General features: G+C 64.7%; 55 protein-coding genes, 2 tRNA genes and 1 pseudogene (2 of these 58 running past the window's edge). 30 read left to right on the top strand and 28 right to left on the bottom strand.

Going from position 1 to position 55,957, the window contains the following annotated elements:
* From C7T96_RS04185 to C7T96_RS04155, 7 genes are all read right to left on the bottom strand, one after another.
* Positions 1–988, bottom strand: partial view of a dipeptidase gene (locus C7T96_RS04185; protein ID WP_106569865.1) — the 5' portion only. It extends 425 nt beyond the left edge of the window; 988 of the gene's 1,413 nt are visible here — the first part of the coding sequence; it begins with the start codon at positions 986–988; its stop codon lies beyond the left edge, outside the window.
* A 106-nt stretch (positions 989–1,094) separates the two neighbouring features.
* Positions 1,095–2,417 carry an amidohydrolase gene (locus C7T96_RS04180; RefSeq protein WP_106569864.1) on the bottom strand — a complete coding sequence of 441 codons (1,323 nt, stop codon included), beginning with the start codon at positions 2,415–2,417 and terminating at the stop codon, positions 1,095–1,097.
* 61 nt (positions 2,418–2,478) lie between these two features.
* Entirely contained in the window at positions 2,479–3,540 is a 1,062-nt protein-coding gene (locus tag C7T96_RS04175) for an ABC transporter ATP-binding protein (protein WP_106569863.1), read from the bottom strand.
* Positions 3,541–3,545: 5 nt separating this feature from the next.
* The gene (locus C7T96_RS04170) at positions 3,546–4,322 is read right to left on the bottom strand and encodes an ABC transporter permease (protein ID WP_238719741.1); all 777 of its coding nucleotides are present in this window, start codon (positions 4,320–4,322) and stop codon (positions 3,546–3,548) included.
* A gap of 11 nt (positions 4,323–4,333) precedes the next feature.
* Positions 4,334–5,161 carry an ABC transporter permease gene (locus C7T96_RS04165; protein ID WP_106569861.1) on the bottom strand — a complete coding sequence of 276 codons (828 nt, stop codon included), beginning with the start codon at positions 5,159–5,161 and terminating at the stop codon, positions 4,334–4,336.
* Between the two features lie 163 nt (positions 5,162–5,324).
* Entirely contained in the window at positions 5,325–6,365 is a 1,041-nt protein-coding gene (locus tag C7T96_RS04160; RefSeq protein WP_106569860.1) for an ABC transporter substrate-binding protein, read from the bottom strand.
* A gap of 302 nt (positions 6,366–6,667) precedes the next feature.
* Positions 6,668–7,405: a maleate cis-trans isomerase gene (locus tag C7T96_RS04155; RefSeq protein ID WP_106569859.1), complete on the bottom strand. Its 738-nt coding sequence runs from the start codon at positions 7,403–7,405 to the stop codon at positions 6,668–6,670.
* A gap of 223 nt (positions 7,406–7,628) precedes the next feature.
* Between C7T96_RS04155 and C7T96_RS04150 the strand changes: the two genes are divergently transcribed.
* The 11 genes from C7T96_RS04150 to C7T96_RS04100 all read left to right on the top strand — a co-directional run bounded on the left by C7T96_RS04150 (position 7,629) and on the right by C7T96_RS04100 (position 16,483).
* On the top strand, positions 7,629–8,402 hold the full coding sequence (locus tag C7T96_RS04150) for an amino acid ABC transporter permease (protein ID WP_106569858.1): 774 nt from the start codon (positions 7,629–7,631) through the stop codon (positions 8,400–8,402).
* A gap of 12 nt (positions 8,403–8,414) precedes the next feature.
* Complete coding sequence (locus tag C7T96_RS04145; RefSeq protein WP_106569857.1) at positions 8,415–9,080, top strand: amino acid ABC transporter permease; 666 nt, start codon at positions 8,415–8,417, stop codon at positions 9,078–9,080.
* A gap of 2 nt (positions 9,081–9,082) precedes the next feature.
* Positions 9,083–9,856, top strand: a complete 774-nt coding sequence (locus tag C7T96_RS04140) for an amino acid ABC transporter ATP-binding protein (RefSeq protein ID WP_106569856.1) — start codon at positions 9,083–9,085, stop codon at positions 9,854–9,856.
* A 77-nt stretch (positions 9,857–9,933) separates the two neighbouring features.
* Positions 9,934–10,716, top strand: a complete 783-nt coding sequence (locus tag C7T96_RS04135) for a transporter substrate-binding domain-containing protein (RefSeq protein WP_106569855.1) — start codon at positions 9,934–9,936, stop codon at positions 10,714–10,716.
* 96 nt (positions 10,717–10,812) lie between these two features.
* Complete coding sequence (locus C7T96_RS04130; RefSeq protein ID WP_106569854.1) at positions 10,813–11,655, top strand: fumarylacetoacetate hydrolase family protein; 843 nt, start codon at positions 10,813–10,815, stop codon at positions 11,653–11,655.
* Between the two features lie 73 nt (positions 11,656–11,728).
* Positions 11,729–12,064 (top strand): RidA family protein, encoded by a 336-nt coding sequence (locus tag C7T96_RS04125; protein WP_106569853.1) that lies wholly within the window; start codon positions 11,729–11,731, stop codon positions 12,062–12,064.
* 224 nt (positions 12,065–12,288) lie between these two features.
* Complete coding sequence (locus C7T96_RS04120) at positions 12,289–12,795, top strand: DUF3830 family protein (RefSeq protein ID WP_106569852.1); 507 nt, start codon at positions 12,289–12,291, stop codon at positions 12,793–12,795.
* Between the two features lie 33 nt (positions 12,796–12,828).
* A complete protein-coding gene (locus C7T96_RS04115) occupies positions 12,829–13,851 on the top strand; it encodes a LacI family DNA-binding transcriptional regulator (RefSeq protein WP_106569851.1) in 1,023 nt (340 codons plus the stop codon).
* Between the two features lie 57 nt (positions 13,852–13,908).
* Positions 13,909–14,826, top strand: a complete 918-nt coding sequence (locus tag C7T96_RS04110; protein ID WP_146149137.1) for a dihydrodipicolinate synthase family protein — start codon at positions 13,909–13,911, stop codon at positions 14,824–14,826.
* Positions 14,823–15,686: an amidohydrolase family protein gene (locus C7T96_RS04105; protein WP_106569849.1), complete on the top strand. Its 864-nt coding sequence runs from the start codon at positions 14,823–14,825 to the stop codon at positions 15,684–15,686. Before C7T96_RS04110 ends, C7T96_RS04105 begins: the two co-directional genes overlap by 4 nt.
* Positions 15,687–15,733: 47 nt before the next feature.
* Positions 15,734–16,483, top strand: coding sequence for an SDR family NAD(P)-dependent oxidoreductase (locus C7T96_RS04100; RefSeq protein ID WP_106570002.1), 750 nt, complete (start codon positions 15,734–15,736; stop codon positions 16,481–16,483).
* A 30-nt stretch (positions 16,484–16,513) separates the two neighbouring features.
* On the opposite strand, the gene C7T96_RS04095 is transcribed toward C7T96_RS04100, so the two are convergent.
* Genes C7T96_RS04095 through C7T96_RS04080 form a run of 4 tightly spaced genes read right to left on the bottom strand, consistent with a single transcriptional unit; the run spans position 16,514 to position 20,727 of the window.
* Positions 16,514–17,269, bottom strand: a complete 756-nt coding sequence (locus tag C7T96_RS04095) for an aspartate/glutamate racemase family protein (RefSeq protein WP_106569848.1) — start codon at positions 17,267–17,269, stop codon at positions 16,514–16,516.
* Positions 17,270–17,273: 4 nt separating this feature from the next.
* Positions 17,274–18,434 carry a Xaa-Pro peptidase family protein gene (locus C7T96_RS04090; protein ID WP_106569847.1) on the bottom strand — a complete coding sequence of 387 codons (1,161 nt, stop codon included), beginning with the start codon at positions 18,432–18,434 and terminating at the stop codon, positions 17,274–17,276.
* Positions 18,431–19,903, bottom strand: a complete 1,473-nt coding sequence (locus C7T96_RS04085; protein WP_106569846.1) for a M81 family metallopeptidase — start codon at positions 19,901–19,903, stop codon at positions 18,431–18,433. The genes C7T96_RS04090 and C7T96_RS04085 overlap by 4 nt, the downstream gene beginning before the upstream one ends.
* 14 nt (positions 19,904–19,917) lie before the next feature.
* Positions 19,918–20,727 carry an IclR family transcriptional regulator gene (locus tag C7T96_RS04080; RefSeq protein WP_106569845.1) on the bottom strand — a complete coding sequence of 270 codons (810 nt, stop codon included), beginning with the start codon at positions 20,725–20,727 and terminating at the stop codon, positions 19,918–19,920.
* A 198-nt stretch (positions 20,728–20,925) separates the two neighbouring features.
* Here C7T96_RS04080 and C7T96_RS04075 point away from each other — a divergent pair, with 198 nt between their 5' ends.
* From C7T96_RS04075 to C7T96_RS04040, 8 genes are all read left to right on the top strand, one after another.
* A complete protein-coding gene (locus C7T96_RS04075) occupies positions 20,926–21,711 on the top strand; it encodes an amino acid ABC transporter permease (RefSeq protein ID WP_106569844.1) in 786 nt (261 codons plus the stop codon).
* A 2-nt stretch (positions 21,712–21,713) separates the two neighbouring features.
* The gene (locus tag C7T96_RS04070; protein ID WP_106569843.1) at positions 21,714–22,379 is read left to right on the top strand and encodes an amino acid ABC transporter permease; all 666 of its coding nucleotides are present in this window, start codon (positions 21,714–21,716) and stop codon (positions 22,377–22,379) included.
* A 25-nt stretch (positions 22,380–22,404) separates the two neighbouring features.
* Positions 22,405–23,151 carry an amino acid ABC transporter ATP-binding protein gene (locus C7T96_RS04065; RefSeq protein ID WP_106569842.1) on the top strand — a complete coding sequence of 249 codons (747 nt, stop codon included), beginning with the start codon at positions 22,405–22,407 and terminating at the stop codon, positions 23,149–23,151.
* 59 nt (positions 23,152–23,210) lie between these two features.
* The gene (locus C7T96_RS04060; RefSeq protein ID WP_106569841.1) at positions 23,211–23,993 is read left to right on the top strand and encodes an ABC transporter substrate-binding protein; all 783 of its coding nucleotides are present in this window, start codon (positions 23,211–23,213) and stop codon (positions 23,991–23,993) included.
* A 76-nt stretch (positions 23,994–24,069) separates the two neighbouring features.
* Positions 24,070–24,441: a RidA family protein gene (locus C7T96_RS04055; protein ID WP_106569840.1), complete on the top strand. Its 372-nt coding sequence runs from the start codon at positions 24,070–24,072 to the stop codon at positions 24,439–24,441.
* Positions 24,442–24,479: 38 nt separating this feature from the next.
* Complete coding sequence (locus C7T96_RS04050; RefSeq protein ID WP_199190404.1) at positions 24,480–25,157, top strand: RraA family protein; 678 nt, start codon at positions 24,480–24,482, stop codon at positions 25,155–25,157.
* A 3-nt stretch (positions 25,158–25,160) separates the two neighbouring features.
* Positions 25,161–25,898 (top strand): SDR family oxidoreductase, encoded by a 738-nt coding sequence (locus tag C7T96_RS04045; protein WP_106569839.1) that lies wholly within the window; start codon positions 25,161–25,163, stop codon positions 25,896–25,898.
* Between the two features lie 72 nt (positions 25,899–25,970).
* Entirely contained in the window at positions 25,971–26,816 is an 846-nt protein-coding gene (locus C7T96_RS04040; RefSeq protein WP_106569838.1) for a fumarylacetoacetate hydrolase family protein, read from the top strand.
* A 126-nt stretch (positions 26,817–26,942) separates the two neighbouring features.
* Here C7T96_RS04040 and C7T96_RS04035 read toward each other — a convergent pair.
* Positions 26,943–27,461: pseudogene (locus tag C7T96_RS04035) on the bottom strand (oligopeptide/dipeptide ABC transporter ATP-binding protein); the annotation flags it as partial.
* 42 nt (positions 27,462–27,503) lie between these two features.
* Between C7T96_RS04035 and C7T96_RS24310 the strand changes: the two are divergent.
* Positions 27,504–27,959 carry a peptidylprolyl isomerase gene (locus tag C7T96_RS24310; protein ID WP_245414061.1) on the top strand — a complete coding sequence of 152 codons (456 nt, stop codon included), beginning with the start codon at positions 27,504–27,506 and terminating at the stop codon, positions 27,957–27,959.
* A 227-nt stretch (positions 27,960–28,186) separates the two neighbouring features.
* On the opposite strand, the gene C7T96_RS04025 is transcribed toward C7T96_RS24310, so the two are convergent.
* A tRNA-Val gene (locus C7T96_RS04025) sits at positions 28,187–28,262 on the bottom strand.
* Between the two features lie 287 nt (positions 28,263–28,549).
* Here C7T96_RS04025 and C7T96_RS04020 point away from each other — a divergent pair.
* Positions 28,550–28,626 (top strand) — tRNA-Asp (locus C7T96_RS04020).
* A 6-nt stretch (positions 28,627–28,632) separates the two neighbouring features.
* Here C7T96_RS04020 and C7T96_RS04015 read toward each other — a convergent pair.
* The 6 genes from C7T96_RS04015 to C7T96_RS03990 form a co-directional block, all read right to left on the bottom strand.
* Positions 28,633–29,865 (bottom strand): hypothetical protein, encoded by a 1,233-nt coding sequence (locus C7T96_RS04015; protein ID WP_106569837.1) that lies wholly within the window; start codon positions 29,863–29,865, stop codon positions 28,633–28,635.
* Positions 29,858–30,151, bottom strand: a complete 294-nt coding sequence (locus tag C7T96_RS04010) for a hypothetical protein (RefSeq protein WP_106569836.1) — start codon at positions 30,149–30,151, stop codon at positions 29,858–29,860. The genes C7T96_RS04015 and C7T96_RS04010 overlap by 8 nt, the downstream gene beginning before the upstream one ends.
* A 163-nt stretch (positions 30,152–30,314) precedes the next feature.
* Positions 30,315–32,237, bottom strand: coding sequence for a prohead protease/major capsid protein fusion protein (locus C7T96_RS04005; RefSeq protein WP_146149136.1), 1,923 nt, complete (start codon positions 32,235–32,237; stop codon positions 30,315–30,317).
* Positions 32,234–32,503 (bottom strand): hypothetical protein, encoded by a 270-nt coding sequence (locus C7T96_RS04000; protein ID WP_106569834.1) that lies wholly within the window; start codon positions 32,501–32,503, stop codon positions 32,234–32,236. Before C7T96_RS04000 ends, C7T96_RS04005 begins: the two co-directional genes overlap by 4 nt.
* Complete coding sequence (locus C7T96_RS03995) at positions 32,500–33,045, bottom strand: MerR family transcriptional regulator (RefSeq protein ID WP_106569833.1); 546 nt, start codon at positions 33,043–33,045, stop codon at positions 32,500–32,502. Before C7T96_RS03995 ends, C7T96_RS04000 begins: the two co-directional genes overlap by 4 nt.
* Positions 33,046–33,095: 50 nt before the next feature.
* Entirely contained in the window at positions 33,096–33,605 is a 510-nt protein-coding gene (locus C7T96_RS03990) for a hypothetical protein (RefSeq protein ID WP_106569832.1), read from the bottom strand.
* Between the two features lie 69 nt (positions 33,606–33,674).
* Here C7T96_RS03990 and C7T96_RS03985 point away from each other — a divergent pair, with 69 nt between their 5' ends.
* From C7T96_RS03985 to C7T96_RS03970, 4 genes are all read left to right on the top strand, one after another.
* Positions 33,675–33,941: a helix-turn-helix transcriptional regulator gene (locus C7T96_RS03985; RefSeq protein WP_106569831.1), complete on the top strand. Its 267-nt coding sequence runs from the start codon at positions 33,675–33,677 to the stop codon at positions 33,939–33,941.
* Complete coding sequence (locus C7T96_RS03980) at positions 33,938–34,165, top strand: hypothetical protein (RefSeq protein WP_106569830.1); 228 nt, start codon at positions 33,938–33,940, stop codon at positions 34,163–34,165. The genes C7T96_RS03985 and C7T96_RS03980 overlap by 4 nt, the downstream gene beginning before the upstream one ends.
* 7 nt (positions 34,166–34,172) lie before the next feature.
* Complete coding sequence (locus tag C7T96_RS03975; protein ID WP_106569829.1) at positions 34,173–34,403, top strand: hypothetical protein; 231 nt, start codon at positions 34,173–34,175, stop codon at positions 34,401–34,403.
* A gap of 534 nt (positions 34,404–34,937) precedes the next feature.
* Complete coding sequence (locus C7T96_RS03970; RefSeq protein WP_106569828.1) at positions 34,938–35,147, top strand: hypothetical protein; 210 nt, start codon at positions 34,938–34,940, stop codon at positions 35,145–35,147.
* On the opposite strand, the gene C7T96_RS03965 is transcribed toward C7T96_RS03970, so the two are convergent.
* From C7T96_RS03965 to C7T96_RS03955, 3 genes are all read right to left on the bottom strand, one after another.
* Complete coding sequence (locus C7T96_RS03965) at positions 35,144–35,386, bottom strand: hypothetical protein (RefSeq protein ID WP_106569827.1); 243 nt, start codon at positions 35,384–35,386, stop codon at positions 35,144–35,146. The two genes, C7T96_RS03970 and C7T96_RS03965, sit on opposite strands and share 4 nt — an antisense overlap.
* A gap of 201 nt (positions 35,387–35,587) precedes the next feature.
* Positions 35,588–37,408, bottom strand: a complete 1,821-nt coding sequence (locus C7T96_RS03960) for a phage tail tape measure protein (protein ID WP_106569826.1) — start codon at positions 37,406–37,408, stop codon at positions 35,588–35,590.
* A 396-nt stretch (positions 37,409–37,804) separates the two neighbouring features.
* Entirely contained in the window at positions 37,805–39,325 is a 1,521-nt protein-coding gene (locus tag C7T96_RS03955) for a primase-helicase family protein (protein ID WP_106569825.1), read from the bottom strand.
* A 312-nt stretch (positions 39,326–39,637) separates the two neighbouring features.
* Here C7T96_RS03955 and C7T96_RS03945 point away from each other — a divergent pair, with 312 nt between their 5' ends.
* The 3 genes from C7T96_RS03945 to C7T96_RS03935 all read left to right on the top strand — a co-directional run bounded on the left by C7T96_RS03945 (position 39,638) and on the right by C7T96_RS03935 (position 45,323).
* Positions 39,638–41,233, top strand: coding sequence for a CYTH and CHAD domain-containing protein (locus C7T96_RS03945; RefSeq protein ID WP_158264303.1), 1,596 nt, complete (start codon positions 39,638–39,640; stop codon positions 41,231–41,233).
* Between the two features lie 476 nt (positions 41,234–41,709).
* Complete coding sequence (locus C7T96_RS03940; RefSeq protein WP_158264302.1) at positions 41,710–42,687, top strand: hypothetical protein; 978 nt, start codon at positions 41,710–41,712, stop codon at positions 42,685–42,687.
* Between the two features lie 218 nt (positions 42,688–42,905).
* Complete coding sequence (locus C7T96_RS03935) at positions 42,906–45,323, top strand: hypothetical protein (protein ID WP_106569822.1); 2,418 nt, start codon at positions 42,906–42,908, stop codon at positions 45,321–45,323.
* A gap of 71 nt (positions 45,324–45,394) precedes the next feature.
* On the opposite strand, the gene C7T96_RS03930 is transcribed toward C7T96_RS03935, so the two are convergent.
* Positions 45,395–48,820, bottom strand: a complete 3,426-nt coding sequence (locus tag C7T96_RS03930; RefSeq protein WP_106569821.1) for an indolepyruvate ferredoxin oxidoreductase family protein — start codon at positions 48,818–48,820, stop codon at positions 45,395–45,397.
* A gap of 134 nt (positions 48,821–48,954) precedes the next feature.
* Here C7T96_RS03930 and C7T96_RS03925 point away from each other — a divergent pair, with 134 nt between their 5' ends.
* The gene (locus C7T96_RS03925) at positions 48,955–49,428 is read left to right on the top strand and encodes an Lrp/AsnC family transcriptional regulator (protein ID WP_106569820.1); all 474 of its coding nucleotides are present in this window, start codon (positions 48,955–48,957) and stop codon (positions 49,426–49,428) included.
* Positions 49,429–49,446: 18 nt separating this feature from the next.
* Here the strand turns inward: C7T96_RS03925 and C7T96_RS03920 are convergent, their stop codons facing one another.
* The 3 genes from C7T96_RS03920 to aztC form a co-directional block, all read right to left on the bottom strand.
* Positions 49,447–50,655, bottom strand: coding sequence for a GTP-binding protein (locus C7T96_RS03920; protein WP_106569999.1), 1,209 nt, complete (start codon positions 50,653–50,655; stop codon positions 49,447–49,449).
* A gap of 11 nt (positions 50,656–50,666) precedes the next feature.
* Complete coding sequence (locus C7T96_RS03915; RefSeq protein WP_245414051.1) at positions 50,667–51,869, bottom strand: metallochaperone AztD; 1,203 nt, start codon at positions 51,867–51,869, stop codon at positions 50,667–50,669.
* A gap of 87 nt (positions 51,870–51,956) precedes the next feature.
* Positions 51,957–52,952 carry a zinc ABC transporter substrate-binding protein AztC gene (aztC, locus tag C7T96_RS03910; protein WP_106569998.1) on the bottom strand — a complete coding sequence of 332 codons (996 nt, stop codon included), beginning with the start codon at positions 52,950–52,952 and terminating at the stop codon, positions 51,957–51,959.
* Positions 52,953–53,245: 293 nt separating this feature from the next.
* On the opposite strand from aztC, the gene C7T96_RS03905 reads away from it, so the two are divergent.
* Positions 53,246–54,457 carry an ABC transporter substrate-binding protein gene (locus tag C7T96_RS03905; RefSeq protein ID WP_199190403.1) on the top strand — a complete coding sequence of 404 codons (1,212 nt, stop codon included), beginning with the start codon at positions 53,246–53,248 and terminating at the stop codon, positions 54,455–54,457.
* Between the two features lie 138 nt (positions 54,458–54,595).
* On the opposite strand, the gene C7T96_RS03900 is transcribed toward C7T96_RS03905, so the two are convergent.
* A complete protein-coding gene (locus C7T96_RS03900) occupies positions 54,596–55,864 on the bottom strand; it encodes a branched-chain amino acid ABC transporter permease (protein WP_106569818.1) in 1,269 nt (422 codons plus the stop codon).
* A protein-coding gene (locus C7T96_RS03895) for a branched-chain amino acid ABC transporter permease (RefSeq protein WP_199190402.1) crosses the window boundary here: on the bottom strand, positions 55,861–55,957 show its final stretch. It continues 929 nt past the right edge of the window; only the last 97 of its 1,026 coding nucleotides appear in the window; the start codon falls outside the window, past its right edge — the gene reads right to left on this strand; the stop codon is at positions 55,861–55,863. Before C7T96_RS03895 ends, C7T96_RS03900 begins: the two co-directional genes overlap by 4 nt.

Here is a 55,957-nt window from a genome sequence, read left to right as displayed (position 1 = left end):
CGGCCGGGATGACGGTCTTGAAGCCGTCGCCCGTATAGCCGCCCCACAGGCCGTTAATCTCGCAGGACGGTCGCGCCCAGACCTGTTCCAGCACCGAATAGCCGGTCTCGCCGGCCGGGATAGACAGGCCGATATCCTTCAAAAACCCCTCCTCGTCGAAGGGAAGCCGTTTCCAGCGCGCCGCCACGTCGGCCGGCAGCGGTTTGACGCCGTCATAAAACCCGTCCAGCGTGACGCTGCCGTCCGGCGCGCGAAGCGTGGCGATCGCCTCCGACAGGACCTGCAGCGGGTTGCGGGCGGCATTGCCGAACATGCCCGAATGCAGGTCGCGGCAGGCGCAGCGCACCGTCACTTCTTCCTGCACAATGCCGCGCAGCATGGTGGTGATCGCCGGGGTCTTGTCGTCCCACATGTCGGTGTCGCACACCAGCATGACATCGGCCTTCAACTCCGCGCCGGCCTCGTCGAGGAACGGCCCGAGACTGGCGCTGCCGGATTCCTCCTCGCCCTCGAACAGCATCGACACCTGGATCGGCAAGGCGCCTGCCACCGCCTGCCAGGCGCGGCAGGCTTCCACGAAGGTCAGCAACTGCCCCTTGTCGTCGGAGGCGCCGCGCGCCACGATATGGGTGTCGCCATTGTCCTGCGGCACCAGCGTCGGCTCGAACGGGTCCGAGTTCCAAAGCGGCAGCGGATCGACCGGCTGCACGTCGTAATGGCCGTAGAACAGCACGTGCGGCCCCGGCTTCGCCGACGCGTGGCCGACCACCATCGGATGTCCCCGGGTCGGCCGCGCCGACGCCTCAAAACCAATCTCGGCGAGCGCGCCCGCAAGCCAGTCGGCCGCACGCCGGCAGTCGTCGGCATAGGCCGGGTCGGTGGAAACCGAGGGGATGCGGATCAACTGGAAAAGCCGTTCCAGACTCTGGTCCAGATTGGCGTCGATATGCGCGAGAACGGCATCGAGTTGTTCGGTCGGGGCGGGCATTGTCGTCTCCTGTCGATTGCGGGTCGCGTCGGCGATCCATGCCGGACGGGCTGGCCAAGCGCAATGCCGGCGGCCGGCCAGCGGGCCGGCTTGTCGTGGTCCAGGTTCAGCCGCCGGCGTCGATCCGCGTCATCTCGGCCTTGAAGCGCGTGGCCACCTGCAGCGCGTCGCGCAAGACCTGCTTGCGTTCGAGCGTCAGCACGGTGCGGTCGCGCATCAGCCACGATCCGGCCACCATGACGTCGCGCACATCATCCGGCATGGCCGAAAATACCAGCGTTGCATAGGGATCGTAGACCGGCTGCAGGCGCGGGGCCGTCATGTCGATGCGGATCAGGTCCGCCTGCTTGCCAGGCTCCAGCGTGCCGATGTGTGCATCGAGGCCGAGCACGCGCGCGCCCTCGACCGTGGCCATGCGGATCACGTCCACACCGGGCATCGGCTTGCGGCTGTGGCCGAGAAGCTTCTGGAACATTGTGACCGGCGCGAACTGTGAGAACAGGTCGAGCGTGTTGCCGCTCATTGGCCCGTCGGTGGCGATCCCGACCGGCAGACCGGCCGCCCGCATCGCCTCCACCGGCGCGATGCCGCGGCCGGCCTTGGCGTTGGAGCGCGCATTGTGGGCAACGCAGACTTCGGCGCGCGCCATCTTCTCGATGTCGCTTTGCGACACGTGCAGACAATGGGCGCAGATCAACCCTTTGCGCAGCAACCCGGCTTTCTCGACCAATTCGACCGGACGAAGCCCGTGATTTCTGGCGCACCAGTCCATTTCCGAATCCATCTCGGCCAGATGGATCTGAACCGGCACGTCGGGGTGGGCGTCGGCCCAGCGCGCGACCCGGTTCATGACCACGATGTCGGTCGAATAGGGCGCGTGCGGCGCGATCGAGGCGATCACCCGCGGATGGCCGGCAAATTCGGCCACAAGGTCTTCGGTCAACGCGAAGCCGGCGTCGATGGTGGCGTGGTCGGGCGGGTCGAAATCGGCGATCGTCTGGCCGACGACGCCGCGCATACCGGCCTGGTCGATCACACGGCCGACCTCGGTTTCGAAATAGTACATGTCCGCCACCGTGGTGACGCCGCCGGCGATCAGCTCCAGCGCGGCGAGCCTTGTGCCGGCCCGCACCATCTCCGGTGTGACGAATTTGCGTTCCAGCGGCAGCACGTAACGATAGAGCCGGTCGTCGACATCTTCGCCGAGGCCGCGAAACAACGTCATCGCCATATGGCAATGGGGGTTGACCATGCCTGGCATGACGATGTCGCCATCGACGTCGAACGTTTCGGCGCCGTCGATGGCGGGCGCTGGGCCGGCGCCCGTCGCGGTGATCGTCTCGCCCTCGATCTGCACAAACCCGTTCTCGATCACCGGCATCTCCGGCGTGCATGGCAGCAGCGTGGCGTTGGTGATCAGCAGGGTCATGAGTGGTCCCGGTCGGGTTGGGGCATGTCAGGTGAAGGCATCAACGGGCTGTTCCCGGCCATCACTCCGCGTCGAGCACGCAGCACTGGTCGGGCACCGGCACCAGCCGCGCCGGATTGCCGGGTTCCAGCGGTGTCGACAGCGCCCCGTTGGCGATCAGACGCCCGGTTTCGGTCTCGCATTGATACTGGTAGGCGCGCCCGAGATAGGTGCGCAGCCCCAGCTTGGCGGGAATGCCCGGCGCGTTCGGGTCGGCGCTGACGGACAGCCCGTCTGGCCGCGTCGCCAGCACGAACCGGTCGGGGATGTCGCCGAACCGGGCCTGGCTGAGCTCGAGCCGGGTGCCGCCGGCCGCCTCGGCCGTCACCTGGTCGCCCTCGCGCGCCACGACGCGCATCGCGATCAGGTTTTCGAAGCCGACGAAACGCGCGACGAAGGCGTTGGCCGGCCGCTGATAGAGGTTTTCGGGCGTGTCGAACTGCATCAGGCGCCCCGCATTCATGATCGCCACCCGGTCGGAGATCGAGAACGCTTCCTCCTGGTCGTGGGTCACGTAAACCGATGTGGTGCCGTTGGCGCGCTGCAACTGGCGGATCTCCACCCGCATGTCGATCCTGAGCTTGGCATCGAGATTGGATAGCGGTTCGTCGAACATCAAAAGCGGCGGCTCGATGACGAGCGCGCGCGCCAGCGCCACACGTTGCTTCTGGCCGCCCGACAGCGCACCGGGCAGGCGGTCCGACAGCCCCGACAGGCCGACGCGTTCGAGCATGGCCTGTGCCTTGCCGTTACGTTCGCTCGAGCCGACGCCGCGCTGCTTGAGCCCGAAGGCGACATTGTCGAGCACGCTCAGATGCGGAAACAGGGCGTAGTTCTGGAACACCAGCCCGATGTCGCGCCGATAGGCCGGCAGCCGGGTCAGGTCGCGGCCGCCGAGCGTGATCCGGCCGGCCGTCGGCTCCAGGAAGCCGGCAATCAGGCGCAGCGTGGTCGTCTTGCCGCAACCCGACGCACCGAGCAGCGAAACCAGTTCGCCGGCTGCCACCGATAGCGACAGGTCCTCCAGCACCTTGGTGGTGCCATAATGGGCGGTGACGTTTTCGACGGAAAGCGGCTGGGTCATCGTGTCTACTTTGTCAGGAAGGTCAGGCCGAGCGTGCGTTCCACGATCGCCATCACGGCGACGGTCAGCACCATCAGCAAAACGGATACGGAAGCGATCGTGGGGTCGAAGAACTGCTCGACATGGGCGAGAATCTGAATCGGCAGCGTGGAGATGCCGGGGCCGGTCAGAAACAGCGAGGTCGACACATCGTTGATCGAGGTGATGAAGGCCAGGATGAAGGCGGCGATCACGCCCGAGCGCACATTCGGCAGCACGATGGTGAAAAAGGTCTTTGCCGGCCGGCTGCCAAGGCTGATCGCGGCCTCCTCGATCGAGAAGTCGAACGAGGACAGGCTGGCCGAGATCACCCGCACGCAATAGGGCAGCACGATCAGCGTATGGCCGATCAGAAGCGACAGGAAGATCGGCAGCGAAGCGCCGACGGCAACGGATTTCAGCAAGGAAAAACCAAGCACGATCTCCGGCACCAGGATTGGCAGCACGAACACCGTCGACAGCCAGGACGGCAGCTGGATGCGGTGGCGGTTGAGTGCGTAGGCGGCGGGTATCCCGACCAGTAGCGCCAGGCCTGTGGCCAAAAAGGCGAGCTGCATGCTGGTCACGATGGTACGGCGGAAGGCGCTGATCTCAAAAATATTCTCGAACCACCTGAAGGTCAGGCCCTGCGGCGGAAACGTCAGATAGGAGGTGTCGCTGAGGGCCGCGCCGATCACAATGATCAGCGGCCCGACCAGGAAGATATAGACCACCGCCGCGAAGGCGACGAGAGAGCGGGGCATGGATGTGTTCATCACGTCGTCATCGGGTTGAGGCGCTTGGCGATGCGGGTCATGGCCAGCACCACCGACACGGTGATGACGACCATGATCGTGGCGATGGTGGAGGCGCTGACCCAGTCGAAATTGACCATTGCGGCCTGGTACATCAGCGTGCCCATCATCATCTGACGCTCGCCGCCGAGGAGCTGGGGCGTGGCGTAAGAGGTGAAGGACCCGGTAAAGACAAGCACGGCGCCGACGATCAGGCCCGGCACGGCGAGCGGGAAGATGACCTGGCGGAAGGTTGCGACCGGAGTGGCGCCCAGCGAGGCGGAGGCCTGGATGACGTCGTCGGGGATGTTCTCGAGCACCCCGACCAGTGTCAGGATCATCAGCGGCGTGAACAGATAGACCATCGCCACGATGACCGACCCTTCCGTATAGAGCATCGACAGCGGTTCGCCGATGACGCCGATCCAGGTCAGGAAATTGTTCAAAATGCCGTTCTTGCCCAGAATGATCAGCCAGGCGAAGGAGCGCACGACCACGCCGGTCAGGAGCGGGAACACGGCGGCGATGATCAGGATGCTTTTCAGCCGGCCGGGCGCGCGCGAGACCACATAGGCGGTCAGGAAACCAAGCAAGAGCGAGATCGCCGTCGTTGCCAGCGAGACCTCGAGCGTGCGCCACAACACCGTGCGGCGGAAGCCGCTGTTGAAGAAATCGAGATAGGGCGCGATCGGCCCCGAGCCGTCGCCGAACGTGGTGGCGATCGTTAGGGTGACCGGCACGATGAGGAACAGCGCCACCAAGACGGTCGCGGGGAAGGCGAGTATCCAGCCGGCGAAACGTTTGGGCATGGTCGAAATTTCCGCGTTCTAGTAGAGCCGTCGCGGGCTGGGTGTGGACGCTGTCTGCCGTGGCACGCTGAGGGTTTGGAAAGGGAGGCGGTGCCGCCGCCGTCCCCATCCATGTCGCCGCATCCGCCGCGGGTTTTGACCCAAGGACGGGTGTGAGGCCGCCCTACATGCCGAAGATTTCGTTCCAGCGGTCGATCCAGCCCCTCTTGGCGGCGTTCATCTTGGCGTAGTCGACACGCTTCAGATTATCGATCATCTCCGCGCCATAGGTCCACTGCTTAGCCTGTTCCGGCGTCAGTTCGACCGATTTCACCACCGGTGCGTCGACGCCGTTGGCGGCAAGCGTTTTCTGCAATTCGGGGTCGAGGATGAAATTGATGAATTCGTGCGCGAGCTCGACGTTTGCGGCGCCCTTGGGAATGTTGACCGTGTTCAGCGTTGCCACTGCGCCGTCCTCCAGGTCGGCCCACACCACGGTCGGCACGGCCGCCTGCAACTGCGCCAACGCGAAGTCCTGGGCGAGCGACACCGTCACCTCGCCGGTCGAGAACAGATTGATCATCTCCGAGCCGGTCTTGTAGTTCTTGACCACGTTCGGCTTCAGCGCCTCGATCTCGGCGAAAGCCGGACCGTCGTCCTCGAAGGCGTCGGTGCCGGCCTTGTCGCCGGCCAGCATGACGACCATCGGGCCGGCCGTCGTGGTAATGCCGGGCAGCGAGATCTGACCCGTCAGGTCGTCGCGCCACAGATCGCTCCAGCGTGTGATCGCCGGCTCGACCTTGGCCGAATCGTAGACGATGCCCACGCGGCCGATCGAGTAAGCCGGGCCGTATTCGCCCTGCGGCGCCTGCGCCATCTCGTAGAGCCCGTCGATATTCGGGATTTTTGAGCGATCGATCGGCTGGAAGAGGCCTTCCTCGATGCCGATCTGCGAATAGGAATCGGTGAAATAGGCGACGTCGACGCCGCCGCCGCTGCGGATCTTGATCTTGTTCAGCCGGTCGGCATTGTTGCCGGTCTCGAAGACCAGCTCGCAGCCGCACTGTTTCTGGAACGGCTGGACGATGTACTCGTTGAGCTTGTCGCCGTTGAAGCCCCACCAGGAAATCGTCAGCGTCTTGGACTGCGCCACTGCCGGGCCTGCCGCCAGCATGGCCGCCGCACAGGCGGCGCCGGCGAGGATGCGCGAATAGGTGCCGATCATGTCTTGCCCTCTGTTTCGGTTTCGCCGCGGGAGGTCGACGGCGGCAAAAAAGACTATTTTTGCTTCCCGCGTGCGGCAAGGCAAAACCGTGTCCGGACCGGGTTTTCCAATTGGAAAACCGTCCGACGGCACAAAAAATCGAAAAAACAATCGCCATGGTGGCAGCCGGGCCGCGCGGCAACCGAAATCGCTCCCATCGTCGTTAGGGTTGCCGCTGGCGTCGGCCGCGCCGGCGGTCGGACGGGGAGGCGCCGCCGCGGTCGGCGCAAGCCCGGTCGTTGATGCTGCGCGGAGCGCGGCCGTTAAACTGCCCGGCCGAGAAGGGTGCCGTACCCAGACACCGAGGGCCGGCGTCCGGTCAGTTCCAGTGCTCCCCACAGCGTCACTGCATTGGCCGTCAGCACCGGCACGTTGAGCCTATCCTCGAGTGTTTCGATGAAATGCAGGCTGGGCATTGCGGTGTCGGGAATGAGCAGCGTGTCGGAACCGGGCGAAAACGCTTCGACGGCCTTTTCGACGATCGTCTCGGTGGGGAGGGCGGGAACATCCCAACCGGTAGGGATGTCGAGACAGGTGAGTGCGTCGACCGACAGTCCGGCCTCGCCAAGAAACGAGCAGAACGCGCGCGCGGTGGGCTCTGGATAGGTGGCCAGAACGCTGGCTTTGCGCAGGCCGAGACCGCGCATGGCGTCCACGAAGGATAGGGACGTGCTGGTCGCCGGCGCCTCCACCGCCTGGCCGATCGCCTCGGCCTGGCGGGCGGCGAACGCGCTTCCCGACATGAAGCTGCCGCTGGTGCAGGCCCAGGTGATGGCGTCGAGATCGAAGCCGCGCAGGCGTTGGGCGGCCTCGGTGATCCAGGCGAGTTGACCCGTCTCGCGCAAGGCGTCCAGATCGTGGTCGTTGCCGTGCGCGCCGCCAATCCGCGAGATGGTGAAATAGAGCTTCACGCCCGCGTCGGCCGCCTGCTCGAACGCGTAGTAGTCGGCCTCGGGGCCGCCGCTGGGGATGATCATCCCGATCCGCACGCACTCATTCATCCGTATGTCCTCCGAGGGCCGGGGTCGGCCGGTTGGTTGCTCCGTGCGCCGGAGCTGCGTTCGGGTTCCAAAAGGGACCCATTTTACGCCCTGTCTTTGGCGCGGTCCGCGCGCCGCCAAGGCCGGGTTTCGAAGCTCTCTTGACGGGGAGCGGGTTTACAGCTACATTTAACGTTAAATAAGACCTCAATCAAGGCTAAATACCTGATCGTGAACGGGAGGCATGATGTTCGCACTGGAGGAGCAGGTCGAGGAGAAGCGCTCGCCTTGGGGCTTGGTCGCCGTCATGGCCACGCTCGCGCTGATCGGCGTCGCTGCCTGGAAATACGTCAATTGGCAGCTTCTCGCCTCACTGGATTTTTCGGTCGTGTGGGACTACCGGCTTGCGCTCGCCAAGGGGCTGATGGTGACGCTTTACCTGACCGCCATCGCCGGCCTGTGCGGCCTTACGGCGGGCACCGTGCTCGCCGCGCTGTCGCAATCGCGGCTGGCGCTGGTGCGCTGGGTCGTCGTTGCCTATGTCGAATTGTTCCGCAATACGCCGATCCTGGTTCAACTGATCTGGATTCACTTCGCGCTGCCGGTCTTTACCGGCTGGAACACGACGGCGTTGCAAAGCGGAACGATCGCGATCGCCCTGCAGGCCAGCGCCTATTTCTCCGAGATCGTGAGGGGCGGCATCGAATCCGTCCCCAAGGGGCAGTGGGAGGCCGCCTACGCCCTGGGGCTGCCGGCACGCACGACGTGGGGGCGGGTGATCCTGCCGCCGGCCCTGAAGTCCATGATCCCGGCGCTGGTCAATCTCACGATCAGCTTCTTCAAGGCGACCTCCATCCTGTCGGTGTTGCAGGTCAGCGAACTGATGACGATCACCAACAGGATCAGCAATGCGGTCTACAAGCCGATCGAGCTGTTTACCGCGGCTGCCGTGATCTATTTCGTTCTCGGCTACATCCTGAGCCAACTCACCCTGCGTCTCGAACGCGCGGCGAAATGAGCGGAGGGTGTGATGAACTTTGAAATCCAGCACCTGGTAAACAACTACCCTCTCATCCTGCAGGGCTTGCTCGTGACGCTGCGCATTTGCGCCGTGTCTCTCGCGATCGGTACGGTCCTGGGGCTTGTCGCCTGTTTCATGAAGCTGGAAGGCCGGGGCTGGCCGTATCGGTTTGCCGTCGCCTATATCGATTTCTTCCGCACCATTCCTGAAGTCGTCCTGATCTTCTGGGTCTATTCCTGCCTGCCGCTGCTGTTTTCCTTTCGCCTGACGGCGGAAGCTAGCGGCATCCTGGCGCTCAGCCTGTTCGCGTCGGCCTATCTGGCTGAGATATTCCGCGCCGGCATCAATTCCGCTAGCCGCGGGCAGGTGCAGGCCGCCTTGGCGCTCGGCATTCCGGTCCGAGTCATCTGGATGCGCATCATCATGCCGCCGGCCATTCGCCGCATGATGCCGGCGCTGGTCAGCTTTCTCTCCGAACTGATCAAGGCAACCAGCCTGCTTTCGGCGATCGGCGTTGCGGAAATGGCCTACCAGGCGTCGGTCCTGGGCTCCAAGACCTTCGCTTATGTCGAATTTCTGTCCGCGATCGCGGTTTTGTACTTCGTGACGATTTTCCCGCTGAGCCTTTATGTGCGCCGCGCCAACCAGAAACTCGCGGGCAAGGCGGGACACTAATGATGGAAGGAAGCCGAGTGGAAACCAGCAGCGCCGCGGCCGAAACGCCCGTCGTCATCAGCGTCGAGAACATCCGCAAGAGCTACGGCTCGTTCGAGGTCCTGCGCGGGATTTCGACGGAAATCCGCGAGAAGGACGTGACCTGCATCGTCGGCCCCTCCGGCGGCGGCAAATCGACCTTCATTCGCACCTTGAACGGTCTGGAGCCGATCAACGAGGGCCGCATCCGAATCCTGGACTACACGCTTCCGGGCCGGCGTAAGGAGACCGAGCAGTTGCGCCGTTCCGTCGGCATGGTGTTTCAGAGCTTCAATCTGTTCATGCATTTGACGGTGCGCGAAAACATCACGCTCGGTCCGACCGCGGCGCTGAAGGTTTCGCGCGACGAAGCCAACGCGCGGGCCGAAAGACTGCTCGACCGGGTGGGGATCGGCAATCAGGTCGACAAATATCCCGGCCAGCTCTCCGGCGGCCAGCAACAGCGCGTCGCCATCGCCCGGGCCCTGGCGATGGAGCCGAAAATCATGCTCTTCGACGAGCCGACCTCGGCGCTCGACCCCGAAATGGTCAAGGAAGTGCTCGAGGTGATCCGCGACCTGGCCGCCAGCGGCATGACCATGCTCGTCGTGACCCACGAAATGGGATTCGCTCGTGAAGTCGCCCACCGGGTCTTTTTCATGGCCGACGGCGTCCTGTCCGTCGACGCCGATCCAGAAACGTTTTTCGCCTCTCCCAAGGATGAGCGGCACGCGGCCTTTCTGTCGAAGGTTCTTTAGCCGGGCGCCGCCTACGGGCGGTTCCGGCGATTGTGGACGTCAAACATATCAGCTCACGGTAAAAGGGAGAAAACACCATGAGACAGACCTTTAGCCTCGTCACGGCGGCGGCAGCGGCGTTGATTTGCGCAACCGCAGCCTTCGCCGCGGACGACAAGATCCAGAAGATCGTCGACAACGGCACTTTGCGCGTGTGTCATGCCGAAGCGGCACCCTGGGGCGTCAAAGATCCGGCGAGCGGCGAATGGGTCGGCTCCGACATTCGCGCCGCCGCCCATCTCGCCGAGACGATGGGTGTCGGGATCGAGCATGTCGATGCGACCTGGGCCACGCTGATCCCGTCGCTGGAAGCCGACAAATGCGATATCGCGATGGCGCCCATCTTCCGTTCGGCCGAACGCGCGATGCGCGTGCTGTTCACCGAACCGACCGGTTACGAAACCATGGGCGTGGCCGTACGCGGCGATTCCGGCATTGCGAGCTATGCCGACCTGGATCAGGCCGACAAGACGGTGGCGGTGATCTCCGGTTCGGCCGACGAAGCCTTTGCGAGCCGGTTTTTCAAGAACGCCAAGATCCAGGCGCTGGTGACCGACAAGATTTCCACATTGGGAATCGAGGCAGCCAGCCGTCGCGTTGATGCTTTCCTGACCGACACGTCCACGCTGCGCTCGGTCGTCGGCGCCAATGAGGCGATGAACCTGACCATTATCGAGCCCGACAATCCGCTCAATCCGCAAGGATATTCCTACGCCCTGCCGATGGGCGAATACGGCTTCCAGCAATTGGTGAACATCTGGCAGATCAACACCGACCAGCAGGGCCTGAAGCAGAAATGGCACGACGAATTCGCCCAGTGAGCGCGTCGACGTCCTGAAAGCCGGATGGCCCGACTGGCTCGCCGCTGGCAGGTCGGGCCATCCCCTCGAAACCGCATAATATGAGAGATTTTACCAATGAGGCTGCTGCGCTTTGGCCCGCAGGGCGAGGAACGCCCCGGACTGCTCGACAATGACGGCCAACTTCGCGACCTGTCCGGGGTCGTCGCCGACATTGCCGGCGAAACCCTGTTGCCCGACACGCTGGCCCGGATAGCTGAGATCGCCGACGGCGGGGCACTGCCGGTGGTCGCGGGCAACCCGCGGTTGGGGCCCTGTGTCGGTGGGGTGGGCAAGATGGTGTGCATCGGCTTGAACTATTCCGACCATGCCGCCGAATCCGGCATGGCCATTCCCGACGAGCCGATCCTGTTCATGAAGGCGACCAGCGCCATTGTCGGTCCGAACGACGATGTCGTGCTGCCCCAGGGCTCGCTCAAATCCGACTGGGAGGTCGAGCTCGGCGTGGTGATCGGCCGTCCGGCCAAATCGGTGCCGCTGCAAAGCGCGCTTGACCACGTCGCCGGCTATTGCGTCGTTAACGATCTGTCCGAGCGCGCCTTCCAGATCGAGCGCGGCGGACAATGGGTCAAGGGCAAGAGTGCCGACACGTTCGGTCCGCTCGGCCCCTGGTTGGTGACCGCAGACGAGGTCGGCGATCCCCAGGCTCTGCCGATGTGGCTCGAACTGAACGGCGAACGGGTTCAGGACGGCAGCACCGCGACGATGATTTTCGGCGTGGCCGAACTGGTCAGCTATGTCAGCCAGTTCATGAGCTTGCAGCCGGGCGATGTCATTTCCACCGGCACGCCGCCGGGCGTCGGCCTCGGGATGACGCCGCAACGCTTCCTGCGCGGCGGCGACGTGATGCGGCTGGGCATCGAGGGGCTCGGCGAACAGCGACAGCGTGTCACGGCCTGACCGTCGCGACATTGTTCAACCAACACACACAGGATCGAGAACCGTGATTACACGTTATCCTTTGGAAACCCCTTTGCCCATTTCCGGCGCCGTGCGGGCCGGTGACTTCGTCTTCGCCTCGGGGCAGGCCGCCCTCGACAAAGACGGTTACGTGCTGGACGGAGGCATCGTCCCGCAGACGCGTTTGACGCTCGATCGTCTGCTGGCGTCGCTGAAGGATGCCGGTTGCACGGCCGAAGACATCGTCAAGGTCACGGTCTGGCTCGACGACGCACGCGATTTCGGCGCTTTCAACAAGGCCTACGCCGAATATTTCAAGGATGCGCCGCCGGCGCGCTCGACGTTGGTCTCCCCGTTGGTCGTGGACGCCAAGGTCGAGATCGAGGCGATCGCCTACAAGCCGCTTTGAGCGCCGCCCGGTATCGCCGGGTGGAAAAAGGCCACGTCGACGGCGCCGTTCGCCGCGCGCGTTCTGCCGCCGCCGCTGGCGGACGCCGGAGTTTTCGGGCCTTTCCGTCTCGGGCCGGTCGACTTCCTGGTGCTGGGTTTTGGTGCGAACTGCTTGACTATACGTACATTTATCGTTAAAGTTACAAGCTAGATGGAGATGTCGCGATTTTACGGGGATCACATATGACAATCACGGGTAGCGATCGTCCGACGCATGTGCGCATCGGTCTTTCCGGAGTGGATTTGTCCATCCGGCTCAGGCTGCGCTGGGACTCTGCGCCGGCGACCTGCAAGGCCGTGCTCGACCTGCTGCCAGTCCGGCATCAGGTATGGCACGCCAAATACGCCAACAACGAAATCTATACGCTGTGCAAGATGCCGGACCCCGTTCCGGCCGCCGAAAGCCTGTCGGTATATCCCTCGCGCGGCGACCTGGTGTACTTGCCGCTTCCGCAAGGCGTGCCTCTGCCACCGGGGATCCCGGGCGTCGCCGACGGCGAGCTGGCGCTCGACCTGGCCTATTTCTACGAATCCGGAAACAGTCTTCTGTCGGGGCCGCACGGACCGATTCCCGGCACGATCATCGCCACGGCCGAAAGCCTTGACGACATTGACGCCATGGCCGCCGCGTGCCGGGACGTGTGGTTCAAGGGCGCCGCCGGCAGGCAGATGTGGATCGAGGCCGGGTGACCGGTCCGCAGGAGAGGGCGTGAAGGCGCTGTCATGAGCAAGAAGAAGCTGACCATGAAGGAGATCGCGGCGGCCGTGGACGTCTCGGTGATGACCGTGTCCAACGTCATCAACGGTCGCGATCACTTGGTCGGTGAGGAAACCAGGCGGCGTGTCAAGGCGGCGATCGACGAACTCGGCTACCGGCCAAGCGCCACCGCGCGCGCCCTGCGGTCCTCGCGTATGTTCTCGATCGGCTTCATCGTGCTTTACGACGAGCGCAAATTCCTTGGTGATCCGTTCATTGCCGCGCTGGCGGACGGATTGTGCGCCCAGTTGGCGGAGCAGGGCTATTCGCTGACCATACAGGGCGTGTTCACGGACGAACTGAGCGAAGCCAAGGCGTTTCGCCGCATGGAGACCGACGGGCTGTGCCTGCTTTTGTCGGGCAGCCAGCCGACGAAATACAATCTGCGCGAACTTCTGAAGAGCCTGCGTCAGCCAATCGTTCTGTTCCAGGAGGGCGTCCAGCGCGCCGAGCCGGACATCTGTTCGATCCGCCAGGACGATCGCGGCGGCGGCCGCCTGCTGGCCGAACACGTGGTCTCGCGCGGTGCCCGGTCGGTGCTGGTGGTCGTGCCGCAGGTCGAGTGGCCGGCGATCAGCGAGCGTGTCGGCGGCGTCAGGGAAGCGCTCCATTCGAGACCGGACGTGGAGATGCGCGTGCTGGTGTCGGAAAGCGAAAAGGACGCCGACGTGCAGGTGGCGCTGGCCAATTACCTCGACCAGGGCGGCAAGCCGAACGCCATTCTGGCCGCAAACGACCAGATGGCGATAGCTGCCCACACCGTGCTGGAACAGCGCGGCCTGACACTGCCGGATCAGATCATGCTGACCGGGTTCAACCGGTTCAATTTCTGGCGCTATTTCTCTCCCAAGGTGACGACCGTCATCTCTCCTGCCGAGCAACTGGGCCGCACGGCCGCGACCGCATTGACCCGCCGCATCGACGACGGCGAGTTCGAGGACCGCGACATCGTGCTGCCGGTGGAGCTGGTTCAGGGCCAAACAACCTAAACACGCGCCGTATTGCGGTTCGACCGCGCGGCTTAGATCGAAAGGCTGGTGAAAACTGTGTCGAGAACGAATTTCAAGGGTGTCTACCCGATGGCCTACACCTTCTTCGACGAGGATGGTGAGCTCGACCTTGCCGCGCTGCGCGCGCAGATCGAGGCCCTGATCGGCTGGAACGCGGACGGGATCACCATCTTGGGACTGGCCGGCGAGGTGCACAAACTTTCGGCCGGCGAGCGCGCGCGTGTTGTCGAATGCGCAGGCGAGACGATCGCCGGGCGCGTACCGCTGGCCGTGACGGTTGCCGAGCGGACGGCACGCGACCAGATCGCGTTCGGTCGGCTGGCCAAGCAGTGCGGGGCAAGTTGGCTGATCTTGCAGCCGGCAGCTGTGCGCGATGTTTCCGAAACCGAGCATATGCGGTTTTTCGGTACGGTCGCCGATGGCATCGACCTGCCGCTTGGCATCCAGATCGCGCCGGAATATCTCGGGCAGGGCTTTTCGGTCGCGAGCCTTGTCGAAATGCAGGCCCAGCACCCGAATCTAACGATGATGAAGACGGAAATGTCGGCACTGGGTGTCGGCGATTTCATCGAGCGCACGCAAGGTGCGTTCGACGTTTTCAACGGCCAGGCCGGCGTCGGCATGATCGATTGCATCGAGGCGGGGTGCGCCGGCTTCATACCCGGGGCCGAAACCGGGGACATTTCGTCTGCCATCTACCGGCTCTACGTTTCCGGTGACGCCGGCGACAAGGCGCGCGCCGTCGCGCTTTACAAGCAGGTGCTGCCACTGTGGCACATGATCATGGAATCGATCGATACGCTGCTGGTCTACGGCAAGCCCCTGATCGCGGAGCGTGTAAGCGCGTTGAGTGGAAAAAGCCGTGCGCCGCACAGCATGGCAAGCGCTTTCGGGCGCGAACGGGTCCGTGCCTGGGCGCAGACCGTGCTGGCACAAGCGGGACAAGCGGCATGACTACCAAGCGCCCCCTCTACGATTGCCACGTCAATGTATGGGATCCCGAACAATATCTGCCGGTCTACCACGAACAGCTCGCGCGCGTGCGCCCGGGTGGCTTGCCGCCGGCAAGCGACGCCGACACGCTGGCGCGCGAACTGGCGCGTTTCGAGCGCGTCATCGTGTTCAGTCCGCAATATGGCGACAGTATCGGCATCCAGGGCGCGGAGGAAACCACCGCCGCCGCGGTCGCGAAATATCCCGAAAAATTCGTCGGTTTCGCCTATGTCGATCCGCGCCGCCCGGACTATATGGAACGGCTCCGGCACTCGGTCGAGCAGCTCAAGTTCAAGGGTGTCAAGTTCGGCCCGATCTACAACGGCGTCGGGCTCGACGACCCGCGCATGCAGCCGGTCTATGCATATTGCCAGGCCAATGACGTGCCGCTGACGCTGCACATGGGCACGACCTTTCCGCCGAAATCCCGTATCGAGTTCGGGCGCCCGCTGCATGTCGACCCTGTCGCGCTCGCCTATCCCGACCTCAAGATCATCATGGCGCATATGGGCCATCCCTGGACGGCCGAGGCGGCGGTGATCGTACGCAAGAACCCGAACGTCTACGGCGAAATCACCGGCCTGTGCTACAGGCCGTGGATTCTGCAGAAATGCCTGGCCGAGATCCAAGACTATTCGATCGCCGACAAGGTGTTTTTTGGTACGGATTTCCCGTTCTCGACCTTCGACGAGGCGGTCGACGGGCTGTTGGTCTGTTCGCAGGATCACGACAGCCCGCGCGTGCCGCCAGTCAGTGCCGAGGTCATCGACACGATCCTGTACAGCAACCCGTTCGAAAAATGGTGGCACGCCCCCATTTGAACCCGTCGCGGACGAGCCTTGCCGCACAAGTATTTATGGAGATGACGATGGTCGGATACGACTTCACCGGACAGAGCGTGATCATCACCGGCGGGGCCGGTGGCATCGGGCTCGAACTCGCGCGGCGCTTCCACGCCGCCGGCGCGTGGGTCTGTCTGTGGGACAACAACCACGAGCGCGTGCACCGGGCGGCCGAGGGGATCGGGACAGACAGGGTCAGCGCGTCGGCGCTCGATATCACAGCCAAGCCTGAGATCGAGGCGGCCGTGGCGGGCCTGCTGGCGCAAACCGGACGTGTCGACGTTTTGGTTAATTCGGCCGGCATCACCGGTCCCAACGACACCGTCGCCCAATACGACGCCGACGCCTGGCGGCGGGTGATCGACGTCAATCTGAACGGCACGTTTCTGTGCTGCCAGGCGGTTTTGCCGGCCATGCAGAAGGCTGATTACGGCCGGATCGTCAACATCGCCTCGATTGCCGGCAAGGAAGGCAATCCCAACGCGGCCGCCTACAGCGCCTCGAAGGCCGGCGTTCTGGGTCTGACAAAATCGCTCGGCAAGGAACTGGCCGGCACCGGGATACGCGTCAACGCCGTCACGCCGGCGGTCATCAAGACGGAAATCTTCGACCAGATGACGCAGCAGCACATCGACTACATGTTGTCGAAAGTGCCGATGGGCCGCTTCGGCACCGTCGAGGAAGCAGCCAAGATGTGTCTGTGGCTCTCCTCCGGCGATTGCTCCTTCAGCACCGGAGCGGTCTTCGACATCTCGGGCGGTCGCGCCACCTATTGAGGGCGGATCCTCGTGCGGTGCCTGCCGCGCCTACGCGGCCGGCATCTCTGCGAAATCCGCAAGCAGCGTCCCCAGCCCGCTGACCGGCACGACCTGTCCGCCGGTGCGCATGCCGTGCCAGAGCGTGACCGCGTTGGCGCTGAGGACGGGAAGGCCGAGGCGTTTTTCCAGAGCGTCGATGACGCCGAGCGTGGGAAGCGCGGTGTCGGGAATCAGCAGGGCCTGGGTGCCGGGCGCCATCGCCTGTTCGGCCGCGCGCAGCAGCGCGTCGCCGTCGAAGCCGGACGATATCCAGCCGCTGTCGAAACCGAGGCTGCGGCTGTTTTCGACCGTGATGCCGTATTCGGCCAGAAACGATGTGAAGAACGCCACCGTATCCTGCGGATAGGTGGCAAGCAGGCTGACCTTGCGCGCCGACAGGGCGTGCGCGGCGGCCGCAAAGGCGAGCGAGGTGCTGGTCGCCGGCACACCGGTAGCCGCCGCAATGCCGCGTGCCTGTTCCTCGGCGAAACGCCGGCCGTTGATGAAGCTGCCGCTGGTGCAGGCCCAGACCACGGCGTCGAGCGGAACCTGCGACAAGCGATGCGCGGCCTGTACGATCCAGTCGACGCGCGCCGTCTCGCGCAGCGCGTCGGGATGGTGGTCGGCGCCTTCGACGGCGCCGTATCGCGCCTGCGCGAAATAGACCCGGACGGCCTCGCCGGTGTCGCGTTCGAAGCGGTAAAAATCGGCTTCGCAGCCGCCGCCGGGGAAGACCAGGCCGAGGCGCAGTTTTGTTTGCATCATGGCCTCAGACCCTGTCGAGGCCGAGCGGCAGGGCGCTGAGCGCCGTGCAGCCGGTCTCGGTGACGACCACCGTGCGGCTTTGGCCGACGCCGAACACGCCGAGCTTGCGCAGCGTCATGGGAAAATGGAAGGTCATGCCGGCCTCGAGTGGGCGAGGGTTGTCGCGGGTAATCTGCATCGTGCCGCCGACGATCCAGGTCGGCGGAAAGCCGATGCCGACCGAATAGCCGTAGAAATCGTGGAACAGGATCCCGTCGCGGATGCGGTCGACGACGCGCGCGCCGGCCTCGGCGACCTCGCAGGCGGCCACGCCCGGCTTCATCGCCTGCATCATCGCCTCAATGGCTTCGGTGCCGACCGCCGCCACCTCCTCCACGAAAGGGTCGCGCGGCGTCCCCAGCGCGGCCGTGCGCATCAGCGGCGCATGGTACCAATGGAGCGCCGGCGAACATTCCAGAAACACCGTGTCGCCGTTCTCCACGGTGGCGCCGATCTGGGCATGGTGGGGCACGCCGGATCGCGCGCCGACGGCGACCATCGGAAAGATCGAAAAACCCTGTGTGCCGCCTGCGATCAGCGCGTCGGCCATCGCGCGGGTGATGTCGCGGTCGCTGGCGCCCGGCCGGATGGCGCCGAGCGCGGCGCGCATGGCCGCATCGGTGACGGTTTGCGCCTGGCGCATGACGTCGAGCTCAGCCGTAGATTTGACCGCGCGCACGTCTTCCACCAGGCCGCTGGCGTCGGCGATGCGAGCCCCGGACAAGGCTTCGACGATGGCTGCGTGGCGGGCAGGGCTCAGAAAGCCGCCCGCCGCCTCCAGGCCGATCCGCGCCTTGGCCAGGCCGTGCGTGGCGAGCGCTGCGGCGGTCGCGGCCACAGGTTCGGCGCCGTTGTCGAAATAGACCGCCTCGCAGGCGCTCGCGCTGGCGTTGAAGCGGCCCTGCTCGAATTGCCACAGCACCATGAACGGCAGGCCATCGAGCGGCAGCACGAGGCACTGGTAATCCCAGATATTGAGGGTGTGGTGGCCGCATAGATAGTAGATGTTCGACGGGTCGTGCAGCACGATCGCGTCGAGGTCTTGGGCGCGCATAGCGCTGCGAACGCGGTCGCGACGCCGCTCGAACTCCGCGGCCGAAAACACATCCTCACGGGTGACGCTCATGGTGTGGGGCTTTCCTGATTGAGGTCGATATCGGGGTCGAGTGGCCAGATCGGCCGTGGCACCTTGGTGTAGTGTTCGGCCCGCAGCCGCGCCGGACAGATGCCGGGTGTGTCGGCGACGAGCACGCGCCGTGCGATCGGGGCGAAGGCGGCGCGCCAGGCGATCGCCGATTTGACCACGATCACCGGCTGCGCTTCGGGGGCAAGGCCGACGGCGGTGAGAATGCCGGTGTCGAAGGGCATCGTGCGCCGGCTGGTCAGCACGACATGCAGATCGCCGTGCGAGACGACCGCGCAGTCGCCCATCGCGGTGACGAAACCGGTCATGTAGCTGCTGGTATTGGTGAAGGAGGCCTGCCCGAGCCAGTTCACCTGGCCGCGCAGCCGCACCGGTCTGCCGTGCAGCGTATCGGCTTTCGCGCCGACGAGGCCGTCGAAGGCTCCGCCGAGGCCGGCGGTCCCCGCCACCGCGACCGCCTCGGGATCGGTGATCACCACGGCGCCGCCGATACCGGCGGCAAGCAGCGTCTCGAGCAAGGCGGTGCCGTCGCCGGCGCTGCCGCCGCCGACATTGTCCGAGGGGTCGACGACGATGGTCGGGCCCCGACCGTCGGCGGCCAGGGCGGCGGGCAGCGCGGAAAGCTCGACCAGTTTTGGCAACAGGGTCGCGCGTTCTTCCCACACCGCATGCGCCAGCCGGTCGGCGGCGCGCTGCGCCGCTTCGCCGCCATAGGCCAAAACGGTCGCGCCCAGATTGGGACTGTCTGCATAGGCAAAGCCCATGGCGAGCGAGGCGCTGACCACGCCCGGCGTCGCCAGTGCGTCGGCAAACGCGCGCATGGCGCCGGCCATGCCGGCATCGCCGGTCGCCTGAACCAGGGGCACCGTGATCAGCGGCAGCTTGCGCATCACGCCCGGCGGCGGCCCGTCGGGCGCCAGCGTGACGCGTGCCGCTTCCCGGCCTCGATCGGCCATGTCGGTATGGGGGTAGGTGCGGTAGACGGAGATGAAGCTTGCCGCGTTGAACAGTTCGGAGCCGATATTGGCATGATAGTCGAGCGTGACGCCGATCGGCACGTCTTGGCCGACGGCCGCGCGCACGGCGGCGACGAAGGCGCTGTCGGGGTCGTCGATGCCTTCGACGACGGCGGCGCCGTGCAACGAAAGCAGGACCGCGTCGACCGGCCCTGCCTCGGCAAGCAGGGCGAGCGAACGGCCGAGGAGTTGCTCGTAGCAGGCGCGCTCGATCGGGCCCGACGGCACCGCGGCGGCAAACAGAAGCGGCACCGTTTCGTGCCCGCCCTCGGCCGCCCCGTCGAGCATGCCGCCGATTTCGCTGTTGGTGCCGGCGAAAGTCCGCACCAGGGCAGCGCCCTCGGCATATTGATAGGCCTGAAAATCCGTCAGGCGCGTGACGGTGCGCGCGCGGGTGTTCGTCTCATGATAAAAACCGCCGATCGCGACACGCATTGCTGAGCCTCTCCTCAGCGCGGGGCGTTGACGGCGTCGGCCGGACGGTACCCGAGGCGGCGCGAGATCGCCGCCGCCATGGCGCGCAGCGTCGGCACGGTCGCGGCTATTTTCGCGTCCGTCATCCGCACCGCCGGCCCCGACACGCTGATCGCGGCGATGGTCCGGCCCTCGGAATTGACGATGCCGGCGGCGACGCAGCGAACGCCCTCGAAATGTTCCTCGTCGTCGAGCGCCCAGCCGCGCCCGGCCGTTTCCTCCAGCACGGCCTCCAGCGCCTCGCGCGTCATGACCCGGTTGCCGGCTCCCGGCTCCAGGGCGAGGTGGGCGACCAGGTCTGCGCGTTCGTGGGGCGGCTTGGAGGCAAGCATGATCTTGCCAAGGGCGGTGCAGTGGGCGGGTTCGCGGGTGCCGAGTTCGCCGGCCATGCGCAGCGGCTGCGGCGAATCGATCCGGTTGATGACGACAACCTCCGCGCCGTCGAGAACGCCCAGGAAAATGGTCTCGCCGGTCGCGTCGACCAGGTCGCGCAGATAGGATTCGGCGACGCCGTGAAGATTGATGCTGCGACTGTGGTCGGCGGCGATTTTCAGAGCCCGCGGCCCCAGATGGTAGCGCGCCGTGTCGGGGTCCTGGTCCAGCATGTCGCTGGCCTGCAGCGAGGCGACCACCCGGCTTGCGGTCGCCGGCGTCAGGCGCAGGATGCGGGCCAGTTCACGCACGCCAACCCCCTGGCGCGACTGAGCGATGAACTCCAGCGCGTCCATGGCGTTCAAGATCGCCCGGATCGGGGCATCCTCGGCCTGCAGGTCTCGGGACATCATCACACTCCTGAAGCAATGCGGTCGTCGGGTTGGGCCAGGCGACCGGGTGTTTTCGCGCCGCACGGCGGCGGCGCTGACCACCTTAGCGATAAAAAACGCAAAAAGGACTCGACATGTCAACGAAAAACTGGAACGCTGTACCGGAAATAACGGATCATCGTTTTGATATAGAGCCGTGACAGGCGGGCAGGCAAGGGCATGGGCCTTTTCGGAGAGCTGATCGAAGCATCGGGCGGACGTTGGATACGCGGCGGCTTGACCGCGGGCCTCGTGGGGTTGATCGCGCTCGCCCTGGTCAATCTCAACTGGAGGATCGTCGGCGGGCTCGACTTCGCCGTTCTGTGGCAATATCGCGGCGCGCTGGCCGAGGGGCTGGTGATGACCCTGGTTCTGACAGCGGCCGCCGCAGCCTGCGGTATGTTTTTCGGCACCATTCTGGCCGTCTTGACGCAAGTGCCCTTGGCGGCGGCGCGCTGGTTCGCCATCGGTTATGTCGAGCTTTTCCGCAATACGCCGATTCTGGTCCAGGTGCTGTGGATCCACTTCGCCCTGCCGCTGGTTTCCGGCATCAACACCAGTGCGATCGTCAGCGGTGTCATTGCCATCGTACTGCAGGCCAGCGCCTATTTTGGCGAGATCGTACGGGGCGGCATCCGGGCCGTTCCCGCGGGTTATGGCGAGGCGTCCGACGCGCTCGGCATCCCGGTTTATACGCGCTGGCGGCGCGTCATCCTGCCCCCGGCCTTTCGGGTGATGATCCCGCCCTTCGTCAACATGACCATCAGCTTCTTCAAGGCCTCCGCCATCCTGACCGTGCTCCAGGTCGGCGAGCTGATGACAGTCTCCACGCGCATCGCCAACGCAATCTTCAAGCCGATCGAAATCCTGACGCTGGCCGCGCTGATCTATTTCTTGTTCGGCTACGCCATAAGCCAGTCGACGCATTGGCTCGAGCGTTCGCTCGCCCGCCGTGAGGGGCGCTGATCATGACATTCGACCTCAACGCGCTCGAAGCCGATTATCCGCTTGTCCTGCAGGGGCTGCTGGTCACGCTGCGCATCGTGTTTTACGCAATCCTGTTCGGGGCCGTCGGCAGTGTCGTGCTCTGCCTCGGCAAACTGTCGGGCCGTGGTCCCGGCTATCGGGTCGCGGTGTTCGTGATCGATTTCTTTCGCACCATTCCGGAAGTCGTGCTGATTTTCTGGGTCTATTCCTGTTTGCCGCTCCTGTTCGGGCTGCGCATGTCGGCAGAGGTCAGCGGCATCGTCGCGCTGTCGCTGTTCGTGGCCGCCAATGTCGCGGAGATCCTGCGCGCCGGGATCCTGTCGACCGAGAAGGGACAGTTGGAAGCCGCCTTTTCGCTCGGCCTGCCCGCACCCACGATCTGGCGGCGGGTCGTGTTGCCGCCGGCGGTTCGGCGGATGATGCCGAACTTCGTCAATTTTCTCACCGAATTGCTGAAGGCCTCGAGCCTGTTGTCGACGATCGGCGTCGCCGAGATCGTTTATCAGGCGACCGTATTGGGCAACGAGACCTTCGCCTATCTCGAATTCCTGACGACGGTCGCGGTGCTGTTCTTCATGCTGATCTTCCCGCTCAGCCTTTACGTGCGCCGCGCCGAGACCAGACATTTCAAGAGGACGTCACGATGATCTCCATTCCTCGGATACAACGCCCATGAATGCCAGCGCGACAAAGCTAGCGATCCGTTGCACGGACGTGGTCAAGCGCTACGGCACGTTCGTCGCTCTCGACCGGGTCTCGACCACGATCGCGACCGGCGAGGTCGTCTGCGTGATCGGCCCCTCGGGCAGCGGCAAGTCGACCCTGCTTCGGACCATGAACGGGCTCGAGACGATCGACAGCGGTACGGTCGATGTGCTCGGCCACACCCTGCCGGGGCCGCGCCGCGAGTTGGAGACGATCCGCCGCCGGGTCGGCATGGTGTTCCAGAACTTCAACCTGTTCGGCCACATGACGGTGCGCGAGAACCTCGTGCTGGCACCGATGACGGCACGCGGCCTCGGCCGCGCCGAGGCCGACGAGGCGGCGCAGAAGCTGCTGGCTCGGGTCGGCATCGGCGAGCAGATCGATAAATACCCAGCCCAGCTTTCGGGAGGCCAGCAGCAGCGCGTTGCGATCGCCCGGGCGCTGGCGATGGAGCCCGAGATCATGCTGTTCGACGAACCGACCTCCGCGCTCGATCCCGAAATGGTCAACGAGGTGCTCGACGTCATGCGCGATCTCGCCCGCGGCGGCATGACCATGGTCGTCGTGACCCACGAGATGGGGTTTGCGCGCGAGGTCGGCGACCGCATCCTTTTCATGGCCGAGGGCCAGCTTCTGGTCGACGCCGCCCCCGCAACCTTCTTCACCGCGCCCGAGGACGAACGCCAGAAGGCGTTTTTGTCGAAGGTGTTGTGAGACGACGGCCCGCCACGCGGCGGCGCCACAGACAAACGTTCAACCTTGGAGGAGTCACTATGAAATCCAAAACGCTCATCGCGGCCGCGCTGGCCGCCCTGGTCGCCGCACCTGGGATCGCCGGCGCGGCCGACAATCAGATCCAGGAAATCCGCGATCGCGGCGTCCTGCAGGCCTGTCACGCCGAGGCGTTTCCCTGGGCGGTGAAGGACCCGGCCAGCAACGAATGGAAGGGGTCCGATGTCGAGGCCGCCAAGAACCTGGCCGCGGCGATGGGAGTCGAGGTCGAGCATGTCGACGCCACCTGGGGCACGTTGATCCCCAGCCTGGAGGCCGGCAAGTGCGACATCGTCATGGCGCCGATGTTCCGCACGCCGGAGCGCGCCATGCGCATTCTGTTCAGCGAGCCCTCCGGCCATGAGACCAAAAGCGTGACCGTCGGCCCCAACACCGACATTGCCGATCTGGCCGCGCTCGACCAGGAAGGCAAGGTGATCGTCGTTACCTCCGGCTCCGCCGACGAGGGGTTTGCCAAGCGCTTTTTCAAGAACGCCGAGGTGAAATCGCTGGTCACCGACAAGCTTTCCACGTTGCTGGTCGACGTTGCCAGCGGCCGTGCAGACGCCATGGTGAGCGATACGGCTTCGGCCAAGAAGCTGGTGGCGGAAAACGACAATCTCGACGTGCGCATTCTCGAAACCGACGAGCCGCTGGATCCGCAAGGCTATTCCTACGGGATCCGGCGCGGCGAGTATCATTTCCTGCGCCTGGTCAACATCTGGCAGGAAGCGGCCGAGCAGCAGGGCCTGAAGGCCGATTGGTCGGCCATGTTCAGCGAATAATTCTTTCCACCCGACCCCGCCAGGCCGTCCGGCGGCCGGGCGGGGTCTTTTTATCCAAGCTCAAGACGAGGACATCATGATCGAACGGATCGGCGTCGACCCCAAAACTCCCCTGCCGCTTGCGCCCGCCGTGCGCGCCGGCGATTTTCTGTTTCTGTCCGGCCAGGCCGCGCTGGATGAGACCGGCACGATCATCAACGGCAACATCGCCGAGCAGACCGAACTGACGATCCAGCGCATCGTCGCGGTTCTGCAAAAATGCGGCTGCACGCTCGCCGATGTGGTCAAGACCACGGTGTGGCTCGACGACGCGCGTGATTTCGGCGCCTTCAACAAGGTCTATGCGCAGCATTTCGGCAGCGCTCCGCCGGCGCGCTCCACGGTCGTCTCGCCGCTTGTCGTCGACGGCAAGATCGAGATCGAAGTCGTCGCCTACAAACCGGTCTGACCCACCTCTAGCTATCCATCCATATAAAGGCCCATCTCATGAGCGAAATGCCGACCACCGTTCACGACGCGATCGAATCGTGTCGCAGCGAGCTTTATGCCGCCGTCTTGAGCGACACGCTCGATCGTCACAGTCTCTACAACCAGTCGCCGCGCGGCGGCATGCGGTTGCTCGACGTGTCCAAACCGCTCTGCGGCCTTGCCAGGGTCGGCATCTACATGCCGGTCTATCACGACAGTGAGGAGCTCGACGTCTACGGCGAGGAGATCGATCTCGTCGACAGCCTGCAGCCGAACGAGGTGCCGGTGCTTGCCTGCCACGGGTTGGCGCATATCGCGCCGTGGGGCGAGTTGCTGTCGACCCGCGCCCAGGTGCTCAAGGCCGGCGGTTTCGTCACCGACGGTTCGGTGCGCGACGCCCGTATGATTCGTGAAATGGGCTTTCCAGTCGTGTGTGCAGGCACGACGCCGGTTGACACCAAATATCGCGGCAAGCTGGTGCTTTACGACGTGCCGGGCAAGATCGGCGGCGTCGACGTCAACAGCGGCGATCTGGTTTTCGCCGACGAGGACGGCATGGTGATCGTGCCGCGCACGCTGATCGTCGAGGTGGTCGGTGCGGCGCTGGCCAAGGTGCGCGCGGAAACCACGGTACGCAACGAGCTGGCGGCCGGCGAAACGCTGCGCACGATCTTCACGCGCCACCGGATCCTTTAGGCCATGACCGTGTCGCCCCTGACGGGAAAGCGGGTGCTCGTCACCGCGGCCGGCGCCGGCATCGGCCGGGCCTGCGCTGAGCGCATGGCTGCGGCAGGCGCGCATGTGCTCGCCACCGACATCGACCGCAGCGCGCTCGCCGGCCTGGAAGGGCCGGCGGGCATCCGCACGGCCGGGCTCGATGTATGCGACGAACGCGCGATCGGCGCGCTGGTCGACGAGCACGGGCCGTTCGATGTGTTGATGAACTGTGCCGGGATCGTGCATTCCGGCACGATCATGGACGCCACGGAGGCGGAGTTCGACCGTGCCGTCGATGTCAACGTGCGCGCGATGATGCGCACCATTCGGGCTGTTATGCCCGGCATGCTCGCGCAGGGCGACGGCGCGATCGTCAACATCGCGTCGGTGGTGTCCAGTGTGAAGGCGGCTCCCAACCGATTCGTCTACGCCACAACCAAGGCGGCGGTGATCGGCCTGACCAAGTCCGTGGCCGCCGATTTCGTCGCCCGCGGCATCCGCTGCAATGCGATTTGTCCGGGAACGGTCGACAGTCCCTCGCTCCAGCAAAGAATGCGGGCGGGCGGGGACTACGAGGCCGCCAGGGCGGCCTTCATCGCGCGCCAGCCGATGGGGCGCATCGGCACGCCCGACGAGATCGCCGATCTTGCCCTGCATCTGGCCGGGGCGACTTTCACCACCGGCCAGGCCTATGTCATCGATGGCGGCTGGACCGCCTGATCCATTGGCCCCGCGCGCCGATGCCGCGCGGGGCCGCATCGGACTTGCCTGCGAAAAATTTGGAGAACTGATGTGAAGCTCGTGCGTTATGGTGCGTCCGGACGGGAACGGCCGGGGCTTGTCGACGACCGGGGCGCGCTGCGCGACCTGTCGGCTCACGTCGACGGCTTGGCTGGAGAGGTGCTCGATCCGCGGGCGCTCGCCCGGCTCAAGACGATCGATCCTTCCTCGTTGCCGAAGGTGGAGGGCGATCCGCGGCTCGGCCCTTGCGTCGCCGGTACGGGGAAATTCATCTGTGTCGGCCTCAACTATTCCGACCATGCGGCCGAGGCGGGAGCCGCGGTCCCTTCCGAACCGATCCTGTTCATGAAGGCGACATCGGCGATTTGCGGCCCCAATGACGACCTCGTCCTGCCGCGCGGTTCACAAAAGACCGACTGGGAGGTCGAGCTCGGCGTGGTGATCGGGCGGACGGCCAGATATGTCGACGAAGCCGAAGCGCTCGATCACGTGGCCGGCTATTGCACTGCGCACGACGTATCCGAACGCGCCTACCAGCTCGAGCACGAGGGGCAGTGGACCAAGGGCAAGTCGGCCGACACGTTCGGGCCAACCGGACCCTGGCTGGTGCCGGCCGATGCAATCGAAAATCCGCTCGCGCTGCCGATGTGGCTCAAGGTGAACGGCGAAACCATGCAGGACGGATCGACGGCGACGATGATCTTCAAGCCGGCTTTCCTGGTTTCTTACATCAGCCGCTTCATGTCCTTGCAACCGGGCGATATCATCTCCACCGGCACCCCGCCGGGCGTCGGCATGGGCAAGACGCCGCCACGCTATCTGCGCGCGGGCGATGTCGTCGAACTCGGCATTGACGGGCTCGGGACGCAGCGCCAGACCGTGGTGGCCGCGCGTTAAAACAAGAAGTGAGAGCCGTTCTGCGTTTCCGTTAAAAAGCAGGACGGCTCTCGGGCGGAGCCAAATGGCTCCGGCCAAGCCACGAAATGCGGAGGAGCGGTGGATTCCGCCTATCCAAGAGCGGCCTCAGCGCGTGCTGTCGACGTAGCGTTGCATGCGCTTCATTGCGCCTGGGCCGAGTGCACGCCGATCCGCGTCGTCGCTTAAAATCGGCAATTCATCGGCGCGGTGGCAGGCGAGGCCACGATCGGCCCTGTCGGCCAGGGCCGGCGGCTCGCGTCGGCAGCGTTCGGCGGCGAACGGGCAGCGCGGATGGAAATGGCAGCCGGGCGGTGGGTCGATCGGGCTCGGCATCTCGCCCAGAATTTCCCTCTTGCGGGCGCCCGCAAGACTACCCACCCGCGGCACGGCCGACACCAGCATGCGCGTATAGGGATGGCCGGGGGCGTCGAACAGCGCCTTGCGGTCCCCGCGTTCCACCACGCAGCCGAGATACATCACCGCCACCTGGTCGGCCATGTGGCGGACGACGGCCAGATCGTGGGCGATGAACACATAGGCCAGGCCGAGGCGAGCCTGAAGGTCCTTGAGCAGGTTGATGATCTGAGCCTGCACGGAGACGTCGAGCGCCGACACCGGCTCGTTTTTTCGCCGCGCTGCGGCACACAGCATGAAAACGAGGACGACATGAGCGCATCCGCCCCGACACGGGTCGAGGTCGAAACCGAGCTTGGCAGCTTCACGCTGGCTGTTGACGAGGCCAACGCACCGATCAGCGCCGGCAATTTTCTCGCCTATGTCGATGGCGGCCATCTCGACGGCAGCGCGGTCTACCGGATCGTCACCATGCACAATCAGCCGCCCGAGACACCACACAAGATCGAGGTCATCCAATGGGGGTGGCGCCTGACCGACGGCACCGAACCGCCATTTCCGCCGATCCCGCACGAGCCGACCTCGCAGACCGGGCTGCGGCATCTGGACGGGACGCTGTCGATGACCCGGCGCGCCGGGCACTGCGGGGCCGGGTTTCTTCATCTGCCGCGGCGACCAGCCCGAACTCGACGAGGGCGGCGGCCGCAATCCCGATCGCGCCGGCTTTGCGGCGTTCGGCCAGCTTGTCTCCGGCCGCCAGACCATTGAAAGCCTGTTCGCTCGCGCAACAAGCAAGGAATATCTCGAAACCCCGATCCGTATCGTTCGGGTTGCCAGGATGGCTTCGCCGGACGCAGCGCGGTGACCGGACGATCGACCCGCTCCAAAACGGTGGTCGCCGATGTGTGTTGCCAGCGAAGCTGGCGGCCCCGGGGGAGGGCGTAGCAGCAAGAAGGCCTCGTCTGGCGCGACGTTGCGGAAATAGGCAGTTGAAATGGTGGGCGATGACAGGCTCGAACTGCCGACATCTTCGGTGTAAACGAAGCGCTCTACCAACTGAGCTAATCGCCCGCCTCGGCGCGGTTTAAGCGCTTCGTGGGCAATGTGCAAGCCTTCGCCGGCAGCGCGCACGCATGGCCGGCCCGGGGTCGGTGTCGTGTTTTTTGTCGCAGGCTGAGCCTGCCGTGTGCCTGCCCGCGGCAGGATAAAACCCACCCGCCCGCGTCGTTGGCGCGACGCCGCTCGCCTCGGTCCGGCAAGGGTGTGCACAATCGCTCTCGGGGCGCTTGACAGGCATTCGCGAACCGCTTAATTCAGCCGCCACGACGACGGTGCCTGTGGGCAACGCAAGTCGTAGCGCGGGTGTAGCTCAGTCGGTTAGAGTGCCGGCCTGTCACGCCGGAGGTCGCGGGTTCGAGCCCCGTCACTCGCGCCATTCTTTTCAAGCACTTCGCGTCCCGCCCCTCGTCGGTTTCAACTTTTTTCCGGCGGCCAGTTTCAACTTTTTGGCCTTGTTCTGTTCCATGCCGAGCAGCCGGCGCCCTTTGCGCCGGGCTTCGTCGGCGGCGCGGACCGCCGCCAGGTTGACCGGCATGTAGACCTTCTGCAGACGCTTCGATCGGTCGATCGAGTTGCCCATCTTCGCGGATATCGCTTCGAGCGCGCCGCCGCCGGCGTTGGCCTCGACCGAGCCGGATCGACGCATGTCCATCAGCCGCCGCTTTTCGTCCGGCCCGAACACGAGGCGGCGCACGTCGGCGAAGTCGTCGACCAGGCTATCCTTCGTGTAAGGCACGCCGGCGCGTGGCCGGCCGCCTTTCGGCCCCGGCGCGTAGCCGCGCGTTCGGAACATCGGCGCATCGTCGAGGATCGTGACGCCGAGGCCATCGAGGTAGGTCAGCACGAGCCTTTGCGTACGCAGCGACAGCGTGCCGAAGGCCGCCTCGTCGGTCTTGCCGCGCCTGATCAGGAAGCCCCAATCCTCGCGGGCCTCGACCGCGTGGCCCGGTGTGAGCGAGCGCACGTCGACCGGTGAGAACGAGGTATCCCACGCCACCGCGACGATGCAAGCCAGGCCGCGATAGCCTTCGCGCCATGCGCCCTTGACGAACCGCACGGCCTCGCCCTCCGACCATGTCTCGCTTCGCCCCGGCGGCGTCTTGCGTCGGATGCCGAGCGAAGGGTCCTGGCCGACGCCGCACAGCTGCATGCCCGACATGACGCGGTAGAGGCTGCGCCACGTCTTCATCGCGCGATAGGCCTTGTCGACCCCGTGCTTTTTGAGAAGACCGTGATACCAGGCGTCGATGATCTCGAACGTGATCCGGGCCGGCGGGCGGTCGCCGAAGAACGGCTCGATCCAGGTCCAGCCGCGTTCCCAATCCTCGCGTGTGCGGGGCTTCAATGCCGCCCACGTCTTCGTCTGCCGATACCGCTCGAAAGCATCGCCGACGGAACCGATGGGATAGCGGCGCGCGGCCGGTGAGCGCGTGATGCCCTTGCGGTAGGCCTGCCAGCGGTCTTCCCATTCCTGGGCGATTTTCCATGCGTCGGGGCCGTCCGGGCCGCAGGGAACCGGCGAGAACCCGGCCTCGACCATTTTTGGCGTTGGCATCCAATAGGTGTGCTTGCCGCCTTTCCGGCGCACGAAGTGCTTCAGCTTGATCTTAGCCAAGACGGGCGATCCTTTCGCGCATGATCGCCTCGTGATCCTCGGGGCGGACGCCGCCGGCGAAGCCTGCGCGTCGGTCGAGGAAAGCGTCGATCGCGACGAGATCGAAATGCCCGGTGACCGGGCAGGGGTGGGGGAAACCGTGCATGAGAAGCGCCGGCAGCTTGTCGCGGAATTCGTCAAGCGTGAGATGCAGGCGCCGCGCCGCCTTCGTCGGCGGCAGAAGGCGCGGCTGCACCGGGAAGCGGATGCTGTCGCGGCTCGGGGTGCTGGCGTGCTTTGGCGTCATCGCGGAAATCCCTTAAGGGGTGCGGGTGGCGGCCTTCACCCCACCACCCGCTGCTTCCGATCTGCACCTTCCGCCCCGCGCAGCCGTCGCTTGCCAATACGGTCACGGTCGGTGCTTTGGCGATAGGGCGGGATCGGGCCGCCCTATCTCGTGCTTGGTCGGCCTATTCGGCAGCACCGGGGTTGAAATACGCACTGCGCCAGTCGAGCACCGCGCATCCGAAATCCAGTTCGCACACGAAGATCATGCCCGGTTTCAGCAATACCTCGTCTGACCGAACCTGCGGGCCTTCGCGGCCACTCAAATAGCCGTGGGTGAAAGCGGGACGGGACGTCGGCTCGCCGAACAGCCACCATCCGGCGCCCTCGTACTGGTTTTCGACCAGAAGCTTCAGCCTCCCAGCGAAGGGATTCACGTCGTCAGTCTTGGTGGCCGCGAGGGCGGCAAGCAGTTTCTCACCGGCTGTTTCGAGTGCGGGACCGACGACGAGAACCGAAGGCGTAACGCCAGCGAGGCCGACGCCGTTGACATTCTTGTGCGTGCGCATCGCATGGCGGGCGACGGCCAGGGCCGGCACGTCCAGCTCGCCCGGGGTTTGCGCCACGTTATTTCGCGAGGCGTGAAACAGCGGGTTGCCATCCTTCAGCGTCGCGCCGGCGAAGGAGTTAGAGGAAAGCAGCTTGAAGAACTCCATCGCCTCGCGAGCTGTGGCGCTTTGTGCGAAGGCGACGTTGAAGTCGGCAAAGGCGCCAAGGTCGTCATTGACAATGGCTTTCCGCGACAAGGCAAACGCGCGCGCATAGGATTCGACGGAGAACTCGCTTTCCATGCTGCCGGTAGTGCCGAACGTGATCTCGCCGTCCTCGGTCAGTTTTTCGAGTGCCGGCGCCTCGCCAGGTCGGATGATCGTATGGGCGCGGAAATCGCCGACGCTCCTGGATCGGGACAGGGCCTTCAACACCGTTGGCGTTTCTGCGAACCGTTCCTGTAACGCGCGGTGGCCGGCTTCGATCAGAAGGCTCGGGAAGTCGCTGGTCGCATGCGCGCCTCGGACCTCGTATCTGCCGATCATCATGTCGGCGATTCGGCCGTCGTCGAGACTTCGCGTCGATACGCCGATGCCGTCATAGTACCGCCGACCGATTTCTGACATGCGGACGCCAGCGAAAGGGCGCTCACCTTGCGGTGCCGAGCCGCCCATCCTGCCGGCGAGTTCGGCGACGATCGCTTCGGTCGAAGCTTGTCCTTCCCGGCCATCGGAAAAGCCGATGTTGTGGTTCGGCGCCGTACGTGGCCCATTCCGCCGCGCGAGCCAGTCAAAGACGGCCTCGCGCGCTTCATCAACTGAGCGCGCATCGTCGACAATTTCGTCAGCGTCGGCCGTGGACATGCCACAACGCACCGCATTCTCGCGCAGGCTGTCGAGCTGACGCTGCCGCCTGGCCCTCGCGGTTTCGCCGTCGCCGCGGCGACGAGGCCTTTCGGCGGGTTCGGGGGGCGTGTTGATCGTCTCGATGTCGTCTTCGTCCATGTGGGAAAACTCCTTGCTTCGGACTCTTGCATTCGGATCAGCCCCAATGGGGGCTAGGCTGACCTCGTGCGGTCGCCATTTCGTAACGGTGATTTCAGCCTTGCCGTCGTCGTCGATCTTCTCGCGGTGGCGCAGGATCGAGTAGCCGACACTCACGGCGCGCAGCATGCCCTCGGCTATTTTCGCCTTTGCTGCCTGGCCTTCCGGGCTGTCCGAAAAGCGCAGCGTGCCAATCAACTTCCGGCCCTTGATGCGGGCGCTTTCCACACGCCCGAGAATCGCGGTGACCGAAAGGCTGTTGTGGCTGTCGAGCAGCGGGGCACCGACGAGGTGCGACATGTCGACCGCATCATCGGTGCACTGCAGGACTTCGGTGCCCCAATAGCGGGGAACCGGCGTTTCCGTCGCGAACACTGCCGTTACCGTTCCCGCTTCGGCATCGAAGGTCATCGGCAGGAAGTCGGCCCGGCGGGTCTGCTCGCCTTCCGCCCGACGGAAGGTCACTGGCTTTTCGTGGCGGACGATGTTGCCACCCCATGCGCTGCGTCTGCTCAATGGCTTGCCTCCGAAAGATGCCCATCCGCCGCGGCCGCCAGAATCTCTGTCAAGCGCTGCTCGGAGGTGATCGCGCCGATGAAGCTCAACAGCAGTCGCGCAACGGGGAAGGGGACGTCGAGATCGCGTGCGAGGTCACTTTCGCGATAGGGTTCGCCGGCGCCGGCCAGCGAACGGTCCATGGCGTTCTTGGCATCGTGCAGCCGGAAGACAAACTCCTCCGTCAGCATCCGATCGGCGAGCTGGTTGAGACGCGCGGTGTTCAAGATGCCCTCTCCGCGATCCGATCAAGTGTCGTTCGGACACGGCGGACGATGCGGGTCACGCTGATTTCCCAGCTTGCTTCCGTGAAGAACTCTGCCTGACCGCCACCCATGGCTTCTAAAGCGTCGAACGCGGCCCACCGATCCCCTTGAGCGCCGGCGCTTTCAGCATCCTTGGCGGTGACGATTTGTCCGTACCATTCGCCATGCCGCCCGGAGCCAAGGACACAAATCAGGCGTTCATCGCTGTCATCGATCATCATGGCGCGATGGATGGAGTCGTTGACCACGCTGTGGTTTGTGACCAGCTCGACGGCCTCATCCATCGAGAAACCCAGGCGGTTAAGCGCACGGGCAACGGCGATGTAATGCACATCCACTTCGCGATAGAGCCAATAGCCGCGCTCGCCTTGGCTTCCGAGCAGGCAATACTTGCGAGTTCGCCATTGCCTTAAGGTGTTTGCGTCGACGCCGATCGCCTCTCCTGCTTCTCCTGCAGTAAATTTCGTCCTCTCTTGCATGGTCACATTTTCCCGGTTGTGCATCACTTCGCTTCCAGAAATAGCGCATCATATGAAGCGAGTCAAGCGTACCGCTACATACGATGCGCTATATGTATCTCCTTCTCGATCGCGCCACGATCGATGCCAAGGGCCATTTCGAGGCGGTGAACTTCCTTCGCGGCGGCGGCACGTTCGTCCGCGGCCTCGTCAAGGCCGATCGATCGGCGCTCGTCGTCGTAGCGCGCCGCCTGGCGGCGGAAGTTGTCCAGCAACCGAGCATAGGTCTGTTCGCGCCTGGCCTCGGCGGCAGGGCCGAAGGGCGAGCGGTGCGCTCCCCATGTGCGATGGATGTCGGCTTCGCAGGTTGCATATTGCGGGGGGCGCCCAGCGTGGCCGGTCGAGATCGCGACGCGTGGCGCGTGATCCTCGACGAAAGCCTCGAGCATTTCTTCGCGCGCTTCGGCGCGCAGATAGCGCGCCCTGGCCTCGACAAGCGCGGCCGGCAGGTCGGGGGTGTGCGAGGCCGTGGTCGGCCTTGCGCCGGCGGCGACGAAGATCATGGCGGGCAGGGTGGCGAAGAACTGGCGGCGGAAAAGGTTCATGGCGGATTTTCCTTGATGTGGTGGCACAGGATCGTATGATCCCAAAAGTATCAATCTGGAATCGAACCATTGTCAATACTAAAAGTATCAATTCGCCAGTTAAAGGCGGCGCGAGCCTTGAAAGGATGGTCGCAAGCCGATCTCGCAAAGCATGCCGGTGTCTCACTGCCGACCATCAAGCGGTTGGAGGCCGCCGACGGCAGTGACATCGGTGGTCGAGCTGACACCACTGAAGCGATTGTGAATGCCCTTACGGCGAACGGTGTCATTTTCGTTGACGAAAACGGCGAGGGCCCCGGCGTCAGGCTACGGAAAGTTCGCGCGGCCGACAGATGAAGCCGGGGCTGCATTACGCACCTCTCGGCATGAGCCGCGAGGAGGCGGCCCGCTATGTTGGCGTCGGAACGACGACGTTCGATCGGATGGTTGCCGAGGGCGTCATGCCGCGTCCGAAGCGCTATCGTGGCCGCGTGCTATGGAATCGGGTCGCGCTCGAACTCGCTTTCGAGGACCTGCCGGAAAACGAGGGCAATATGATCGACAAGATTCTGGGCTTATGATTCGGCGATGACTAAGCCGCTTCGTTTCACGAAATCTGAGATCGCTAACGCCGCGAGGATCGCGCGCGAATATGGCGTTGCCATCAAGCTTGACGCCGACGGCTCTATCATCATTTACCCGGACGCCAGAGCGGCGAAGGCGGCTAGTAACAGCACCACCGACAAGGCAACATCCGCATTTGAAAAGTGGAAGGCGCAGAGGGACGCTGACCCGGCGCGCGGTGGGCGCCCCCGGTGAAGATTTTCACGCCGCGCCAGCGCTTCTAGAACGCTGCGCATAGGGGCTCACCACAGCGCGATCTCGGGTCGCTCGCGAGATGCGCTAGGCCAGGACCCAATCGCATGACCTAGTGGTTGCCTGCCCACCATGCCCGCGCGCGCAGGAACTTCGTTCTCTGTCTGTACCTCGGTCTAGCCGCACGAGCGAATCAACTCCATTATGGAACGACGGTTGATTCGGCAGGGGGTCTGCGGGATTTCGGTCGGCAGTTGGACCCGTTTTGCGGGTCCGGCGCACTTTCCTCAGACAATTTGGCTGGGGACGGATGTGGATTGCGCGGATCGAGCCTGCCTGTAGAGGTTCAAACCCTGCTAAATCGATTGATTGGAGCCTATAAACGCAAATCGCCGAGACGGTGCCGCGTCTCGGCGATAGAGCAAATCGGAAAGCGTTCGCGACGGATTGCAGTTGGTGATTTGCGATGACGTTCGTTCCACAACATCGGAAGGGCGTCAATAGCCAATTCGTCGCGGCGATCGAGGTAGTTGCCGCATGACAAGAGAACAGTACTGGTCGGTGGTGAAGCACCACTTCACGCTCACCCGGACCCGGTTTCGGGCAGGTGATATGGTGCTTTGTCGTAATGCAGATGGCGGGGATCAGTATGTGCGCGATCCGACCGATCTCTTGCCGGCCGAGCGACGAAACGAACTTCTGAACCTCGCCCGCGTGATGGACGTTGACGAGCCCTGCTTCTGCTAGGCGGCTTCGTGAGCCGTGGGAACTGCGACCCACGGGGGGACTTTTGTGTCGGTTTCGACTTCCCGGACAATTACGTCGGTGCCGCGGGCAGCAAACATCACGCGGATGGCTTCGGGCACGCCCTCGATGACCTCTTCGCGAGAGCGGCCGCTCACGTAAAGGCCTGGTAGATCAGGGCTTGTCACATATACGAGGCCGTTAGCTTCGGCCATCGCCAGATGTATGATTTTCGCTTTCATTCCTCGTCCTCCCGAACAGCGTACGTCGCCGGCTCTTTCGGCCGCGTTAACGCGTGCTCGAATGTAGGAGATGACCATAGCTAGGCTCTGTCAAGCTGCATTGCAACACATCCACACGCCATTTCGCAAGCGCGAAAACGCAACGCTGCAATGCCATATATGCAACACGAAACTTGCGCGACGCCTTCGACCAGTCCCGCATCACTCACCCGCCTCGGGCATGGAAAGCCCCGTATTGCGCCCCGTAGGCGAGCGGCCAGGCCCGGAAACCCTGGCGTTGACCGTCACCGTGCCGACATTGGCCCGGAAGGAAGCGGCCGCCTCCTCGCCGATCCGCCGGCCGACGCCCTCGACCATGCGCGAGAAGATCGACCCGGCCTCGCCGCCGGCGTCGTTGACGGCGCGCGCGGCGTCCATGATCGACGATTTCGCGCTTTCGCCGCCGCGCGACAGCGCCTCGTCGATCGCCTCGGCGACGCCGTTCGGATCGGCGCGCAGCGCCGCCATCGATTCCCGCTCGGCGTCGCGCGGCGACGCACCGGCGGCAAACGGGCGGATGACGCCCGGATGATAGGGCCGCGCCGCCTGCTGGCGTCGATAGTCGGCCTCGAAGGATGCATCGCCGCCTGGCGCCGGGCGCGGCGCCGGCAGCGGCATCTGGCCGGCCGGAAGCGCCGGCGCGGCGGCGCGCGAGCGGCCGAGCGCCGAATAGGCGTCGATCGCGCGGCGCTGTTCCTTCGACCGGTAGCCCGACCGCCAGAGCAGCTCGTCCTTTTCGGACTCGCTCGCCGACGTATAAAAACGCGCGCGGTCGAGCACGCCGTCGCCGCGCTTTTTGAGCGCCGCCTCGATCGCCGTGCCGCGCTCGAAATAGTCGGCGGCGGCGTCGAGGGCGCGGCCGGCGCCGGCCTCGAACAGGCCCTTGCCGAATTCCTCTTTCAGCCGGCCCCAGGAGTTGCCGATCTTGTCGAAAGAGCCCTGGGCGTCGTCGCCGAGCCGGACCAGGTCAGCGCGCACCGTGCCGGATGCGTCGGCGAGTTCGCGCATGAAGCCGGCGAATTCGTCGGTGTTGTTGATCAGCGCCCGCATGCCGATCAGCATCTGCTTGTCGGTAAAGAGCTGCGGCAGTTTCGACATGTCGCCCTTGACGGTCTCGACCGACAGGCGAACGAAGGCGTCGAGCAGGTCCTCGCCGGCCGCGCGCGCGGCTTCCATCTCGGCGCGGATGTTGACGCCAAAGTTTTTCCTGAAGTTGTTGGAGATCGTGTTCGAGTCCAGTTTGGTCAGCACGTCCATGAAGGCAGTCGCCGCCTCGCCCGACGTGCCGGTTTCCAGCCGCACTGTCTGCAGGGCGGCGACCAGGCGCTTCAGGCCTTCCTCGCCCTGGTAGCCGAGCGCGGCGAAGGCTGGCGCCAGCGACGGCAGCTCCGCCGCCATGTCCTTCAGCTCGAACTTGCCGGCCTTGCCGCCCTTGGCGAGGATGTCGAAGGCCCGCTCCATCTGCGGGGCGGCGATCGCGAAGGAGGTGCCGACGGCATCGGCCGTCGTCGCCATGTCGCCGAAGGCGGCATCGGCGGCGTGCGCGGTGCCGGCCACCGACGGCAGGAAGGCCAGCGCCTCGTCGAGCGACTTGCCCGAGGCGACCAGGCTTTCGAAGCCCTCCACCACGTTTTCGATCGGCGTTTCCAGGTCCATCGCGATCTGCCGCAAGTGGGCGAGCGCGTCGGCCGTCTGTTCGCTGCTTGCATCGGCGGTGATGCCGATCCGCTCCATGCGCCGCTCGATCGCCGCGAAGGCCTTCGCCGAGGTGACGCCGAGGGCGGCCACGGCGGTCGGCGCCGCGTAGCGCATTAGCATCGCGTTCATGTCGCGCGTGCCGGCGGCGATCATGCCCTGCGTGCGGTTGAAGGCGCGGGCCTTCCGGTCGATCGCTTCGAGATTGCCGGACATCTTCCTGAAGGCGTCCATAGATCCGAGTTTCGACGACAGGCGCAGGATCGCCTCGACTGTCTTGCTGGCCATCGCTCTCCAATTCTCCTGTTGCGTGTTAACCGCTCGCGCGGTCGTTAACCGTGTTAACCCAGCGAAACGGCAGCCTCGCTAGCGATATTTCGGGGTCGCCCCGACCCGTAAAGGGGGAGGGGCTGGGAAGGACCCGTGCGCCCCAACTGCCCCAACCACGTTCCGTGATAAGACAAAGTTGGGGCGCAGGATTCGTCAACGCTTTCAGTGCTTTGCCCCAACTGCCCTAACTGCCCTAAGAGAATAGAAGGTCGTTGAACGAATTCGCCTCCTCGCTGCTTGTATGGGGATCGCGCGCGTAGGCGCGCGGAAACCGTTGGGGCAGTTGGGGCAGTTGGGGCAATGCCTTGATATCGCACGGCTTTTTCGCGCCCCAACTTCGGGTCATGCCCCAATCTAGGTTGGGGCATTGGCGTTGCCGTCATCGCCGTCTCCCCAATCATTGGCTTGCTTCATCAAGTCGTCGAGGTAGGCGCGACAATCTTCGAGCTGCGGCAGGAAGTAGACCCATGGCCGCCGCGCTGAAGCGCCATCCTCCGAGGTGACCGTCCGTTTCGCTCGCTTCAGGCGAGGCAGAAGCTTTGCAAGCCGCATCCCGAAGCTTTGGCTCGATACCCGAAAGCGGATGCCCATTTTTTCGGTCTGTGTACGATAGTCCTCATAGAGCTGACCGCACTCGACGAATTCGGGCCAGGTATCGATCCGGGTCAGGGGCGCGCCATCGGCGAGGCGGTCGAGCCACCACTGTTCGACGGGGTCTAGCGACCGCATCTTCTGTTCGAGCAGCGCCCTGGTTTTCGGTATCTCGCGAAGGCTCACCCGCGCCAGGTCGAAATTGAGCAGGTCGTGAAGCAGCGCCTCACGGCCGCCGGCGTCAAGTTCTGCCTCCATTTCGGCGAAATAGCCGGTGTTCTGTGCGCATCGCGGATTGACGTCGAAGACTGCGAAGCGCCGCTCGTCCTTGCCGGCCGGGATCACCCATTCCTCGTTGCTGGTCATCATGAGCCGGACGAAATTGGCCACCCGGATCGGATCGACGCCTTTCGACTCGATCATCTGCTTTTCCGAGGTCACTAGGCCGCGAAGATGTCCCTCGGCGGCCTTGTCGCCGGCAAACACTGCCTCGTCAGCCTGGAGCAGAAGGCAGGCCGCCATGAAGGCGTTGAACTGCCCGACGACATAGCGGGGATTGTCGACGTGGAAATAATGCGCTCGGATCAACGAGCCGAAGACCTCGCCGACCTTCGTCTTGCCGGCGCCCATCCCGCCGCGAAGCACGATCGCGGTTCCGGGCTTTTCGCGTGGCCGCTGCATCATCTGCGCAAACCATCCGAACAGCCAATCAAAGTTCCGCTCGTCGCCGTCGCACACATTGGTGAGAAGGTGGTCACGAAAGATCGCGTAGCTGCCGCCAGCCTTCGGCTCGATCGAAAAGCCGCGCCAGAGATTGAAGTGACCCGACCGCCCAGGCGCCCCGTCGGGATCGGGATGAAATTCGATCCCGTCGAACTGGCGGCGGGCGCGGCTGTCGAGCCACGCCTCGGCGAACGTCTTCCACTTCGTCTTGCCGTCTGCGGCCCGAACCTCGGTGTAGCGGTTGCCGTGCAGAAGCTGGAACGAATGGGATTTCAGGAACTGCAGCCGCTCCTCGGGCGGCGCGTCGGGCTTTTCCCATAGGATGACCGCCTGGCTTCCTATCGGCACGACCGCGAACTCGGCGTTGAAATCATCGATATCGAAGCCATCCGGCTCTGAATCGGTTTCACCCATCGCCGCGCGCGCATAGCTATCCCATTCGGCCTGGCGTTCCGGCTCGTCGTCGCCGGGGCGCGGCCCCATCTGGTTTAGGCAATCCGTCGCCACTCGGGCGGCGGCCTCGCGGTCCAGCTCGCGATCGTTCTTGCTGGTCTTGCCCATCGACTAGACCGCCGGAACGGTTTCAACTTCGGTGGATAGGCGGCCAAAATCGCCTATGGCCGACTTGAAACTGCCGTTTGAAGCGTTTCGCGTTCCGCCTGGCCTGTCACGCCGGAGGTCGCGGGTTCGAGCCCCGTCACTCGCGCCATTCTTGTCTCGATTCCGTCTTCCTGAAACAGGCAGTGCGCAGCGCCTATGGCTTGCGCCGTCTTGACGTTGGTCGCCGTTTTTCCGACAGTTCGCCACGACACGGTCGCCGCCGCGCGTGCCAGGTGTGAAATGTTGGTTTTGCGCGACAGGGAGGCAAGCTCGATGCCGGCTTCGGCCGAGACCCTTGACGATCCGGGCGCCGAGGCCGGCGCGCGCGCCGCGCCGACGGAAATCGAGCTCAAGCTGGTGGTTCCCGCCGCGCGCCTGGCCGAGATAGCATGCGCGCCGGTAATCGAGCGTCATGCCCGCAATGCCGGGACCGTCCGCCGCCTGAACTCGGTCTATTACGACACGCCCGACCGGTCCCTTTGGGAAGCCGGCTTTACGCTGCGCGTGCGCAGCAAGGGCTCGGCCTGCACAATGACGGTCAAGTCGACGGCGCCCGTCAATGGCGGTCTGCTCGGGCGCAGCGAGTGGGAGGCGCCGGTGCCGGACATGCAGCCGCGCATCGAGGTGCTGGCCCCGCACCTGCCCAAAGCCTTCTTCGCGGCGCTCGGCGCGGCCCCGCTCGAACCGATGTTTTCGACCGAAGTCAGGCGCCGCACACGCAAGCTCGACCTGCCCGACGCCGTGATCGAACTGGCTGTCGACGAAGGCCGCGTCGTGGCCGGAGCGGCGAGCGAGCCGATCTGCGAGCTCGAATTCGAGCTCGAAAGCGGCGCCGCATCGGCCCTCTACGATCTGGCGCTCGGCCTTCTCGATCACGGGCCGGCCGAGCTCAGCGTGCACAGCAAGGCGGCGCGCGGCTTCGACCTGGCGCTCGGCCGGCCACCGGCCTATGCGAAGGCGAAGAAAAGCGCCCTTCGCGGCCGGGTCGTCCTCGACGACGTTTTCGCGGCTATGCTGGTCGATGCCTTGCTACATTTCGTGCGCAACAAGCCGGCCGCCGTCGACGGTCGCCATCCCGAAGGGGTCCACCAGCTGCGCGTCGCGCTGCGGCGCATGCGCGCCATCCTCAAGCTGCTGGGCAAGCTGACCGACTCGTCCGAGGCCGGCGCGTTCGCCGATGAGGCGCGTTGGCTCGCCAGCGCGCACGGCGACGCCCGCGAGTGGGACGTTTTCCTGGCCGAGACCGTGCCGCCCGTCGCCTCGGCCTGCCCGGAGATTGCCGGTTTCGCCGTCCTGCAAGCCGCGGCCGAGCGCTTGCGCGCCGAGGGCTACGATAAAGCCCGCGCCGCGCTGGCCGACCGTCGCGCCCAGCGCTTTCAGCTTCTGCTCGCCCGCTGGATCGAATGCCGGGGTTGGCGCGCCGAACTGTCTGACAAGGCGCGCGCCGCTCTTGCCGCGCCGGCGACCGACCATGCGCTCGCCGTGCTGACGCGCCAGCACCGCAAGGTGCTGGCCAAGGGGCGGCATTTCGACAGGCTGGAACCGGAAGCCCGCCACGAATTGCGCCTGGCGGTCAAGAAGCTTCGCTACGTCACCGACTTCCTGCTGCCGTTGTGCGCAAGGGGCAAGCGGGCAAAACGCTACGCCAAGACGCTGTCGGCTCTCCAGGACGGGCTCGGCCGTTACAATGACGTCGCCGTCACCGCCGCTCTGCTTGACCGGCTGGCCGTGCCGGAAACACCGGCGGCCGGGCATGAGGCATGCGGCGCGATCCGTGGCTGGCAGGCCCGCGACCTGGCCGATCTGGAAGCGGGCCTGCGTGCCTTGTGGGACGCCTTTCGCGCCGCCGGCCGGCCCTGGACCGGATAAGGGGCGGCTTTGCGGCGCGTGCGGATCACGCCGCCGCCTTGCCGTCGCCGACAGAGCCGGCCGACAACGGCAACCCGTCGCAGAACCTGACCTGCCGGCAGCGCCGCCGCGGATCGCAAAGATCCGCCGCGGTCCGGACGTCGCGGGCGTCCCTTTTCGTCCCGTCTGCAACTCCGAATGTATGAAAATCTCAATATAAGCAATGAAATACATTTTCTAGTTGCATTTTAAGTAAAAATCCGAAGCCATCGATGTAGAGTTCATTTTATATGCAAAGGGGATCGTAGATGTCCCTGGGATGTCGCGGTTTCGGCTTTACTTTATGTGGAGTCGTGGCCGGAAGTTTGGCTTTTGTATCGTTTTTCAGCGTCTTTTTGCCTGATTTTTTCGGGTTGAGACAGGCGCAGGCTCAGGACAGTTCTGAGACGGCAGGGGACGCGTTGCGGCAAAAATTCTCCGAATACGCAAACCAATGTTTGACAGAGCTTTCCGGAAAAAACCCGATCGCCTTTCCAAAGCAGTTCCAATGCATTGACGGTCCTATTCTGCCGATAAGCCAGAAGGGGGTGCCGATCCCCGCCGACACGCCGGCGGATTCGAAATACTTCACCGACAAGACGGCATGCGATAAGCCGCCCATCCTCGACATCTCGCGCGGCGGAATCGGGCAATGCGTGCCGAACTCACGCCTTCAGGTGCGACAGGTCGAGCAGCAGGACGTGGATCAGAAGGACTGGCCCTATTACGCGCTTTTGTGCCGCAACTACAAATATCGCAGCCTCGCGGAAGAGAAGATCAAGCCGGAATATGACGACATCGCCATGATCGTCTACAGCCCGGCCAACAAGAAAACCTGCTTTTTCCAGCGGCTGTCAGACCCCAATCTGACCGCCTTTACCGTCTCGGGCAGCGCCTTTGCCCCGCAGCAGGCGATCCCGGGAACCGATATTCCTTCTCCCTTCGAGGCCGGCGCGGACGCGTTCTGGGACAAACCTTCCGTGGTCGAACAGATCAACTGCGCCCAATGCCACGACGCCAACCCCTATGTGCGCACGCCCTATGCCTATCAGGTGACGATCAACAAGACCGACAGCCTGCCGCGGCGCAGCTCCGGCGAAGCCTACGAGATCGTCGCGCTCGACCATTTCGGTGCGAGCTGGAAGCAATATCACGGCTACTTCGACATTCAGCCGCGCAAGACGGGCGAGGAGGGGGCGTGCGTGACCTGCCACAGCCTCGGGCTCGGCAATTCCAGCGGCTCGTTCACCGATTATTCGGCCGGCAAGCCGGCGCCGAACCAGCTCGATACCGGCGAATTCGATGACACCCACTGGATGCCGCCGCGAGCCAAGCCGACGAGCTGGAGCAAGAATTACGACAGTTCGGTGAAGAAGCTGCAGGCCTGCAACGCCACGCCGGACGCCAAGGGCTGTAACAAGAAGATGCTGCACTAACGCGGCGAAACCGCCTGACGAGGGCATGGCAACGACCGGCGGATGTCGGTTTTCGAAACGGCGCGCGAACGACACGACCATCCGTGAAGCCAGGCTTCAGCCTTCGCGGCCGGGGTCGGGGCGACGGTTGGATGCGTGCGGCTGCCGGAGGGCAAGCAAGGCGATCGCCACCATGACCGCGCGGCCAAGCGCGGCGCTGAACAAGGGGAGAGGATGGGATGCCCGAAACCGAAAAGGAATCCGGCAAGGTGGCCAAGGCCGATGCGTCGTCGCCGGCCGCGAACGCCAAACAGGCCGAAAAAACCGCCAAGACAACGCCGCGACGCAATGGCCAGACCCGCGTCAAGGCCGCGCCGCCGCCGGCGCAGGATTTTTCCGAGGCGATCTACAACGCCATCATCGCCAGTTTCGCCAACAAGAACCCGACCCAGATGTTTTGTCTGTGTTGGCCCGGCACCGTGCTCGATGCCGGATACCTCGGATGGGAGGATAGCGAGGAGACGGCCGGCAACATGCCCGAGCGCGCGCTCATCCGCACCTCGCAGATCCTCGATCAATATGTGCCCCCGGCGCCGATCACCCAGCCCGACGGGACGCGGGTGTCGGATCGCTACAAGCAGGCCGTCGCGCAACTCGGCCCCATGCCGAGCGTCGACCTGATCCGCCTGCAGGAAATCATTCGCGAGCGCCTGCAAACCAAGGTGGACGTGGTGATCGACGGCAAGGATGTCACCATCCGCCTGGTCGACTATTTCGATTATCTGTTCCAGCAATGGATCAGGGCCAAGCAGAACTGGGGCAAGCTGCAGGCCGAGATGCGGGCCAAATTCAAGGCCGACAATCCGCTCGATCCTACACGTGCCTGGGACGAATATCTGGCCTGGTATGCTGTCAACGCAGACGGCCATATTCAGGAAATCAACGCCAAATACGATCAACTCGTCGTCGAATTTCCGCTGACGGCCTGGCAGGACGCCATCACCGTGCTCGACACCAGCGACGACGGCGGATTGAACGAGGCCAAGCAGCTCGTGCGCAACGCCGTCATCCCTGTTCCCTACCAGGAAGGGATGAACTATTACCCCACGCGCGGCGTGCCGTATTCATGGCCGAAGGAAATCAAGCCTTCGACCAAGTTCATCGATCTTCTGGCCGATCCGGAAGCCCAGCAACAGGCGCTCGACGTCGCGCGCACGCAGCTTGAGCTCGAGATCCGCACCTGGATGGCGATCATCCCGCAGATCGACGATGCGACGGTGAAAGCCGATGCGGATGCCTTCCAGAAGGCGGGCCAGGCCTTCAGCGACGCCCAGTCGGCGCTGATCAAGACCTATACCGAAAACGCCGTCACCGCGGTCAAGATATTCTGCGACGTCATGGAATCGCGCGGCAATCCGCTGGCCAACGTGACCGACAGGAACGAGCAGAAGGAACTGACCGACGAAATCAACGAGCTGGGCACCAATCTGGGCAAGTCGGAACCGAGCAAGGGTGTGCCGCAGACCATGGACTGGGCGATGATCAAGGACATCGCCGATCAGGTGGGCACCGGCCAAGGCAAGCTCGTCGACGCGCAACAAACCTTGATCGACAGCGGCTGGGCCCTGGCGGGAGCGGCGACGAAATTTCTGCAGACCGACGCCAACCGCATCCAGTTCGAATGGCTCGACGCCTATGTCAAGCAGCTCGAGACCAAGCTGGCGGCGATCGAGCGGTTGGAACGGCAGATGGCGTCGGCCTCCAACGTCTACTACGACTATCTCTATTCGCCGGAAAACGAGAAGCTGAAGGAACAAAACCCCAATATCGACCTGAATGACACCAACGCGTTCGGCACCAATTCCTTCCCCAACAAGCTCGACTACCCGGCCAACAACCGCTGGACACAGCTGACCGTCACCATCTCCAAGGACCAGTTGGCGACGTCGAAGACGATGAACACCTATTTCGACCGCATGCAGTGGGGCGTGAACCTGTTTTTGGGCAGCGGCGGCGGCACGACCGAGGTGAGCGGAACCGAGTTCGCCGAGCGCTTCATGCAGGCGTCCGACGAAATCCAGATCGGGTTCCTGTGCACCAAGGTGCTGATCGACAGGGCCTGGATGAAGCCGGAGATTTTCACCCACACCTCGGATTTCTTCCGCACGCTGCAAAAGCCGCTCGCACCCGACACCCAGCTCGAAAACTATCAGTTCATGGGCGACAAGGGCGAGGAAAAGCTGCTCAACGTTCTCAAGAACTATTCCTTCCCCGCCTATCCGGTGGCCGTGCTTCTGGCCAAGGACGTGTCGATCAAGGTCAAGATGGACATGGCCGAATCCGAGGCGCTGCGCAGCACGTCGAAATCGGTCAAGAGCCAGGGCGGCGGGTTTCTGGTGTTTTCGATTTCGCGCTCCGAGGCCGCGAGCTCGGAGGAAGACAGCATGAACAGCTACGTCATGAACGGCCAGATGATCGCCCGGGCGCCCGCGCCGCAGATCATAGGCTACTGGACGCAGTTTCTGCCGCCGGATCGTTCCACCTATATCGACGAGGCGACGGCGCGCGACATCGCCGAGGCGATCAGTTTCGTCGGCCGGCTGCAGGGCGCGCACGCAACGCCGGTGGAACGCAAGGGCGTTCCGCAGCGGGCTTGATCGCGGGCGACGCGGGGGGAGGCGCCCGCCCGGGCACGGTGTGGCGGGAGGGATGCCGGCCGTGAATGCGCCTACCCGGCCAGCACGGCCTCCATCTCGGCCTTGGTCCTTGCCGCTGCCTCCTCCTTGACCGGTCCGTAGCCGCGGATTTGCATCGGCAGCGCCATGGCGTCGGCCAGCCGGGCCTGCGTGTCGGGCGCGAGTTCGCCAAGCGCGCGGTCGATCTTGTGTTCGTACCAGCTAATCAGTGCGCGCTCCATGCGCCGCTCTGCTGTGTGGCCGAACGGATCGATCGCCGTGCCGCGCAGGCTTTTCATACGCGCAAGTAGCCAGAAGGGCAGGCGGATCCAGGGACCGAAGGCGCGTTTCAGCGGCCGGCCGCGTGCATCCTTGCCGCCGGGCAGGAAGGGCGGCGCGAGATGATGGACGATGCGGAACTCGCCGTCGAACTCGTCTTTCAGTCGCTCCGCGAACCCGGTTTGCGTATGCAGCCGCGCTACTTCGTATTCGTCCTTGTAGGCCATCAGCTTGAACAGCGCCCGCGCGACCGCCGCCGTGAGGTTTTCGCTGCCAAGCCCCGCCTCGGCGGCGCGCACTTTGTCGACCATCATGCGATAGCGGGTGGCGTAGAGCTCGTCCTGGTAGTCGGTCAAAAACGCCTCGCGGCGTGAAATCAGCGTATCGAGCGTTTCCGGTGCCGCCGCCGGCGGCGCAATCAGCGCGGCCAGCCGCGCCGGTTCGGCGTAGGCGATACGCCCGAGCAGCAGGGCACGATGGTTTTGCTCCACCGCGACGCCGTTGAGCACGATTGCCTGGCGCAGCGCCTCCAGCGACACCGGCACCAGCCCGGCCTGCCAGGCAAAGCCCAGCATCATCACATTGGCGAACACCGAATCGCCGAACAGTTTTTCCGCCGCCCGGTTGGCGTCGAGCGCGGCGATGTTGTCGGCGCCGGTGACGGCGGTGATGGCGGCCAGCCGCGCGTCGACTCTGAGGCTGGCGTCGCGCCGGCGCACGATGTCGCCGGTCGGCATCTCGGCCAGATTGACCGCGGCTTTCATGCCCGGCCGGTAGGAGGCCGAGGCCTTGGGCGAGGACGACACGACGATGTCGCAGCCGATCAGCGCGTCGGCCGCGCCCTGGTCGATGCGCACCTGATGCAGCATCTGCGGCGTCGGCGCGATGCGGACATAAGACAGGACCGGCCCGAATTTTTGCGCGAAACCGGTGAAGTCGAGCACCGACGCGCCGCGCGCTTCCAGATGCGCGGCCATGGTGACGAGCTGGCCGACCGTGATCACGCCGGTGCCGCCAACACCGGTGATCAGCAGATCGTAGGGCTGGTCGAGCGCCGGCGGTTCCGGCTCGGGCAGGACGCCGGCAAGTCTCGTCAGGTCGACCTCCAGCCCGGTCTTCTTGCGCCGTGTCGCGCCCTCGACTGTCACGAAGGACGGGCAGAAACCGTTGACGCAGGAAAAATCCTTGTTGCAGGAGGACTGGTTGATGCGCCGCTTGGGCCCGAACTCGGTCTCGACCGGTTCGACCGACAGACAGTTCGATTCCACCGAACAGTCGCCGCAGCCCTCGCACACCAATTCGTTGATGACAGCGAATTTCTTCGGATCCTCCATCGTGCCGCGCTTGCGGCGCCGGCGCTTTTCCGTCGCGCAGGTCTGTTCGTAGATCAGCACCGTCACGCCGCCAATCTCGCGCAGCTCGCGCTGCACGGCGTCCATCGTGCGCCGATGATGGATGCTGGTGCCGGGGGGGAAGTCGCCGCGACGGAATTTTTCCGGTTGACCGGAAACCAGCGCGATGCGCTCCACGCCCTCCGCGCGTACCTGGTGCGCGATCGCCTGCACGCTGACCGGCCCGTCGACCGGCTGGCCGCCGGTCATGGCGACGGCGTCGTTGTAGAGGATCTTGTAGGTGATGTTGGCGCCGGCGGCGACCGCCTGACGGATCGCCATCGAACCGGAATGATACCAGGTGCCTTCGCCGAGATTCTGGAAGACATGGCCCTTGCCTGTAAAGCGCGAGGAGGCGGCCCAGTTGACGCCTTCGCCGCCCATCTGGATCAGCGAGCTGGTCTCGCGGTCCATCCAGCTTGCCATGAAATGGCAGCCGATTCCGGCCAACGCCTTGGAGCCCTCCGGCACCTTGGTGGAGGTGTTGTGCGGACAGCCCGAGCAGAAATAGGGCGTGCGCGCGGCCCCTTCGACGGCAATCGCGATCGGTTCCGCGCGCGTGATCGCAGCCGCCCGCTCGGCGAAGCCGCGCCCGGGAAACAACCCCTCGAGCCGGCCGGCGACGATCGGCACCAGGGCGCGCGGCGACAATTCGCCCGTCCACGGCACCAGCCTTTCGCCGCGCTCGTCGCGCTTGCCGACCATCACCCTGGGCTTGTGGCCGGGCCAGTCGTAAAAATATTCCTTGAACTGGCTTTCGATGATGCCGCGCTTTTCCTCCACCACCAGCACCTCGTCCTTGCCGCGCACGAAGTCGAGCGCGTCGCGGCGCGCCAGCGGCCACACCATGCCGACCTTGTAGATGTCGATGCCGAGTTCGCGGCATTCGGCTTCGCCGATGCCCAGCAGGCGCAGTGCCTCCATCAGGTCGCCATGGCCCTTGCCGGTGGTGACGATGCCGAAACGGGCCTTCTTGACGTCGTAGATGTGCCGGTCGATCGGATTGGCCTCGGCGAAGGCGAAAACGGCGTGTTTCTTCGCCTCCATGCGCTCCTCGATCTGCGGGCCGGGCAGGTCGGGCCAGCGATAATGCAGGCCGCCGGGCGGCGGGTCGAAATCGGGCGCGGCGAAAATCCGGTCGGGCCCGATCTCCACAGAGGCAGCCGATTCGACCGTTTCCGATACCGCCTTGAAGCCGACCCACATGCCCGAAAAACGCGACAGCGCGTAGCCATATTCGCCAAAGGCCAGATATTCGCCGACGCTGGCCGGGTTCAGCATCGGCATGAACCAGGCCATGAAGGCGACGTCGGACTGGTGCGGCATCGAGGAGGAGACGCAGCCATGGTCGTCGCCGGCCACCACCAGCACCCCGCCATGCGGCGAGGACCCGTAGGCGTTGCCGTGCTTGAGCGCGTCCCCGGCGCGGTCGACGCCAGGTCCCTTGCCGTACCACATCGAAAACACGCCCTGCACCTCGCGGTCGGGATTGGTTTCGACCTGCTGGGTGCCGAGCACGGCCGTCGCGGCCAGATCTTCGTTGACGGCGGGCAGGAACTCGATGCGGTTTTCGGCAATCAGCGCCTTGGCGCGCCACAGTTCCAGGTCGACGCCGCCGAGTGGCGAGCCGCGATAGCCCGACACGAAACCGGCCGTGTCGAGACCCGCCTGCCGGTCGCGCCGGGCCTGGTCGACGAGCACGCGCACAAGCGCCTGGGTGCCGGTCATGAAGACGCGGCCGGAAGTCGCGGCATAGCGGTCCTCGAGCCGGTAGCGGTAATAGTCGCGGACGGGATCGTGCGCGGTCACGGGTTCCTCCCAGGAAATGAAGGGGGAAGTGTAGCCGATTTGCGCTGGAATTTTTGTTCAGATTGCCGTTATCTGCCCCACGAAATGAAAACTTCGACCGGTTGGCGGCGTAATTGAGAAAGGGGCTTCCGGATATGAGCCGGAATGCGATCAGGCTTGAGGACCAGGACCGCCGGCTGTTGCGGCTTTTGCAGCGCGATGGCCGCATCTCCAACCAGGAGTTGGCCGAAAAGGCCGGTCTGTCGGCATCGGCCTGCTGGCGGCGGGTGCGGGCGCTGGAGGAGGCCGGCATCATTCGCCGTTATGTCGCGCTGGTCGATGCCGCCAGTGCCGGCATGGCCTTCCATGCCATCGTCAACGTGTCGCTGACCCGTCACGATCATCGCCATGTCGACACCTTTATCGCCGAGGTATCGCAACGTCCCGAAGTGCTCGACTGTTTCGCCACCACCGGCGAGGCGGACTACCATCTGCGTGTCGTATGCCGGGACCTCGCCGCCTATAACGGCTTTCTGGAAGGATTCCTGTTTCGCCTTCCCGGTATCGCCAATGTACGCACCAACCTGGTGCTGAAGGATATCAAGCAGGAAACCGCCGTGGCGCTTTGATGTCGCCCCGGCGGCTGCTCACGACCATGAGGGAAACGGATCCGGCATTGATCGCCATCGTTGCGGCGTAAAGTCCGGCGCCTCGACAAGACAGGAATCGAGCGCGGCGCGCAGCCGGGTCTCGTCCATCGGGTCGCAGCCGATGAAGACCAGTTCCTGGCGCCGGTCGCCCCAGATGGGATCGAGATAGGGTTTCATGGCGGCCCGCCATTCGGCATCGTCGGGCCAGTTTCGCGCTGGCACGGACGCCCACCAGCGGCCGCGCCGTGTCGTGCGCACCAGCGCGCCGGCCTGGCTGAGTTCGCCGACATGGTCGGGCCGGGTGGCAAGCCAGAAGAAGCCCTTGGCGCGGACGACGCCCGGCCACGTGCCGTCGATGAACTGCTTCAGGCGAAGCGGATCGAAGGGCGCGCGTGCGCGATAGACGAACGAGCGCACGCCATATTCCTCGGTTTCGGGCCGATGGTCGAGAAAACCGTGCAGGGCCTGGAACCACAGCGGATTGGCCTGCGCCTTGTCGAGATCGAAACGGCCTGTCGCGAGGATGCGCGCGACCGCGACGTCGCCGAAATCGGTCTCAATCAGTTCCGCCTCGGGATTCAGCGCCTTGACGATCTGGCGCACGATAGCGCGCTGCGGAGCCGGGACGCTGGAGACCTTGTTGAGTACGATCGTGTCGGCGAACTCGATCTGTTCGACCAGAAGGTCGACCAGGGCGCGGTCGTCGTCGGCGCCCGCCGTCTCGCCGCGATCGCGCAGAAAGTCGGCCGACCCGTAATCCCTCAGAAGATTGACGGCATCGACCACGGTGATCATCGAATCGAGACGCGCGAGGTCGGACAGGCTTCGGCCGGCTTCGTCGCGAAACGCGAAGGTTGCCGCGACCGGCAGCGGTTCTGCGATGCCTGTCGATTCGATCAAAAGGTGGTCGAATCTGTCCGCCGCGGCCAGTTCGCGCACCGCATCCAGCAGGTCGTCGCGCAAGGTGCAGCAGATGCAGCCATTGGTCATTTCGACAAGCCGTTCCTGGGTGCGCGACAGGTTGGCGCCACCGTCGCGCAAAAGGGCCGCGTCGATATTGATCTCGCTCATATCGTTGACGATGACGGCGACCCGGCGCCCCTCGCGATTGTTGAGTACATGGTTGAGCAGGGTGGTTTTTCCAACCCCCAGAAAGCCCGACAGCACGGTCGTCGGTAGGCGCCGTTTTGGATTTGCGCTTGGCATGTCGCGGCCCTTCAATGCGTTTCGCCGGCGCCGCCGACAGCGACGATCGAAAACGGTTCGCCTGCCACCGCGATCGAGCCCATCGTCTCGAACGTTTCGGTGTCGACGACATGAAGCTGGCCGGCCAGGGGATCGCTGACCACGATACGCGGGCCCGCCACAGCGATGCGCGGTCGCGGATCGCTCCAGTGGCCGTCCATGCTGTAGAGCCCGGTCAGCCGCACCGAACGGTCGATGCGGCCGGCGACGACGTCGATCCGGTGCAGATGGCCGTCCTCGGTGAAGGCCAGTGCGAAACGCGGCTTTGCCGGATGGGAGGCAAAATCCACGGCGCGGGTCGGGAGCTCGACCAGGCGAAAGTTTTCCTGTTCTTGCATCGGGTCGATCAGTACCAGAACTCGCGGGGCGAAATTGCCGAGGAAATAGCGCAACCCCGTGCCGCCGACGAGCTTGGTCGTCTTGCCCTCGGGCAGCCCGGCCGCATAGGGCAGGTGGCGGATTTCCGGCCGCGCCTGGCCAGGCGCGACGACCAACAGCCCGGTCTCGCAGGCAAGGGCGACGAGGTTGCCGGATTGGGCCTCGCCATGCAGGTCGGGACAGGGGGCGTAATCGATTGCCGGCGCGCCGTCCGGTCCGAAGAGGTCGAGACCGACGGGCAGGGCGCCTGGGTCGCTCGGGTGGGGGCGCGTCATCAGCATATGGACGCCGAACGGGATCGCTACGCCGTGATGCGGTGCTCTGCTGGCGATCTCTTGCGGCTCTCCGGTTCCCTCGAGCGCGGCATGCTCAGCCACCAGCCGGGCAATGCCCTCATCGTCGAAAAAGGCGGCGGCCATGCCATCGCGCTCGACCAGATGTACCGGTTTCTGCCCGGCGAGGGTTGCCTTGAGCAGCCTCGGTGCTCCGATCGTGATGTCTCCGTGATCGCCATGATCGCCGAGCGCGATGCCGGTGCCGATCATCTGGACACGGTTGGCATCGCGTTGCACGGCATAGACCATGCGCCCGCTTTGCGAACGATGGAGCCGGGCCGCGCCGGTGAGCGCAAACCGCTCGATTTCGTCACCGTCGCGAAGGTCGATCGCCCGGACCACCGGCTCGGAATGGTCGGCGACGAAAACCCGCCAGGCTTCGATTTGTTCGGCGCTGGCCGGGCAGCCGAAAAAGGTGGCGGCGCATGCCAGGATCATGGAACGGTGGAAACGTATGGCCATGTCGATTAAATCCAATATGTTATAACATTACATTTAATGGCCAGAAAAAACCGGCACAAACCGGCTTTTTCCTTGGCGCGACCGGCTTCAACTGCCGGCGATGGCACTGGTGATAGTCGTCAGATTGTGACGCATCAGGTCGATATAGGTCGCCGCCGGGCCATCCTTATCGGACAGCGCGTCCGAATAGAGCGCCCCGCCCAGTTGCAAGCCTGTTTCGGCCGCGATCTGCTCGGCCAGGCGAGGATTGGTGATGTTTTCGACAAAGATCGCGGACGCGCGTTCTTCGCGCACCTGACGGATCAGCGCCGCGATATCGGCCGCCGAGGCGTCGGCCTCCGTCGACAGGCCCTTCGGGGCCAGGAAGTGCAGGCCGTATTCGTGCTCGAAATAACCGAACGCGTCGTGCGACGTGATGATGGTGCGCTTGTCCTGCGGAAGCTCGCCGATCGCGGTTTTGATGTCGGCGTCGAGCGTCTGGAGCTGCCCGATATAGGCGGCGGCGTTTTCCTGATAGGTCGCGCAGCCGTCGCGGTCGGTCAGGCAAAAGGCCTCGGCGATGTTTTTGACATAACGCTCGGCATTCTCGACGGACTGCCAGGCGTGCGGGTCGTAGGCGCCGTGATTGTGTCCGGCGTGATCCTTTTCGGCGTGGCCGTCCTCATCGCTGGCCTCGTCATGATGATGGTCGGTCGCCTTGTCCTCGTCCGCGTGATGGTCGTGAGCCTCTCCGTCGACGGGCAGGATATGCGCGCCCTTCGAGACTTCGACCACGGCTGCGGTGGTACCGCTGGCCTCGATCAGCCGGTCGAGAAATCCTTCGAATTGCAGCCCGTTGACCAGAACGACGCGTGCCTTGGTCATGGCGGCGGCATCGGCCGGGCGGGGTTCGTAGACGTGGGCGTCGCCGTTCGGCCCCACCAGCGTGGTCAGGCGTATGCGATCGCCGCCGACCTCGCGGGCGAAGTCGCCGATGATGGAAAAGCTCGCCACCACGTCGAACGGTTCCGCACCGGCCTGCACGCTCGGCGCCGCAACGGCAAGGGAAAGTCCGGCAAGGGCGGCTTGGGCCAGGGATCGCATCGTCAACTCCTTCGTCAAACGCATTTCCGTCGTCGCCAGGGTCGGCGCCGACGTGCAAGGCGTATGTGATGTTATTACATTCGTCAAGATAAGATGTAATGTTATTACGGTCTAAAGGTCGTGCTTGCCGGGGATGGCGGCGCGCGGATTCCTGGCGGCGAACACCGGTGCACGGCTTTACAAAGTACTAATGCAATTCCAATATCGGCCCACGGCTACCGTGCATGTCCGGCGCGCGGAGCGTCTGGTCCGCCATGCGGATGCCAAGAGACGGACAAACAGGGAGATTCTTCATGAGCACCGTATTTCGCAATGTCATGGCGGCGTCCGTCGCCGGCTTGGCGTTGGCCATGGCCGCGCCCGCCAGCGCAGAGGATGTCAAGATCGGCTTTCTGGGAGGGTTCACCGGGCCGATCGAAAGCCTGACACCGCCGATCTTCGAGGGCGTCAAGCTCGCCGTCGACCAGGTCAATGCCCAGGGCGGCATTCTCGACGGCAAGATCGATCTCGTGCAGGGCGATTCGACCTGCGCCGATACCACAGCCGCCTCCGGCGCCGCCGACCGCATGGTCAACTCCGAGAATGTGACCGCCCTCGTCGGGCCGCTGTGCTCGGGCGCCACCATCGCCGCGGCCAACACGGCCGCGATTCCAGGCGGCGTGGTGCTGATCTCGCCGGCTGCCACCTCGCCGGCGCTGACCGGGCTCGACGACAACGATCTCGTTTTCCGCACCGCCCCGTCTGACGCCTATCAGGGCCAGATGCTGGCCAAGACGCTGCGCGCCGACGGCGTCGAAAACATCGCGGTCACCTATGTCAACAACGACTACGGCAAAGGCTTCGCCGATGCGCTGGCGGCCGCGTTTGCCGAGCAGGGCGGTTCGGTCGCTGCCAACGTGGCGCACGAGGACGGCAAGGCGGATTACCGCGCTGAGATCGGTCAGCTCGCCGGCTCCGGTGCGGACATGCTGGTCGTGCTCGCTTATGCCGACGGCTCCGGTCAAACCATCATTCGCCAGGCTATCGAAGGCGGCGACTTCGCCAAGTTCGCCGGCGGCGACGGTATGATCAGCGACACGCTGGTTCCCGCTGTCGGCGAGGCACCGCTGCAGGGCATGGTCGCCACTCGCCCCGGCAGCAGCGAGACCGACGGCACGTCCGTCTTCAACAAGCTCGCCGAAGAGGCCGGCGTGCCGCCCACCGGCACCTTCGTGCCGCAGGGTTACGATGCCGCGTTCCTGATCGCGCTCGCCATCGAAAAGAACGGCAATGGCGGCCGTGAGGGGCTGAGCAAGGCGTTGCGCGAGGTGGCCAGCGCGCCGGGCGAGGTGATTCTGCCGGGCGAATGGGAAAAGGCCAAGAAGCTTCTCGCCGAGGGCGCCGACATCAATTACGAGGGCGCCTCCGGCAGCCACGAATTCGACGACAACGGCGACGTGCCGGGCGTGATCGTCAAGACGGTCGTCGACGGCGTGGTCTTCAAGGAAGTCGGCCAGGTCGACTAATTCGACCGATCATTTCCATGCGAAAGGCCCGGGGGCGTCCCGGGCCTTTTTCGTGGGCGGCTCACACCGCCGCGCACGGCAGTGGAGCGGGTTGAAAATTGCAGACAACGGCGACGAGGCGGCGCAAGGGCGCCGCCGTCATTCATACTTGACCGGCCGCTCGGGGATCAGGCCGCGCGGGGCGAAGCGCAGCACCAGGGTGATCGTCAGGCCGATGACGAAGACCCGCATCTGCAGGGCCCGCGTCGTCATGTCGGCCGGCGCCTGCCAGTCGAACAGCCTGTCGCCCCAATAGGCGATCTGGTCGAACAGGAACAGCGCCGCCGGCTCCGACATCGTCCAGATGACATAGACGAACAGCGCGCCGAAAATCGTGCCGAGATTGTTGCCGGCACCGCCCAGGATGACCATCACCCAGACCAGGAACGTGTGGTTCAGCGGCAGGAAGCTCGACGGGTCGAAAATGCTGCTGAAGGTGATCAGCGCGCCGCCGCCGATGCCGATGATGACATTGCCGAGTACGAACATTTCCAGCCGGCGCCGGTTGATGTCCTTGCCCATCGCGGCCGCCGACAATTCGTTGTCGCGGATGGCGCGCATCATCCGGCCCCAGGGGGCGGCCCAGGCCCGCTGCAGGAGCACGAAGATGACCACGATCATCACCGCCGTGACGCTGAGATAGGCCGCGCGCGACATGACGAAGCCGAGATCGGCCGGCGTGGGCACCGGCCAGGGCAGCGGCGAGACGGTCAGCGTCCCGCGCGTCAGCCAGTCGGCGTTCTTCAGATAGGCCTTGACGATCTCCGCGATGCCGAGCGTGGCGATCGCCATATAGTCGGCCCGCAGGCCGAGCGTGATGCGGCCCATCAGCCAGCCGAGCGCGCCGGCCACGATGCCGCCGCCGAGCCAGCCAATCCACACGGGCAGGCCGAAACCGCCGATGAAGCCGGCTTCGCCCTCGATATGGGCGGCAGCCTGGCCGAGCGCGCCGGAGACGGCGATATAGGTCGCGGCACCGGCGATCAGGGCGAGCAGCGTGCGGAATTTCTTTGGCAGGCCGAGGCGGTGGGTCTGGCTCATCGCGTAGGTGAAAAGCCCACCGACAGCCAGGTAAAGCGCGGTCTTGCCGAGAAGGGCGGGGCCGTTCGACGTCCAGAAGGCACCGTTGACGGGAAACGAGACCAGCACCGTCGTGTAGGCTGCGATCGCGATGAAACCCATCGTGCCGACATTGAACAAGCCGGCATATCCCCATTGGATGGTCAGGCCGAGCGCCACGATCGCCAGGCAGCTTGCCTCGACCAGCATGCGCGTTCCGAACGCCGCGCCCTGGGCGGCGAAGACCAGGGCGATCAAGACGGCCAGGCCGGCAAACAGCAGGGTCTCGCGTCCGGCGCGGTTCGTCATTTGATCACGCTCCCGCGGAAGATTCCCGTCGGTCGCCAGATCAGCACCGCGACCAGGATGAAGAAGGGAATGACGATCTTGTATTCGGTCGGC

This window comes from Nitratireductor sp. StC3 (assembly GCF_003015025.1).
Lineage (GTDB): Bacteria > Pseudomonadota > Alphaproteobacteria > Rhizobiales > Rhizobiaceae > Mangrovimarina > Mangrovimarina alexandrii.
This window is presented reverse-complemented; position numbering and strand designations above follow the sequence as displayed.

Bases quoted from the DNA above. Each gene is read 5' to 3' on its own strand.
- C7T96_RS04180 (WP_106569864.1), bottom strand. From the start codon at position 2,417: ATGACCCTGCTGATCACCAACGCCACGCTGCTGCCATGCACGCCGGAG.
- C7T96_RS04175 (WP_106569863.1), bottom strand. From the start codon at position 3,540: ATGACCCAGCCGCTTTCCGTCGAAAACGTCACCGCCCATTATGGCACC.
- C7T96_RS04170 (WP_238719741.1), bottom strand. From the start codon at position 4,322: ATGCCCCGCTCTCTCGTCGCCTTCGCGGCGGTGGTCTATATCTTCCTG.
- C7T96_RS04165 (WP_106569861.1), bottom strand. From the start codon at position 5,161: ATGCCCAAACGTTTCGCCGGCTGGATACTCGCCTTCCCCGCGACCGTC.
- C7T96_RS04160 (WP_106569860.1), bottom strand. From the start codon at position 6,365: ATGATCGGCACCTATTCGCGCATCCTCGCCGGCGCCGCCTGTGCGGCG.
- C7T96_RS04155 (WP_106569859.1), bottom strand. From the start codon at position 7,405: ATGAATGAGTGCGTGCGGATCGGGATGATCATCCCCAGCGGCGGCCCC.
- C7T96_RS04150 (WP_106569858.1), top strand. From the start codon at position 7,629: ATGATGTTCGCACTGGAGGAGCAGGTCGAGGAGAAGCGCTCGCCTTGG.
- C7T96_RS04145 (WP_106569857.1), top strand. From the start codon at position 8,415: ATGAACTTTGAAATCCAGCACCTGGTAAACAACTACCCTCTCATCCTG.
- C7T96_RS04140 (WP_106569856.1), top strand. From the start codon at position 9,083: ATGGAAGGAAGCCGAGTGGAAACCAGCAGCGCCGCGGCCGAAACGCCC.
- C7T96_RS04135 (WP_106569855.1), top strand. From the start codon at position 9,934: ATGAGACAGACCTTTAGCCTCGTCACGGCGGCGGCAGCGGCGTTGATT.
- C7T96_RS04130 (WP_106569854.1), top strand. From the start codon at position 10,813: ATGAGGCTGCTGCGCTTTGGCCCGCAGGGCGAGGAACGCCCCGGACTG.
- C7T96_RS04120 (WP_106569852.1), top strand. From the start codon at position 12,289: ATGACAATCACGGGTAGCGATCGTCCGACGCATGTGCGCATCGGTCTT.
- C7T96_RS04115 (WP_106569851.1), top strand. From the start codon at position 12,829: ATGAGCAAGAAGAAGCTGACCATGAAGGAGATCGCGGCGGCCGTGGAC.
- C7T96_RS04105 (WP_106569849.1), top strand. From the start codon at position 14,823: ATGACTACCAAGCGCCCCCTCTACGATTGCCACGTCAATGTATGGGAT.
- C7T96_RS04100 (WP_106570002.1), top strand. From the start codon at position 15,734: ATGGTCGGATACGACTTCACCGGACAGAGCGTGATCATCACCGGCGGG.
- C7T96_RS04095 (WP_106569848.1), bottom strand. From the start codon at position 17,269: ATGATGCAAACAAAACTGCGCCTCGGCCTGGTCTTCCCCGGCGGCGGC.
- C7T96_RS04090 (WP_106569847.1), bottom strand. From the start codon at position 18,434: ATGAGCGTCACCCGTGAGGATGTGTTTTCGGCCGCGGAGTTCGAGCGG.
- C7T96_RS04085 (WP_106569846.1), bottom strand. From the start codon at position 19,903: ATGCGTGTCGCGATCGGCGGTTTTTATCATGAGACGAACACCCGCGCG.
- C7T96_RS04080 (WP_106569845.1), bottom strand. From the start codon at position 20,727: ATGATGTCCCGAGACCTGCAGGCCGAGGATGCCCCGATCCGGGCGATC.
- C7T96_RS04075 (WP_106569844.1), top strand. From the start codon at position 20,926: ATGGGCCTTTTCGGAGAGCTGATCGAAGCATCGGGCGGACGTTGGATA.
- C7T96_RS04070 (WP_106569843.1), top strand. From the start codon at position 21,714: ATGACATTCGACCTCAACGCGCTCGAAGCCGATTATCCGCTTGTCCTG.
- C7T96_RS04065 (WP_106569842.1), top strand. From the start codon at position 22,405: ATGAATGCCAGCGCGACAAAGCTAGCGATCCGTTGCACGGACGTGGTC.
- C7T96_RS04060 (WP_106569841.1), top strand. From the start codon at position 23,211: ATGAAATCCAAAACGCTCATCGCGGCCGCGCTGGCCGCCCTGGTCGCC.
- C7T96_RS04055 (WP_106569840.1), top strand. From the start codon at position 24,070: ATGATCGAACGGATCGGCGTCGACCCCAAAACTCCCCTGCCGCTTGCG.
- C7T96_RS04050 (WP_199190404.1), top strand. From the start codon at position 24,480: ATGAGCGAAATGCCGACCACCGTTCACGACGCGATCGAATCGTGTCGC.
- C7T96_RS04045 (WP_106569839.1), top strand. From the start codon at position 25,161: ATGACCGTGTCGCCCCTGACGGGAAAGCGGGTGCTCGTCACCGCGGCC.
- C7T96_RS24310 (WP_245414061.1), top strand. From the start codon at position 27,504: ATGAGCGCATCCGCCCCGACACGGGTCGAGGTCGAAACCGAGCTTGGC.
- C7T96_RS04010 (WP_106569836.1), bottom strand. From the start codon at position 30,151: ATGACGCCAAAGCACGCCAGCACCCCGAGCCGCGACAGCATCCGCTTC.
- C7T96_RS03995 (WP_106569833.1), bottom strand. From the start codon at position 33,045: ATGCACAACCGGGAAAATGTGACCATGCAAGAGAGGACGAAATTTACT.
- C7T96_RS03990 (WP_106569832.1), bottom strand. From the start codon at position 33,605: ATGAACCTTTTCCGCCGCCAGTTCTTCGCCACCCTGCCCGCCATGATC.
- C7T96_RS03980 (WP_106569830.1), top strand. From the start codon at position 33,938: ATGAAGCCGGGGCTGCATTACGCACCTCTCGGCATGAGCCGCGAGGAG.
- C7T96_RS03975 (WP_106569829.1), top strand. From the start codon at position 34,173: ATGACTAAGCCGCTTCGTTTCACGAAATCTGAGATCGCTAACGCCGCG.
- C7T96_RS03970 (WP_106569828.1), top strand. From the start codon at position 34,938: ATGACAAGAGAACAGTACTGGTCGGTGGTGAAGCACCACTTCACGCTC.
- C7T96_RS03965 (WP_106569827.1), bottom strand. From the start codon at position 35,386: ATGAAAGCGAAAATCATACATCTGGCGATGGCCGAAGCTAACGGCCTC.
- C7T96_RS03960 (WP_106569826.1), bottom strand. From the start codon at position 37,408: ATGGCCAGCAAGACAGTCGAGGCGATCCTGCGCCTGTCGTCGAAACTC.
- C7T96_RS03955 (WP_106569825.1), bottom strand. From the start codon at position 39,325: ATGGGCAAGACCAGCAAGAACGATCGCGAGCTGGACCGCGAGGCCGCC.
- C7T96_RS03945 (WP_158264303.1), top strand. From the start codon at position 39,638: ATGCCGGCTTCGGCCGAGACCCTTGACGATCCGGGCGCCGAGGCCGGC.
- C7T96_RS03935 (WP_106569822.1), top strand. From the start codon at position 42,906: ATGCCCGAAACCGAAAAGGAATCCGGCAAGGTGGCCAAGGCCGATGCG.
- C7T96_RS03925 (WP_106569820.1), top strand. From the start codon at position 48,955: ATGAGCCGGAATGCGATCAGGCTTGAGGACCAGGACCGCCGGCTGTTG.
- C7T96_RS03920 (WP_106569999.1), bottom strand. From the start codon at position 50,655: ATGCCAAGCGCAAATCCAAAACGGCGCCTACCGACGACCGTGCTGTCG.
- C7T96_RS03915 (WP_245414051.1), bottom strand. From the start codon at position 51,869: ATGGCCATACGTTTCCACCGTTCCATGATCCTGGCATGCGCCGCCACC.
- aztC (WP_106569998.1), bottom strand. From the start codon at position 52,952: ATGCGATCCCTGGCCCAAGCCGCCCTTGCCGGACTTTCCCTTGCCGTT.
- C7T96_RS03905 (WP_199190403.1), top strand. From the start codon at position 53,246: ATGAGCACCGTATTTCGCAATGTCATGGCGGCGTCCGTCGCCGGCTTG.
- C7T96_RS03900 (WP_106569818.1), bottom strand. From the start codon at position 55,864: ATGACGAACCGCGCCGGACGCGAGACCCTGCTGTTTGCCGGCCTGGCC.